The sequence below is a fragment of the Tateyamaria omphalii genome, assembly GCF_014651375.1.
Taxonomy (GTDB): domain Bacteria; phylum Pseudomonadota; class Alphaproteobacteria; order Rhodobacterales; family Rhodobacteraceae; genus Tateyamaria; species Tateyamaria omphalii.
The window spans coordinates 336,050-391,141 of sequence record NZ_BMWT01000005.1; the positions used below are offsets into that span (position 1 = coordinate 336,050).

At 55.0% G+C, this 55,092-nt stretch carries 50 protein-coding genes and 1 riboswitch (1 of these 51 running past the window's edge); of the genes, 17 read left to right on the forward strand and 33 right to left on the reverse strand.

Features of this window, described 5'->3' with window-relative positions; all coding sequences use genetic code 11:
- On the forward strand, positions 1 to 159 hold the 3' end of the coding sequence (locus IE087_RS18155) for a GntR family transcriptional regulator (protein WP_189370785.1). Its footprint begins 489 nt before the window's first position; the window shows 159 of its 648 coding nt (coding positions 490-648); the start codon falls outside the window, past its left edge; it ends in the stop codon at positions 157 to 159.
- A gap of 187 nt (positions 160 to 346) precedes the next feature.
- Here IE087_RS18155 and IE087_RS18160 read toward each other — a convergent pair whose 3' ends face one another.
- The 5 genes from IE087_RS18160 to IE087_RS18180 form a co-directional block, all read right to left on the reverse strand.
- Positions 347 to 1,075: a TenA family protein gene (locus IE087_RS18160; protein WP_189370786.1), complete on the reverse strand. Its 729-nt coding sequence runs from the start codon at positions 1,073 to 1,075 to the stop codon at positions 347 to 349.
- Entirely contained in the window at positions 1,072 to 1,890 is an 819-nt protein-coding gene (gene thiD, locus IE087_RS18165; RefSeq protein WP_189370787.1) for a bifunctional hydroxymethylpyrimidine kinase/phosphomethylpyrimidine kinase, read from the reverse strand. Before thiD ends, IE087_RS18160 begins: the two co-directional genes overlap by 4 nt.
- A complete protein-coding gene (gene thiE / locus IE087_RS18170; RefSeq protein WP_189370788.1) occupies positions 1,887 to 2,522 on the reverse strand; it encodes a thiamine phosphate synthase in 636 nt (211 codons plus the stop codon). The genes thiD and thiE overlap by 4 nt, the downstream gene beginning before the upstream one ends.
- Positions 2,522 to 3,295 carry a hydroxyethylthiazole kinase gene (thiM, locus tag IE087_RS18175; protein ID WP_189370789.1) on the reverse strand — a complete coding sequence of 258 codons (774 nt, stop codon included), beginning with the start codon at positions 3,293 to 3,295 and terminating at the stop codon, positions 2,522 to 2,524. The genes thiE and thiM overlap by 1 nt, the downstream gene beginning before the upstream one ends.
- A 45-nt stretch (positions 3,296 to 3,340) precedes the next feature.
- A riboswitch (TPP riboswitch) is annotated at positions 3,341 to 3,430 on the reverse strand.
- Positions 3,431 to 3,670: 240 nt separating this feature from the next.
- Positions 3,671 to 4,993: an aspartate aminotransferase family protein gene (locus IE087_RS18180; RefSeq protein WP_189370790.1), complete on the reverse strand. Its 1,323-nt coding sequence runs from the start codon at positions 4,991 to 4,993 to the stop codon at positions 3,671 to 3,673.
- A gap of 108 nt (positions 4,994 to 5,101) precedes the next feature.
- On the opposite strand from IE087_RS18180, the gene IE087_RS18185 reads away from it, so the two are divergent.
- The 4 genes from IE087_RS18185 (at position 5,102) to IE087_RS18200 (ending at position 10,122) form a co-directional block, all read left to right on the forward strand.
- Complete coding sequence (locus IE087_RS18185; protein ID WP_229801448.1) at positions 5,102 to 5,965, forward strand: MurR/RpiR family transcriptional regulator; 864 nt, start codon at positions 5,102 to 5,104, stop codon at positions 5,963 to 5,965.
- A gap of 34 nt (positions 5,966 to 5,999) precedes the next feature.
- On the forward strand, positions 6,000 to 6,968 hold the full coding sequence (locus IE087_RS18190; protein ID WP_373296533.1) for a TAXI family TRAP transporter solute-binding subunit: 969 nt from the start codon (positions 6,000 to 6,002) through the stop codon (positions 6,966 to 6,968).
- 104 nt (positions 6,969 to 7,072) lie between these two features.
- The gene (locus tag IE087_RS18195; protein ID WP_189370792.1) at positions 7,073 to 9,685 is read left to right on the forward strand and encodes a TRAP transporter permease; all 2,613 of its coding nucleotides are present in this window, start codon (positions 7,073 to 7,075) and stop codon (positions 9,683 to 9,685) included.
- Complete coding sequence (locus tag IE087_RS18200) at positions 9,682 to 10,122, forward strand: universal stress protein (protein ID WP_189370793.1); 441 nt, start codon at positions 9,682 to 9,684, stop codon at positions 10,120 to 10,122. The genes IE087_RS18195 and IE087_RS18200 overlap by 4 nt, the downstream gene beginning before the upstream one ends.
- A 199-nt stretch (positions 10,123 to 10,321) precedes the next feature.
- Here the strand turns inward: IE087_RS18200 and IE087_RS18205 are convergent, their stop codons facing one another.
- The 11 genes from IE087_RS18205 to IE087_RS18250 all read right to left on the reverse strand — a co-directional run bounded on the left by IE087_RS18205 (position 10,322) and on the right by IE087_RS18250 (position 26,795).
- Complete coding sequence (locus IE087_RS18205; protein WP_189370794.1) at positions 10,322 to 10,675, reverse strand: hypothetical protein; 354 nt, start codon at positions 10,673 to 10,675, stop codon at positions 10,322 to 10,324.
- Positions 10,668 to 10,898, reverse strand: a complete 231-nt coding sequence (locus tag IE087_RS18210; RefSeq protein WP_189370795.1) for a hypothetical protein — start codon at positions 10,896 to 10,898, stop codon at positions 10,668 to 10,670. Before IE087_RS18210 ends, IE087_RS18205 begins: the two co-directional genes overlap by 8 nt.
- A gap of 60 nt (positions 10,899 to 10,958) precedes the next feature.
- Positions 10,959 to 11,153, reverse strand: coding sequence for a hypothetical protein (locus IE087_RS18215; protein ID WP_189370796.1), 195 nt, complete (start codon positions 11,151 to 11,153; stop codon positions 10,959 to 10,961).
- 33 nt (positions 11,154 to 11,186) lie between these two features.
- Positions 11,187 to 11,840, reverse strand: coding sequence for a DUF6614 family protein (locus IE087_RS23795; RefSeq protein WP_373296534.1), 654 nt, complete (start codon positions 11,838 to 11,840; stop codon positions 11,187 to 11,189).
- Positions 11,841 to 12,052: 212 nt separating this feature from the next.
- The gene (locus tag IE087_RS18220) at positions 12,053 to 22,150 is read right to left on the reverse strand and encodes a hypothetical protein (RefSeq protein WP_189370797.1); all 10,098 of its coding nucleotides are present in this window, start codon (positions 22,148 to 22,150) and stop codon (positions 12,053 to 12,055) included.
- Positions 22,151 to 22,267: 117 nt separating this feature from the next.
- Positions 22,268 to 22,633 carry a hypothetical protein gene (locus IE087_RS18225; protein WP_189370798.1) on the reverse strand — a complete coding sequence of 122 codons (366 nt, stop codon included), beginning with the start codon at positions 22,631 to 22,633 and terminating at the stop codon, positions 22,268 to 22,270.
- A 54-nt stretch (positions 22,634 to 22,687) separates the two neighbouring features.
- Positions 22,688 to 22,993 (reverse strand): hypothetical protein, encoded by a 306-nt coding sequence (locus IE087_RS18230; RefSeq protein WP_189370799.1) that lies wholly within the window; start codon positions 22,991 to 22,993, stop codon positions 22,688 to 22,690.
- Positions 22,994 to 23,105: 112 nt separating this feature from the next.
- Entirely contained in the window at positions 23,106 to 23,534 is a 429-nt protein-coding gene (locus IE087_RS18235; RefSeq protein ID WP_189370800.1) for a hypothetical protein, read from the reverse strand.
- 1,191 nt (positions 23,535 to 24,725) lie between these two features.
- On the reverse strand, positions 24,726 to 25,034 hold the full coding sequence (locus IE087_RS18240; protein ID WP_189370801.1) for a cupredoxin domain-containing protein: 309 nt from the start codon (positions 25,032 to 25,034) through the stop codon (positions 24,726 to 24,728).
- Between the two features lie 32 nt (positions 25,035 to 25,066).
- Positions 25,067 to 25,594, reverse strand: a complete 528-nt coding sequence (locus IE087_RS18245) for a DUF4142 domain-containing protein (protein ID WP_229801449.1) — start codon at positions 25,592 to 25,594, stop codon at positions 25,067 to 25,069.
- A 178-nt stretch (positions 25,595 to 25,772) separates the two neighbouring features.
- Positions 25,773 to 26,795, reverse strand: coding sequence for a permease (locus IE087_RS18250; protein ID WP_189370802.1), 1,023 nt, complete (start codon positions 26,793 to 26,795; stop codon positions 25,773 to 25,775).
- Between the two features lie 85 nt (positions 26,796 to 26,880).
- Here IE087_RS18250 and IE087_RS18255 point away from each other — a divergent pair, with 85 nt between their 5' ends.
- A complete protein-coding gene (locus tag IE087_RS18255; RefSeq protein WP_189370803.1) occupies positions 26,881 to 27,738 on the forward strand; it encodes a LysR substrate-binding domain-containing protein in 858 nt (285 codons plus the stop codon).
- A 1,509-nt stretch (positions 27,739 to 29,247) separates the two neighbouring features.
- On the opposite strand, the gene phoB is transcribed toward IE087_RS18255, so the two are convergent.
- The 12 genes from phoB to IE087_RS18315 all read right to left on the reverse strand — a co-directional run bounded on the left by phoB (position 29,248) and on the right by IE087_RS18315 (position 40,231).
- Positions 29,248 to 29,937 carry a phosphate regulon transcriptional regulator PhoB gene (gene phoB, locus IE087_RS18260; RefSeq protein WP_189370804.1) on the reverse strand — a complete coding sequence of 230 codons (690 nt, stop codon included), beginning with the start codon at positions 29,935 to 29,937 and terminating at the stop codon, positions 29,248 to 29,250.
- A gap of 12 nt (positions 29,938 to 29,949) precedes the next feature.
- Entirely contained in the window at positions 29,950 to 30,651 is a 702-nt protein-coding gene (gene phoU, locus IE087_RS18265) for a phosphate signaling complex protein PhoU (protein WP_189370805.1), read from the reverse strand.
- Positions 30,652 to 30,662: 11 nt separating this feature from the next.
- Positions 30,663 to 31,460, reverse strand: a complete 798-nt coding sequence (gene pstB / locus IE087_RS18270) for a phosphate ABC transporter ATP-binding protein PstB (protein ID WP_189370806.1) — start codon at positions 31,458 to 31,460, stop codon at positions 30,663 to 30,665.
- 9 nt (positions 31,461 to 31,469) lie between these two features.
- A complete protein-coding gene (gene pstA, locus IE087_RS18275) occupies positions 31,470 to 32,798 on the reverse strand; it encodes a phosphate ABC transporter permease PstA (RefSeq protein ID WP_189370807.1) in 1,329 nt (442 codons plus the stop codon).
- Positions 32,798 to 34,270 (reverse strand): phosphate ABC transporter permease subunit PstC, encoded by a 1,473-nt coding sequence (gene pstC / locus IE087_RS18280; RefSeq protein ID WP_189370808.1) that lies wholly within the window; start codon positions 34,268 to 34,270, stop codon positions 32,798 to 32,800. The genes pstA and pstC overlap by 1 nt, the downstream gene beginning before the upstream one ends.
- Positions 34,271 to 34,380: 110 nt before the next feature.
- Positions 34,381 to 35,421 (reverse strand): substrate-binding domain-containing protein, encoded by a 1,041-nt coding sequence (locus tag IE087_RS18285; protein ID WP_189370809.1) that lies wholly within the window; start codon positions 35,419 to 35,421, stop codon positions 34,381 to 34,383.
- A gap of 132 nt (positions 35,422 to 35,553) precedes the next feature.
- A complete protein-coding gene (locus tag IE087_RS18290; protein WP_189370810.1) occupies positions 35,554 to 36,615 on the reverse strand; it encodes a sensor histidine kinase in 1,062 nt (353 codons plus the stop codon).
- A 14-nt stretch (positions 36,616 to 36,629) separates the two neighbouring features.
- Positions 36,630 to 37,790: a trans-sulfuration enzyme family protein gene (locus tag IE087_RS18295; RefSeq protein WP_189370811.1), complete on the reverse strand. Its 1,161-nt coding sequence runs from the start codon at positions 37,788 to 37,790 to the stop codon at positions 36,630 to 36,632.
- 23 nt (positions 37,791 to 37,813) lie between these two features.
- A complete protein-coding gene (locus IE087_RS18300; RefSeq protein WP_189370812.1) occupies positions 37,814 to 38,137 on the reverse strand; it encodes a hypothetical protein in 324 nt (107 codons plus the stop codon).
- Positions 38,137 to 38,664, reverse strand: coding sequence for a gamma carbonic anhydrase family protein (locus tag IE087_RS18305; protein ID WP_189370813.1), 528 nt, complete (start codon positions 38,662 to 38,664; stop codon positions 38,137 to 38,139). Before IE087_RS18305 ends, IE087_RS18300 begins: the two co-directional genes overlap by 1 nt.
- On the reverse strand, positions 38,661 to 39,311 hold the full coding sequence (gene gmk / locus IE087_RS18310; RefSeq protein WP_189370814.1) for a guanylate kinase: 651 nt from the start codon (positions 39,309 to 39,311) through the stop codon (positions 38,661 to 38,663). The genes IE087_RS18305 and gmk overlap by 4 nt, the downstream gene beginning before the upstream one ends.
- 5 nt (positions 39,312 to 39,316) lie before the next feature.
- Positions 39,317 to 40,231, reverse strand: coding sequence for a YicC/YloC family endoribonuclease (locus IE087_RS18315; RefSeq protein ID WP_229801450.1), 915 nt, complete (start codon positions 40,229 to 40,231; stop codon positions 39,317 to 39,319).
- Between the two features lie 175 nt (positions 40,232 to 40,406).
- On the opposite strand from IE087_RS18315, the gene IE087_RS18320 reads away from it, so the two are divergent.
- Complete coding sequence (locus IE087_RS18320; protein ID WP_189370815.1) at positions 40,407 to 41,108, forward strand: PAS domain-containing protein; 702 nt, start codon at positions 40,407 to 40,409, stop codon at positions 41,106 to 41,108.
- A 59-nt stretch (positions 41,109 to 41,167) separates the two neighbouring features.
- On the opposite strand, the gene IE087_RS18325 is transcribed toward IE087_RS18320, so the two are convergent.
- Positions 41,168 to 42,541 carry a class II 3-deoxy-7-phosphoheptulonate synthase gene (locus tag IE087_RS18325; protein WP_189370816.1) on the reverse strand — a complete coding sequence of 458 codons (1,374 nt, stop codon included), beginning with the start codon at positions 42,539 to 42,541 and terminating at the stop codon, positions 41,168 to 41,170.
- A 175-nt stretch (positions 42,542 to 42,716) separates the two neighbouring features.
- Between IE087_RS18325 and IE087_RS18330 the strand changes: the two genes are divergently transcribed.
- Positions 42,717 to 43,721 (forward strand): GlxA family transcriptional regulator, encoded by a 1,005-nt coding sequence (locus tag IE087_RS18330; protein WP_189370817.1) that lies wholly within the window; start codon positions 42,717 to 42,719, stop codon positions 43,719 to 43,721.
- 37 nt (positions 43,722 to 43,758) lie between these two features.
- On the opposite strand, the gene IE087_RS18335 is transcribed toward IE087_RS18330, so the two are convergent.
- From IE087_RS18335 to IE087_RS18345, 3 genes are all read right to left on the reverse strand, one after another.
- The gene (locus IE087_RS18335) at positions 43,759 to 44,484 is read right to left on the reverse strand and encodes an RlmE family RNA methyltransferase (RefSeq protein WP_189370851.1); all 726 of its coding nucleotides are present in this window, start codon (positions 44,482 to 44,484) and stop codon (positions 43,759 to 43,761) included.
- 198 nt (positions 44,485 to 44,682) lie between these two features.
- The gene (locus IE087_RS18340; protein WP_189370818.1) at positions 44,683 to 45,807 is read right to left on the reverse strand and encodes a Ppx/GppA phosphatase family protein; all 1,125 of its coding nucleotides are present in this window, start codon (positions 45,805 to 45,807) and stop codon (positions 44,683 to 44,685) included.
- A 68-nt stretch (positions 45,808 to 45,875) separates the two neighbouring features.
- On the reverse strand, positions 45,876 to 46,553 hold the full coding sequence (locus IE087_RS18345; protein ID WP_189370819.1) for a sulfotransferase family 2 domain-containing protein: 678 nt from the start codon (positions 46,551 to 46,553) through the stop codon (positions 45,876 to 45,878).
- Positions 46,554 to 46,760: 207 nt separating this feature from the next.
- On the opposite strand from IE087_RS18345, the gene IE087_RS18350 reads away from it, so the two are divergent.
- From IE087_RS18350 to IE087_RS23605, 9 genes are all read left to right on the forward strand, one after another.
- Positions 46,761 to 47,057 (forward strand): virulence factor, encoded by a 297-nt coding sequence (locus tag IE087_RS18350; RefSeq protein WP_189370820.1) that lies wholly within the window; start codon positions 46,761 to 46,763, stop codon positions 47,055 to 47,057.
- A 25-nt stretch (positions 47,058 to 47,082) separates the two neighbouring features.
- Positions 47,083 to 48,012 carry a methylenetetrahydrofolate reductase gene (locus tag IE087_RS18355; protein ID WP_189370821.1) on the forward strand — a complete coding sequence of 310 codons (930 nt, stop codon included), beginning with the start codon at positions 47,083 to 47,085 and terminating at the stop codon, positions 48,010 to 48,012.
- Positions 48,013 to 48,177: 165 nt separating this feature from the next.
- Positions 48,178 to 49,260: a methyltetrahydrofolate cobalamin methyltransferase gene (locus IE087_RS18360; RefSeq protein WP_189370822.1), complete on the forward strand. Its 1,083-nt coding sequence runs from the start codon at positions 48,178 to 48,180 to the stop codon at positions 49,258 to 49,260.
- Between the two features lie 190 nt (positions 49,261 to 49,450).
- The gene (locus IE087_RS18365; RefSeq protein WP_189370823.1) at positions 49,451 to 49,729 is read left to right on the forward strand and encodes an STAS domain-containing protein; all 279 of its coding nucleotides are present in this window, start codon (positions 49,451 to 49,453) and stop codon (positions 49,727 to 49,729) included.
- Complete coding sequence (locus IE087_RS18370; protein ID WP_189370824.1) at positions 49,726 to 50,091, forward strand: response regulator; 366 nt, start codon at positions 49,726 to 49,728, stop codon at positions 50,089 to 50,091. The genes IE087_RS18365 and IE087_RS18370 overlap by 4 nt, the downstream gene beginning before the upstream one ends.
- Positions 50,092 to 50,115: 24 nt before the next feature.
- Positions 50,116 to 52,137 (forward strand): chemotaxis protein CheA, encoded by a 2,022-nt coding sequence (locus IE087_RS18375; protein ID WP_189370825.1) that lies wholly within the window; start codon positions 50,116 to 50,118, stop codon positions 52,135 to 52,137.
- The gene (locus IE087_RS18380; protein WP_189370826.1) at positions 52,134 to 52,592 is read left to right on the forward strand and encodes a chemotaxis protein CheW; all 459 of its coding nucleotides are present in this window, start codon (positions 52,134 to 52,136) and stop codon (positions 52,590 to 52,592) included. The genes IE087_RS18375 and IE087_RS18380 overlap by 4 nt, the downstream gene beginning before the upstream one ends.
- Positions 52,592 to 53,455 carry a CheR family methyltransferase gene (locus tag IE087_RS18385; protein ID WP_189370827.1) on the forward strand — a complete coding sequence of 288 codons (864 nt, stop codon included), beginning with the start codon at positions 52,592 to 52,594 and terminating at the stop codon, positions 53,453 to 53,455. The genes IE087_RS18380 and IE087_RS18385 overlap by 1 nt, the downstream gene beginning before the upstream one ends.
- Positions 53,456 to 53,895: 440 nt before the next feature.
- Entirely contained in the window at positions 53,896 to 54,195 is a 300-nt protein-coding gene (locus tag IE087_RS23605; RefSeq protein ID WP_229801451.1) for a hypothetical protein, read from the forward strand.
- Between the two features lie 24 nt (positions 54,196 to 54,219).
- On the opposite strand, the gene IE087_RS18390 is transcribed toward IE087_RS23605, so the two are convergent.
- The gene (locus IE087_RS18390; RefSeq protein WP_189370828.1) at positions 54,220 to 54,723 is read right to left on the reverse strand and encodes a chemotaxis protein CheD; all 504 of its coding nucleotides are present in this window, start codon (positions 54,721 to 54,723) and stop codon (positions 54,220 to 54,222) included.
- Positions 54,724 to 55,092 lie beyond the last annotated feature (369 nt).

Consider the following 55,092-nt stretch of genomic DNA (forward strand, 5'->3'; position numbering starts at 1 on the left):
AGGTTCCGGGGCAGGCTTGACCAATCGATGAGCGAACACTCCAAGATCCTGCACGCCCTCAAAGAGGGAAATGCAGAAAAAGCTGCATCCGTACTACGCAGTCACGTGGCAATCCAAGGCGAGAAATTTCATCAACTTGTCGCAAGTCTGAAACGCTGAAGCTATCCGTTGCTCGCGAATGAGCTGGCTGCAAGAAGGAAATTCTTGAGGCTATAGCCAGCTATTGAGGCGCAAACCGCGCAAGGACACAAACAGACAAAACGAGTTCCGCACCCTTGTCCGGTCGTTTCGCGCACTGCATCAGGCACGTTCAAACTGTCTTCGTGCAAAAGCAGTGCTTTGCGCTTTAGCTGGCCCGCATCCCCATATCCCAAAAACCGACTTCCAGCCGTGTGGCCGTCGTAAACCGGTGCTGCAACCGAGACCATCGCGGCACATTTTGCGGATCATCACCCAAACGGCGCGCCACTGCGTCATCCATCATACGGCCGATTTCGACCATGACCGATTGGTAATCCTCGCCCGCATACGTGTTGATCCAATCGTTGTATGGTGTGTCGGAAGCGGCGCTTGCGGCCAAACGCGTTCCGATTTCTCCATAGCCAAAACAGCAAGGGGCTAAAGCCGCCATCAAATCGAGAAAATCACCCTGCAAACCGGCGTCCGTTACATAGCGGGTATAGGCGAGGTTCTCGAACTCCTCCGATGCGTTGAACAGTGTCGCTTCGTCTATGCCTTCGGCCGCGCATGTGCCGATGTGCAATGCCATCTCGTGATTGACCAATGCATCGACCGTGCGCGCGCAGGTTTTCATTTCAAGCTGCGTTTCCGCTTTGACGACGCCAAGCGACCATGCGCGAGAGAAGTGGACAAGAAAGACGTAGTCCTGAATCAGGTAGTGCAGGTAAGCAGATCGGGGCAGGGCGCCCGTACGCAAACCTTCGACAAAGCTGTGGTGCGTGTAAGCGTGCCAGGGGTCCGGACAGCCGTTGCGCCAAGCTGCAAAAGTGTGTCCATAGGGTTGTGCCTGTCGTTGACCCTGTCGGTTTGAAACTGAGGCTGTCAGCAGTGTCATGCGCGGTCTCCTTCGGATTGCGCATAGAGCGCAGCAAAGTGATGGGTTGGACCGTGCCCACTTCCAACCGACAAGTGGTCTGCTTGTGCGATAGCGTTCTTGACATAAGCTTTGGCCGCGGCAACGGATGCGCCAATGTTACTGCCTTTCGCCAGATGTGCAGCGATTGCCGAAGACAGAGTGCACCCGGTCCCATGGGTGTTTGGGGTTCTGGTCCTTGGACACTCGTACCAGCGGGCTCCCTGGGCCGTAACGAGGCAATCTGGACTGCCCGGGCCCTCAAGATGACCGCCCTTCATCAAAACAGCACTTGGTCCAAGTTGCATCAAAGCCTTTCCTTGCGCTTCCATCTCAGCGCGCGTGGTGGCCGTGGCCTTACCCAAAAGGTGTGCTGCTTCTGGCAAGTTGGGGGTCAGCAGCGCGGCCCGTGGCAGCAAATGACGCCTTACAGAATCTACTGCGTCCGGTTCCAAAAGTCGGGCGCCGCCCTTGGCGACCATAACAGGGTCAAGAACAATTGCGGCTTTGCATTGGGCAAGGGTGGCTGCAACAGCACGCGCGATCTCTGCATTTGCAATCATGCCAATTTTCACCGCGTCTACATGTATGTCGTCTAGAACCGTCCGTACCTGCGCAGCGACAAAGTCCGGTGGAACAAGGTGAACACCAGAGACACCTTGTGTGTTTTGCGCTGTCAGAGCCGTCAAAGCCGCCAATGCGTAAGCGCCATTTGCAGAGATGGCCTTTATGTCTGCTTGGATTCCGGCGCCACCAGATGGGTCTGACCCTGCAATACTCAGAACATTGGCTATCATGGATTCAATTCCACTTCTGAAAAAGCGCGCGCAGCATTGGTAACGTCGGACTGTCCGCAAATGGCGGAGACAACGGCCACCCCATCGGCACCACAGTCGCGCACTGCATCTCGGTGTTGTGCTGTGAGCCCTCCGATCGCGACAGTGGGGAGAGGCGAAAGTGCAACCAGCCCCGCCAAACCGCCAAAGCCGATAGGCTGCTTGTGATCCGGTTTGGTCCGCGTCCCAAAGACCGGGCCAAGACCCAGATAGTCCACGATGGCGGGATTGACCGCATGGACCGCCACGGCACTTTCACAAGACAATCCTAGTATTTTGTCAGGCCCCAAGAGTGCGCGTGCGTGGGCGGCTGACATGTCACCCTGACCGATATGGGCGCCATCAGCATCGGCGGCAATTGCGGCTTCAACATCGTCGTTGATGATCAATGGGATGTCTGTGCCCGACAGAACATTCTTCAAAACCCGCGCCATCTCGACGCGGTCTGCCGTTGTTGCCTGCTTATCGCGCAACTGAACCATCGTGACACCGCCCGCAACTGCATGTCGTACGGTGTTTTCCAAACCTTCGGCACTGCAAAGATGCGGATCAGTCACAAGGTACAAACGCAAACATGCTCGAATGTCTTTCATCATGACACCGCCTCGGCCAATTCGGCTGGTTGAGTGCTGGCTAGCGCGTCAAGGAAATGCATCTGAAAGCTTCCCGGCCCGCGTGCCTGAGATCCGGCCCGCAATCCGGCAACTTTGAAGTGTGAAAGCGCCCCGATTGCGGCATCGTAAGCAGGGCCGACTGCTGCATATGCGCCCATGAGTGCAGTCTGTGCGCATCCCAAGGCGGTGACGTTCGGCATGATCGGTGAACCGCCGTGAACCCGCGCAACCCTGGACCCATCCGTCACAAAATCAATTGGACCAGTGACCGCGACGACCGCACCAAATTGTTCCGCAAGAGAACGAGCTGCGTTCGCGGCTGCTTCAACCGTATCACCACTGTCCGCGCCTTTTCCCGCGCCTGTTTCTCCGGCTAGGGCCATGATTTCCGATGCGTTTCCGCGAATGATGGTTGGACGCAACTCCAGCAGTTCCTGAGCCGCGGCCTTGCGAAAGGCACTAATGAAATGGGCGACCGGATCGAACACCCAGGGAACCTTTGAGTCATTTGCCAGTTGCGCAGCCAAAGTCATGCTGGGCATCCACGAGGTGGACAGTGTTCCAATGTTGAGTGTCAGGGCTCCAACAATTGGAGTGAAGTCCGCAATTTCTTCTTTGGCATGGACCATCGCCGGAGAGGCACCGGAAGCAAGAACAACATTCGCGGCGACATTCATTGCAACGTAGTTGGTGATGCAATGCACCAAAGGATTCTGGGAACGGAGGGGGGTCAACAGGTCTTGGAACACCATGCAATCTCCTTTTTCGCAGGCGAAATCGGAGACCTGTCACTGATTGTAGAGTGACCTGTGACCTCCCTCCGCCAGCATTATCTGGTTCAGGTTCGAAGGGTACGTCTCAGCTTTGCAGCGCCCCTGGCACGTTGAGATGTAGGATGATGAGTTCGCTTAGTCAAACAAGCCAGAGCTCTTTTTTTGAATGGTCCGGAAATGGTTTGGCACTGGCAAACAAGAATCCGTTTATCGCAGCTGGGAGGACACCGAACCGCGCGATCCGCACAGCTGATTTCTTGCCACAGACGAATAGAACATGCACTCAGATGATGTTGGCCACGCCCGCGCGCAAACGTGACTGAACATCTATGCGGGCTGAAGATTGGTACGACCCTATTGCAAGGCGTCCTCCAGGCTTTTTGCCAGCTTCCCAACCAACTCGTCGATCTGACCTTCGGTGCAGATGTAAGGTGGCGCCAACAAAACGTGATCGCCATTCCTGCCGTCAATGGTCCCACCATTGGGATAGCATATCAGGCCATTGTCCATCGCCTTGGCCTTGATTGACTTTGCCAAGCGCAATTCGGGGTCGAAGGGAGTTTTGGTCTCTTTGTCTTTGACAAGTTCCAATGCGCGAAACATGCCGCGTCCCCGAATATCACCAACATGACTATGTTGCCCGAATTGCGCATCCAGCGCACTTTCAAGATAGTGTCCCATCCGTGCCGAACGGTCCACCAGCCCACCTTGGGTCAGCTTTTGTACAACTGCATTTGCTGCTGCGCAGGCGATTGGATGGCCCAGGTAAGTGTGCCCGTGCTGAAAGAACCCGCTACCGCGTTCTATGGCGTCGTGAATAGCGCCCGAACACAGCATTGCGCCAATGGGTTGGTACCCACCACCAAGACCCTTCGCAATCGTAACGATGTCAGGACGCACGTTTTCCTGTTCGCAGGCAAAGAATGTGCCGGTTCTGCCCATGCCGCACATCACCTCGTCAAGGATCAGGAGCACACCGTATGCATCGCAGATCTCGCGAATTCGCTTGAAGTAACCGCGCGCCGCGGCGACTGCTCCGGCAGTGGCGCCGACAACCGGTTCGGCAATGAAGGCTATGACTGTTTCCGGGCCGAGCCTCAGGATTTCATCTTCCAGTTCATTTGCTGCGCGCAGCGCATATTCGTCTCCGGTTTCGCCATCTTCTTGCAGTCGGTATGCGTAGCAGGGGGCGATATGTGAGGCGGACACCATAACAGGATCGAACGGCTCTCGCCGCCACATGTTGCCACCGGTTCCAAGTGCCCCCAAAGTGTTGCCATGATAGCTTTGGCGCCGGGAAATAAAGTGTTTGCGCTCGGGCTGACCAATCTCGAGCATGTATTGACGTGCGAGTTTGAGGGCCGCTTCGACCGCCTCGGACCCGCCAGACACAATGTATACCTTCTCAATCCCTTCCGGCGCATGAGAAACGAGACGCGTTGCAAGGCTTTCAGCAGGTTCTGACGTGAGAAAACCTGTATGGGCAAATTCCAACTTGTTCATCTGCGCGGACATCGCGGCGATGACATCGCCGTCACCGTGACCCAGGCATGAAACAGCCGCTCCGCCTGATCCATCCAGGTAGGATTTCCCTTTTGAATCAAACAAGTAAACCCCTTCTCCTCGTACTGCAACGGGCAGAGACGTTTTCGAGTTGCGCGAAAATACATGCGACATGGCTGATCCAGTGAAGTCCTAAGAGTGCCGCAACTGAAACAGATGAAACATGCGTTGACAATGACTGAAACAAAAGAAACACTTTCGTCATGTCCTGAGGGGGGCCATTTGGATTCGACTTATGAAACGCGGCTTTCTGCGCGGTACAGTGATCTGAGCGATACACTGCGCCAGGCAGCAGACTACCTCGCAAGCAACCCGGTCGACGTCGCATCGCGCACTTTGCGCTCTGTTGCGGCGGAAAGCGGGGTTTCTCCGGCGGCTTTTTCCCGCTTGGCGCGGGCGTTGGACTACACCGACTTTGAAGAGTTGCGTGAAGAACTGCGCACGAAAATCGGGCGACGAGTAAAGAATTTCGCAGAACGAGCTGAAAGGCTTCACGATCAACATCACGAAGGGCGCGCCAGTTTTGTGGATGCGCATCTGGCGGCGTGCCAGTCAAATCTTCAGACTTTCATGGATGGGCTTGATCTTGGTTCACTTGAACACGCCGTGGACAGAGTCTCGGCCGCCCGCAAAGTGATGCTGTTGGGTGCATTGGGGTCAACGGGAGTGGTGGAATACTTGTCGTATATGGCCAGCTTTTGTGCCGACAACTGGATGATGGCAAGTCGTATGGGCGCGTCACTGGGCGGTGGCATGGCGGGTCTGGACGAACGCGACGCTTTGATCATCGTGACGAAACCACCGTTTTCGGAACGTACAATTCAGGCAGCTGCCCTCGCGCAGCAGCAAGGTGTATACGTTGTGCTGATCACAGACACGCACAGATGTCCGGCGTTGAAACATGCGTCTGCACGTTTCATTGTGCCCACAGACAGTCCACATTTTTATTCATCTTACGTCGTGACCATTTTTCTCGTTGAAGCCTTCATCGGCGTGTTGGTCAGTCGAACAGGGCCTACAGCCAGAAAAAGAATTGCCGAGGTAGAAGCGGCCAATAGGGTGCTTGCCGAGGTTTGGGATCAATGATCTAAAACTGAGTATCAACCAAAGGGAGAACCTAATGTTCAATAATTTCAAGTTAATGGCAGCCGGGGTTGCGGTTGCAACCCTGACCGCGCCGGTCGCGATGGCGGAAGAGTTCATCACAATCGGGACTGGTGGCGTCACGGGTGTTTACTACCCAACAGGTGGCGCAATCTGTCGCCTCGTGAACAAAGGTCGCCGCGATCACGGCGTGCGGTGTTCTGTCGAATCTACTGGTGGATCAGTCTATAACATCAACACAATTCGTGAAGGCGAATTGGAATTTGGTGTGGCTCAATCCGATTGGCAGTACCACGCGTTTAACGGGTCTTCGCGCTTCGAAGAGGCCGGGGCATTCGAGGGGCTGCGCGCGGTTTTCTCAGTCCATCCAGAACCCTTTACCGTGGTTGCACGTGCAGATTCCGGGATCACAAGCATCGAAGATCTCAAGGGCAAGCGTGTGAACATCGGCAACCCGGGCTCCGGTCAGCGCGGCACGATGGAAGTGCTTATGGGCGCCTTGGGCTGGACCACTGACGATTTCGCACTGGCGACCGAGCTGAAAGCGGCGGAACAATCTGCAGCCCTGTGCGACAATCAGATCGATGCGATGGTGTACACTGTTGGTCACCCCTCGGGTTCGATCCAGGAGGCAACAACCGCCTGCGACTCTGTTTTGGTCGAAGTTGCGGGTGATGCCGTCGACATGCTGGTTGAAGAAAACTCATTCTACCGCACGGCGACGATTCCCGGCGGGATGTATCGCGGCAACGACAGTGACACGATGACCTTTGGTGTGGGCGCTACATTTGTCTCGTCCGCAGATGTATCCGAAGACGTAGTATATACCCTTGTGAGCTCCGTCTTTGAAAACATTGACGATTTCAAAGGTCTGCACCCCGCATTTGCGAACCTGGTGCCGGAAGAAATGGCATCGGCTGGTCTGTCTGCGCCGCTGCATGACGGCGCTGCAAAATACTACCGTGAACAAGGCTGGGTTGAGTAAAACCACCTATTTTTGATGAGGCCAAGGGCGTTTATACGCCCTTGGTATACAAAGCCGCCAAAAGAGCGGTGCGCGGGCACAAGCCAACAAACAATGGGGACACTATGACACAATCCGACAACCGAGCACTTAGCGAACAAGAGCTTCAGGAACTGGTTGCGGCCAGCGATAGCGGAGCCCGAAGCCCCACGGGGGCAATTGGAACAGCAATTGCGGCAGTCGCCCTGATTTGGTCGGTGTTTCAGGTTCTTCTGGCGTCACCCGCTGCACCCTACATTCTTCCTGGTGACCTCATTAACAACTCGCGCCAAATTCATTTGGCGTTCGCCGTTTTCCTTGCGGCAATGGCCTATCCACTGTTCAAGTCTTCACCGCGCGATCGCATACCGTGGTATGATTGGGTTTTGGGGCTGGGCGGTGCATTTCTTGCCCTCTATGGCTATTTTTTCTACGACAAGATCGTGGCGGCAGGGGGACTTGCCGATGCTGCGGATGCCAATTTTGCGTTGGCGGGTCTGACGCTGCTGTTCATTGCGGCTTATCGCACACTTGGCCCTGTGATGGTCATCCTAGCTGTTGTCTTCTTATGCTACGTATTCTTCGGTTCTTCAGAATGGGTCCCGGATCAAATCCGGTGGGCAGGTGCGTCCCTGCGCAAGGCGATGAGCCACATGTGGATCACATCCGAAGGCGTATTTGGGATTGCTTTGGGGGTCTCGACCAAATTCGTTTTCCTCTTTGTTCTGTTTGGCGCGTTGCTCGATAAGGCCGGGGCAGGGAACTACTTTATCAAAATGGCGTTTGGCGCTTTGGGCCACCTGCGCGGCGGCCCGGCCAAAGCGGCTGTTGTTGGATCAGCTGCAACCGGACTGATCTCAGGCTCTTCAATCGCAAACGTCGTAACGACAGGTACATTCACCATCCCGCTGATGAAACGCGTTGGCTTCAGCGCAGAAAAGGCTGGGTCCGTGGAAGTCGCTTCCTCTGTGAACGGCCAGATCATGCCACCCGTGATGGGTGCCGCTGCCTTTCTGATGGTGGAATATGTCGGCATTTCCTATGTCGAGGTGATCACGCATGCCTTCCTGCCTGCGGTGATCAGCTACATCGCACTGGTGTATATCGTTCACCTGGAAGCTGTGAAAAACAATATGCCGACAATCGGCAACAAGGTTGTCAGCATGGGGCGGACAATTGGCGGCATGTTCGCATTCTTTGCCGGTTTCGCGGTCCTGTGTTACGCGACGCAATACCCGGTTGGTTGGGTCGTATCGCTGTTCCCATCTGGGTCAGGTTTGGTCCTGTCGGTTCTGCTTGGGCTGATCTACGTCGCTTTGATTTACTTGGCATCACAAGTGCCGGACCTGGAGCCCGATGACCCGAACGCCGAAGTCGTGGAATTGCCGGATGTGGCAAAGATCTACAAGTCGGGACTGTACTATCTGCTTCCGATCATCGTTCTGGTGTACTTCCTTATGATCGAACGGAAATCGCCTGGCTTGTCCGCCTTCTGGGCGACCTTCCTGCTGTTCGGAATATTGCTCACTCAAAAGACTTTGAAAGCAACGTTCAGAGGCGAGGCTAACGCCATCAGTCGGCTCAGAGACGGCGTTGTTGATCTGATCGAAGGAATGATCGACGGCGCGCGCAACATGATCGGCATTGGTTTGGCCACAGCGACCGCCGGGATCATCGTCGGCACCGTGTCATTGACGGGGATCGGTCAGGTTATGGCGGACTTCGTCGAGTTCCTGTCGGGCGGAAACCTGGTCCTCATGTTGATCTTCGTGGCCATTCTGTCCCTCATCTTGGGGATGGGCTTGCCAACCACTGCCAACTACATCGTCGTGAGTTCGCTTATGGTGGCCGTTGTGGTCGAACTCGGCGCTCAGTCTGGTCTTATTGTGCCGCTCATCGCCGTCCACCTGTTCGTGTTCTATTTCGGGATCATGGCAGATGTGACACCGCCGGTCGGATTGGCCAGCTTTGCTGCGGCTGCCGTGTCAGGTGGTGATGCTATCCGAACTGGTTTCACGGCGTTCTTTTATTCACTACGTACCGTGGCCTTGCCATTTGTGTTCATCTTCAACACCGATCTTTTGCTGATCGATGTCACGTGGACGCAGGGCATCATCGTGTTTGTCGTGGCGACGATCGGGATTCTCGTCTTTACGGCAGCCACGATGGGTTGGTTCTTTGCGCGTAATCGCATCTGGGAAACTGTTGCGCTACTTGTGATCGCCTTCGCGCTGTTCAGACCGGGCGTGTTCATGAACCAGATCCAACCACCTTTCGAGGATATTGCGCCCGCAGCCTTTTCCGAGGCCGTTGGGAATGCATCCGTGAATGATCAGCTGAGGATCGTTGTCTCGGGTCCGGATTTCGACACTCTTGAAGTGAAGGATCTGACGGTGCCAGTCACCATTCCTGATGTCGACGGCGCAGAAGCACGCCTGGATCAGCTTGGTTTCTTGCTTGTTACAGATGGGGACACAATCATTCTAGAAGAACCGCTGTTCGGGACCGAGCTGGGCGATGCTCTGGGATCGTTTGACTTCTATGGCGACACGCCGGTTTCAATCAGTTCTGTTCGCGCGACTGCGCAGCAGTTACCGAAGGAACTTATCTTCATCCCCGCTCTGTTGCTCTTGGCAATGATCATATGGCTGCAAACCCGACGGGCGACACCGGCAGTGCGCGAAGGAGAAATGGCATGAAGAAAACAGTCTTATGTGCTGTCGATATCAATCGACCGCAAGATGAAGCCAAGGTCCTGCAGGCCGCAAAGCGAATGGCAGACATGGAAGGTGCACAACTTGATCTGATCACAGTTGTTCCGGATTTCGGTGCCAGTGTTGTAGGGGCATACTTCAGGGACCACCATGTTGAAACAGCACAGGATGGGGCTGCTGAGTTGTTGTCATCGTTTGGAGAAGAGGTGCTGGGCGCAGAGGTGAACCAGTCTGTTCGACATCTTGTTGCGACGGGCAGTGTCTACGAAGAGGTCTTAAAAGCAGCAGAACTGGATAATGCGGATCTGATTGTTCTCGGTGCCAACCGCCCCGATCTCAAGGATTTTTTGCTAGGTCCAAATGCAGCGCGCATTGTGCGGCATTCCAACTGCTCAGTCTACGTTGTCAGAAGCGATCGGTAATGTCTTAGAATTGACTGCTGGAGACGGCAGGGGGCTGTGATTGGCACGTACTGACGTCAAGCTTAAGACACACATAGAAAACCCTCCGACACTGGTCAAAGATCCGATGTCGGAGGGATGCTTGAAGTATAGATTGTTTTAAATTCCTTGACCTTTGATGTTCATCGACAGGTCGTTTGCATAGGTGCTTTGATGTGGATCAGCACTTGCCGAAAGATTTTGAAACGATCACCTTGCCCGCAACGCTAATGGTCACTTTTACACCCGTGGGGATGCCCCAGGTGGTGCAAATGTGCAGGCACGCTTCAGCAGCGGTTCCGTTCGGAATGATGCTTGGAATTGGGAAGCAATACTTGCCAAAGCCCAGTGGTAGGTTGATGCAGACTTTGCCATTTTCCACGGTGACCGATATACATCCAGCCGCCATGGCCAGATGGCCATCCTCTGTGACGCTTTCAGCCATCGCGTCCGCTTTGTCAGCATAGTGAGCCCGCGCTGCTTCAAGCGCTGCGGCCACCGCGTCATTGTCAAATTCATAAACCTGGTCAGCCATCTGTAATCTCCTTGTCGAAAGTTTTCATTGTGTGCGGATCAAACCCTGTTGCAGTGCTGGGCAACCAACCGTCACGACCCGCTCCAACAGCATCACCGAACATCCAAAAAATGTCTTGAAATCCAGGCGAAACCTTTCCGAAATGGAAAAGTCCTTGTTTCTGGCTGTGTTGGCTTGAGACTTCGGAAAGCTTTTCGAAGTCTTTCCGTATGCGAACCACCATTCCGTCCCTCTATGAACACAGAGAGGGGCAGGGGGCGTTTGTAGCCGCAATTGCAATGGGTCAGTCGAAACACATTTTTCGTTCGCGACGAACGCTACTGCTCGTCATAAACACCAAATACGGCGCTGCAGGATACTGGGTGTTCATGCGACGTGCGGCACGCATTGCATTCAGCCACACCATGGCAGGATTCACTATCCTATCGGCTGCGTAACAGAGGTCATAATTTGGTTGACCTTGGCTGATGTCATCCATGACCAATCGACCGGGGAGGGGGACCAGCGCTTGCTAGGCTCTTTGATGGTACAGTGCGAATATTGCGTCTTTGACCTGGCGGTTCACTGCAACGTGGAGGGCCTTCATTGGCTCACTTCCCCCGTCAACATAGTTCCAACAATGTAGTGAGGCTTGATGATCGTGAAAACACATCTCCACCAAGACCTCAACTTCGGGGAAACGAGCATCATAGCCCTCATGATGGGCGCGCTCCCACACTCGCCACGAATGCACATAACCTTCTGATTTGAGATGGCCACAAAACGCATCAAACGCATGTTTGAAAGAGGGAATTGTTTGCTCATCTCTCAAATTGAACGCTCCAAACATTGAGCAATTGCCTGAATGTGAGCCGCACATTGATCCCTCGTGGTCTGCTGTGGCACTTGCAGAATAACGGCTTGGTGCGGTCCAACACGTTTGGTCGCGACCAAGATCCGATCGATTCCGCCCAACGTTATCTCGACCACGCGACCTGCAACGTGCCGTTCGTTGCTTGGGCGTGAAACCGACCGAATGCGAATAAACTCGACTTTTACTGCGACTGAACCAATGGCGGCTGCGAGAGTTCCTCATTCTCACAACTTGGGACAAACCGCCGTTGAGCAAATCTTGTTTGTTGCTTTCATTCCTGCGCCTCAAGACGTGTAGAAACGATCTGGTCATCAAGCTTGCCAGCACCGGTTAGGAATAAAGCAATGCATGTGGCGGTTTTGTCGGACAACTGTCAGTGTGAAAACTTGAAGCCGCATGATCCTCAGGCTTTTCCGCTTCTGCATGACAACAGCCAACCACTTGGGCTGCGGCGAAAATGCAATCCTCGCTTTGCGAAACACCGAGCTTTCCAGAGAGCGTGAAGACAGTTCAGGAGGATAGGGTCACCACCAATCTGCACTGTCTTTCGGAACTGGAATCACAAGCTCTTGGAATTGCACCAGCGGTAGTCTGTCATTGTCCGCCACGATCGTGGTCGCAAACACGGTCAGCAAGAACTTGAGACTGCTGTCGGGCGATTGTGCGCCTGTGGTGGATTGCCAATTGGACAGGTTTGATGCGATTTGGCCCGCCAGGCTCTTTTCGTCACCCGGATCAACTTTTCCAGCGACTAGGAACACCGGCAGGATACTGTAAGCACTGCTACCATTGTTCGCCATCACCTCATACCGATACGCAATCGAGCTTTCGGTCTCCAGCGGCGGGTTTGTGCCGTTCTGGACAGAGTCTGCTGGCGGGGTGGTCAGGCTGACAAACAGGGCCTCGATCGCCTCGGCCAACGTAGACTTCGGATCAAGGTCGATCTGGTCGGGCGCGCTGTTCAATGGAACAATCGGCGTGGGCCACGCAACCGTTTCCGTGCGATAGACAAAATCCGGATTTGTTTGCTGTGGCGGAACTGCGAGGTTGCGGTTGCGCTCTGTAAACGCGCTTGGCAGCACGTTTTGGTAATCAAGCACATACAAGTCGTTCCATTGCAGCGTCAAACTGCGTTCAGATTTGCCGCCATCAGGTGAATAAATTGCCACGTCAGCACTGGCGGACTTGAACGTGTAACCCATGATCGTTGGCCAGGGCGGCGTGCCACTTGCGCGTGACCACGCTGCTTTTACCTGCAGATCCGTGTTGCTTTCGACATTCTGGATCTCAAAGTGCCAAACCTCAGTGTCGTCGTCCGGCTCGACCAGGTTCAGCCCACCAAGATGAGGTTCAGGGGGGTGCCAGCTGCTCCAAGTTGCCGCAACACCTGCTATGATGGAGCTAAAGTCCTTGAGCGCATTCACAGATTCAGCCCCGCCATCGGCAGGCAACTGCTCGATCTTGGGTTGGAGTTGTGGATATTCATACACAAATCGCGCCAACGCATCGAACAGGTCATTGGGCGGATCACGCCCGTCGTTCGCAGCCAGCAGGGCAGCGTCAGGAGCGGAACCGGGCACCGTAGTCGTCTGCAACTGGTTAAACGTTAGCGACAGATTCAGAGTATCCTGGTCAGCAGCCGAGCGTTCGACCTGCAGCTCATAGTCCCAGACCAGCGCGTCCTGAATGGTGCTTACAGTTGTCTTGGCTTGCGCTTTGGTCGACAACAGTTTCGGCAGGGGTGGATAGCTGCGCAGCGGGATCGGGATACGTGTTTCGCCAATCGGTTGCGTCAGAGTGTTTTCTTGTGCCTGCGGCAGATCTCCGGGGTTTTGTTGCAAGACAAAGGTCAGCCAGCTTGACGGAACATAGCCGCGATCCGATGCCTGACCATCACGCTGATGCTCCAGCTGGTTTACCTCATAGTTGAGGTCCAGATTGAAGGCGCGTTGTGCTTCCGGGTCACTTGCGGATGCCAGGAAGTTAAGCCAGTTCTTATGATCGGCGGTCGTTTGCACCAGAGGAAGGGTCGACGGTGTCAATGCGTAAGGCAACGTACCCGGGTCCCCCTGTCCTGGGACCTGCACGGCGCCATAGAGCTGTGGCGGCAGTGTAGAATCCCCATTCGGTTCAATCGAACCGTTGAGGTTCACAATCGCCTCCAGCTGCGTCAGCGTCGAGAAGCCGTAGTCGTTGGCCAGCGTTCGCAGCAACGCTTGCCGCCAGGTCTCTTTGGCAGACTTGGGATCGCCCGTGCCGTCCGGTTCGTCGTAAACATATGTGATCTTGTCCGAAATCGAGCCAGCCAAGGTCTCTTTGTTCTGGACGAAGGGATCATACAGCTCGTCCTCACGGCTGGAGTGATCAGCAACTGCCGGGGCCATTATCGGGCTGAAAATAGTTTCCACCGTGGTCAGGAACAACGCCCCCCACTGATCCATATCCGTGCTGTTGAAAATGCGGTTGACCAGGTCGTAGCCTTTTTCCGATCCGCTGGGATTGCCATAGTCCTTCAGGTCCGGCACATCCCGTGTGATCAACTGACGGCTAAGTGGTGTTGGGGCATAGAAGATCGGCTCCGGCTTGCCATCGTCACCTTTGACGATCTCAACTTCGGTGCCCACACCCTTGCCCCAACGCTGCAACCAGATGCTGCGGCGACCGAAGCGTTGGCTGGTGATATCGCTGTTCTGACCGGTAGCAACCTTGACGACACCGACCTTGTCATCGAACGGGTAATAGGCCGTCTCGAATTTGTCAGCAAAGCTCGTCAGACCCGAAGGATCGGCTTTCTCGCCGGTGTCCTCGACCGGCTGCAATGGAGAATTGACCAAGCGGACTTCGGGCGCCTTGTCAGCGATTTCATCGGAGACATTGGCGCGCTGCAGTACCAGGCTGACAACCAATTCTTGCAAGTCACCTGCCCAGTTTGCGGGCTGGGATTTGTCGAGCGGCATGGCGAGCGTGACCGGGGCAGGTGCATCGCCACTGCCGCCCGCTCGCAACCAATCCAACAGCGGTTTCACATAACCGACCAGGCCCGAAATTACACTCGCCCCCGAAGTCAGTGCACCCAAAGGGGTCGGCGCCAGCGTACCACCGGTGTCCACGGCAGCGCTGGTATTGGGTTGATCTGTCAGTTGTTCGTAAATCTTGGCGTATGCTTGTGTCGTCACCTGCAACTGTTCCGCATTCACCTTGCCCTCGGAGTCCTGAATCGTCGACGGGTCGAATGACATTCGCAGGCCCAGCTGTACGCCACCCTTATCTTCGACTGCGTAGTAGACTTGAGTGCCCGACCAATCGGCCAGCCCCATCAAATCATCGTTGTAGACAACCTTAAGGTCGGTTGTGTCCATCAGCGATGCAGGTACCGAGTTGCCGAACACATCCTCAATCGAGATACGAACGGTAAACACATCATCAACCGCGCCATAGCGGTTGTCGCTGCCCACCAACTGTGCAGTTTCAAATGCCTTTGAATAAATCCAGGTGACTGTGTCAGCATCGGCGCCGCTTTCGTCATTGGCGTTGATCGGACGGCTCCAGTTCGCATTGGGTTGGGCTGTGCCATTGATCTTTTTGATCCGATAGCTGACCATCTGGTACAGTCCCTGCAGGAAGTCTCCGCTGCCTGCGTCTGCCTCGTCCGGGGCATTGTCCCAAGTGATCGACCAGCCCACCGAACCACCGGCATATGCAGCGGTGTATCCTTGGACAGGAGTGCCCTCGGAGTTTTCGGCTAAGGTACTGAAGATCGCCTTGCCATTTTCAGGGGCCGATCCGATCAGCGCGTTTTGGTAAGGTGCAGCGGGTGTAATCGACCCTTTGCTCCCGAACTGCACGACCAGTGCCAGATCAGCAGGACCGTTCTGGAACATGTTCAGGTCAAGGCCTTCAACCTGTAAGTAGAAGCCCGACGAATGCACAACGGACACTTCCCAGGTCAGACGCAGGAAACGGGCAAATTGGACACCACCTTCGCCGGGTTTCGCCCAATTGAGGCTGGGAGTCGGATCACTCTCCACACCAGTATTCGCTTCAGCCACCGCCTCTGCGGCAGCGACACCAGCAGGTGTACTTACGGTTGACAGATCCGTGCGCACGAGAACCCGTGGCGTTTTTGCAGAGGCCCAATTGCCCCGGCTTTCGCTTACCAGCAGGTTGATGGAGTTCACGGCCTCGTTGCCAGCGTCGATCTCGTCCAACAAGGCTTGCAACATCGCCCGGTTGGCTTCGTCCGTGCCAAGCAGCGAAAATGTATCGACGAGAATGGCGCCGGGCTCCACTGCGTCAGGGTCAGGTATTGATGCCAAACGGATCGGCAGAACCAGTGCGCTGTCCGCTTCCCACGGAGTGCCACCAGTCGACAAATCTGTTTGTTGATCGGCATCTGCCTCACCTCCAAACAGTTGGTTGACCAGCCATGGCCCGGTTGTGGCGCCGTTGTCTTTGCGCCAGTCACGCACCGACTGGACCACATCTTCGGACAAGACGCTGATGATGTATTCATCCTCTCCATCAGACCACTTGTTGATGTTGTTCATCGGGAAGATCAGCGGTTTCTCAACCAAAGCGCGCAATGGGCCCACAGTCCACGGCGGTGACACCGGACCGCTGGTGTGTACCATCGACGGCTCAAGGCTGGACGTTGCATCATCTGCAACCTTGACCCATTCAGGTGTATCCGGCGTGCTGGTTAGCCGCGCGTTCAACACCCAGGCGTCATCCTTTTTGGCAAGCGGAAACTGCTGGCCAGTAAGGACATAAAGAGCCTCCAGTTTGCTTGTGTCGTTGGGATCCGGCAGACGCACGCCGCCCATCAAGAAACGCGAGACGAAACCGCCCAAATCATCAATGCTGATTTCACTCAATGCCGTGGCCAGATCGGGCGCGCCGGTTTCGATCAGCAACTGAATGACCTGCTGACCCAGCAGGTTGAAATACTCGTCGAACACCAAGCCGGCTGTCGATTCCTCGACTCTTTCGGATGCTTGCAGAATGTCGCCGCCGCCGAAGTAAGCCGCGACAATGGCGGAATAGTTCGACGGCAGGCGCAAATGCCCAAAGCTGGCGATTGAGTCACGCAACGAAGCGTTCATCACCTTGCCACCGTTGTACTCCAGGCCCAAGCTGTCAGGCATTGCCATCGATACAACGGCTGTATCTGCGGCGAATGCGGTCTTTCCGATGTTGAATATGAACGTTTCGGACAACGCTGCCAGTATGGCTGCACGATCGAATTCACCACTTTGCAAAGCGGTTTCGGTTGTCACCAACTGTTCGTGGAACGTGGTGGACGCGCCTCCATAGGCGTCGATAAGCCAACTCGACAACTCTGATGCAAGAACGCCAAAGGGGCTGTTTAGACCACCCGACTCCAGCACTAAGGTCGCTACGCCTTGCGGAGCCCAGTTTTCGGTCGAGTCATTGGTCGCAATAGCCGTGGGTTGCAGGACAAAGCCCACATCGATCTGGGTCTTGTCTTCGGCCCTGCGCGTGTGAACGCCTTTGGACAGTCGAGCCCACGGTGCCTGACCGGGAATGGCCATCGCTTCGCGCAAATCCTGCGCTTCCAACGGACGGCCGGAATTGACCGCTGTCGGGGTCGGTCCGCTGAGTTTTGCAACTGCCGACCCGTTTCCGATAACGGTGTCGATAAGATCCAGCTTGGCTTTGAACGAGAATGAGATCTTCACGAAAACGATCTTGACCGAGGCTTTCGCAACGACTTCTGCGGTCAACTTCAACGGCGACGAGTGCGCTGTTTCAATTGCAAAGGCCACGGTCAGCGAAATGGTCAGGGACACATCCACCGCAATGATTTCGAAATCGACTTTTCCGAAGACATTTCCAGTCAATGAGAGGCTGACGCCCCACCACCAATAGTCGACGCCTGTCTGGGTCATCTTGCCATCGAACGATGCCAGGAACCCTTCGATTGTGCAGCCGAGCATAAGACTTGCTCCGGCCTTGAGCGGGCCTTTCTCGAACTCCTTGCCGACGCCACCAGCAATCCCAAGACCAAAGGTCCAGATCAGGTTGAATTCGGTGCTGAACTGATCAGGGGCGGCAGCGCTGCTGAGTTTGCCCAGGTAAAACCCCGCCTTGACGATCAGTGGCAATGGGCCCGCTTGGAACTGCACCGTAATCGGGTGGGCCGTTGCGCCGGTAAATGGCCATCCGACGGCAAATCGCCAATCGCCGTTGGTCCAGATCGAGATGCTGAAATTGGGCAACGATAGCATAACCGCGCCCAATGGTATGGTGCCCAGATCGAGATAGATGTCTGCTGAATATACACCCACCTCATCGCTGACTTTGCGATAGATGATCGTAAAGGTGAAACCTTTGACCTTGCCCAGGAATCCGCCTTCGTCATCCTCCTTGTCATCGTCGGCCAACACGGCGGTGCCATTGCTTGCAACCAGCTCCTTGCCGCCGCCACCTGTGCCACCGCCACCATCGTCCGGATCCTTTTTCTTTTGCGGCGTAATGTTGATCTGCAGGCCGTAGAAACTGGAATCGATCAGAACAGTGGTCAGCTTGAGGCTTTGGTATTTGAACTGCAGTGCAAAGGCGATGCCCGCGTCCGAATTGTAGAGGTCGAGGTTGGCAAAGATCAGCCGCGCCACCTGTTCGACCGTCTTGTCAGTCATCAGGTTCAACTGATTGAACACCTCGGTGATCACATTTGGATTGGTCGGGTCAGTCTTGATTTCGAAAGATCTGCCCAGATAGCCCTGTGGTACGTCCACCAGCGTCACGCTGATCGTTGGCCCATCCCAGTTTGTGTCCGTGGATTTACCGATCCAGAACAGTGAGTTGCGGCCACCTGGGTCGCCGGGCGCACCAAAGATGCCCAAATCCTTGGGGCCGACGCCGTAGCTCAGGAAGAAATTCAGCAACATCGATTGGAAGTGCATGAACCGCAGCATCGAGACATAGGTCGTCTCGCCGAATTCGAAGCGGTCGAGCTGCACATATTCAAAGTCTGACGCAATGACGCCTTCGAACATGAACCCTTTGGGTCCTGAAATCTCGGGGGGCAGGCGCAGGATCACACCGACCTGTTTATCCGGATCCGTGGTCTCCGGGTCCCAACCGATCAACAGAGTGGCTGTCAGGTCGGTCTTGAACGACGCCAGCATACCGAACGTGCCCAAGGGCACTTCAAACTGGAGACTGTAACGCGGGGCGCCAGTGTTGGTCCCGCTGCCCGTTTTGACCTGCCATTCCCCTATCTCGGATGGGGTCAATCCGTCGGGGGAGCGCACTACTGCTTCAATCGTTCCTGGGAATGTGCGCTCAAAACTGTGGTCCCGCGCCTCGCTCAGCATCTGGTCCACCTTAATGCCGGTCAGGTTGGTCGGGATACCGTCAACTAGATCGGCAGTGTTGTCAGCCTTGATACAGGTCGTCATGTCAAAGCCGTAATCGGTGATCGCCAAACCCTTGGTGGGGAGGTTGTCGGCAACCTCACCATAGGAAAACAGATCGCCCGCAATGTTGTCCTTGAATGCCAGTAACCCACTGATACGGAAGGCAGAGGCGGCGATGACTTTGCAATCGTCGGTACCATCGCGCCGTGTGACCGGCACCAGCGTTGCCTCGGTGATTGATTGGGCCACAAGAGCGGTAAACGTGTCGCCGGTGTCGTCATAAACGAAACTGCGCTCGTCTTTAGTCGAGAACAACAGCGATCCGGTGCCATCCTCGAACAGAGTATAGACGCCGTCGATGACAATGGTCCCGTATTCGGGATAATCCATCACTGGCCCCGGCTGCAGGGTTACACTGCTGCCGAACAGTTCTTTGATGCTGAACGCGATCTGGGAGTCGAAAACCGCCAATTTGCTGTTGGCGTATTGCACATTCAACAGCAGGACTCGGAAATCGGGGAATTCGGTCGGCGGTGACTCTGGGATAGTATAGGGTGGGTTCAGCTTTGCGGAATCATAGTTGATAACCGAAAACAGCGAGCTGTGCTGAACAGACGTCACGCTGTCCATATCCTCGACGCGATTGATCGTAATGCCAAAATGGTGCGCCAGAAGTTGACCCTTGATCCCTCCCAAAAGGATCTGGATGTCCAATGGCAGCTCATCGTATTTGAGCGGACAGTTGAACACCAGGATGCCATTCCAGTTGGGATCATCAATTGTCTTGCGGAAAGCGTCGAACAGATCGCCGCCGTCGTCAGCCGCCTTCACGTAAGCCAGCAACCGGGCCTGAACATCTGATTTGGTCGCACCGTCTTGGATCAATGTAGTCCAGGTGTTGTCATCCTCGATCAGTTCACGTGCCGTCACACCGGGTACAAATTTGAAGATCGAAACCGCCTGATTGTCGGCATTGCCCATTTGAACATCAAAGGTGAAGTCACCCAGCTTGATGTCTTTGTCGGGAAACGGCTCGAACGCAGCCTGATCCGTCGCAACAAGAAAAAGGCTGTCGTTCAATACAGTGTTCGAAAACGTTGGGTTGACCACGCCGTTGCTGTCTTCATCCGAGGTCAGTTGCAGAAGCTGGTCGGGGTTTTGTGGACTGCGGGCGAGGATCAGGTTCTTGATCGTCCCTGCAGGTGGCGTACCACCGTCGACGGGATTCAACTCAGCCAGCAGGCCAAGAGGTGTGCGCGCATAGCCGCCATCAAAGGCCAGGTTGGTGGATGTATCGAAGAAAATGGGTCCGTAGTCGACACTGAAATGTGGTTGCAGCGTATTCCGCCGGTCAGGCGACACCACTTGCCGTTCAATGGCAGACAGTTCCTCTGCGGACAGGTTGGCGTTGGGATTTACAATCCCTTCGTCCTCGTCGGAATAGAACACCCCCCCATAGGGCAGCATAGGGAAAGCCACGTCCTGGTTCGCTTGTTGGAACTGCAGCAGGCTTGCTCCCACCGCGATCGGGAACTCGTAACGCGCTTTCGCTTTGTCCAACTCACGTCCGAAATAGGTCGAAGACGACGCCTGCGCACAATAGCTGGTGTCGACCACTTCAACACCAGCAGCCGCATCAAGTGTTGACTGTTTAAGCACACGAATCCAGCTTGTGGTCAGTGCGTCGTCAAGGGTTGTGGGCGTACCATTTTGCGGGTCATAAGACGTGGCAAAGGCGGGTTTGCCCGCTTCAAACACCAGCCGGTCACCGGGTTCGACAAGGACGTATTCGGTTCCAGCCAAGCCGCTGCGGATCTGCACACGTTCTTCTGAGGTCAGACCGTCGCCCGAACCTACCTCAAACTCACCCACCGGGCACAGATACCGGTCACTTTCCTCCGCCCCGGTATTCTTGGCAAAGCCAAACCCGCCCGTCAGATCCTGTGTTTTGGGGACCGCAGGCGTGATCGAAACCGGCGCATTGGTCGTACTGGACAGGTAGTGCGAGATCAGAGCACTCTGCTTGCTCAAATCAAGCGCCATGCGCGTGCGTAGGTCATTCAGCGGGGCCAGCGGTTGCAGGTAGACGTTGAAAAACAGGTCCTTGACCCGGATGGGCCCGGGATCGGATGCCGGTGTGAACAGTGGGTATTGCGCGGCATCAGCGCCCGCAGCATCCGGACCATAGAAAATACGCTGCAACCCCGCGTACTGCTGGCCGAGCTCGTAGTGGCTCCAGTCCCAGGCGAAGGTCAGCGTGCCGCGGTGATTGCCGGACAAAGGCAACACCACTTGCGTCGGACGCGTGCCGACGGGCTGCGGCAGGTCGTTCTCGACGATCTGCACCAAAATGCTCTCTTCGCCTGATGCTTTGTCAAACTTTATGGCGGGAGCATCGATATCGAGTGAAATCCGCGTGTTACGCCGCAATTCCAGTTGCCATGTCCCGATCTGCAACGTCGCGTTTGTCGGCACTGCATATGCGGTTGACGATGCAACAATATCATAGGTGTCAGAAGCATGACGCCATGCAACACGGGAAAACGTGGTGGGTTCTCTGGTGAGAACACCATTCAGTTCCGCCAGCAGATCATTGGGGTCAACGTCTTCGTCAGAAAAGACATAAGCACCAGTGCTGTCGTAGCTTTCGGATAAGGTCAGTGTATCCGTCGTACTTTGACCTTCGAACAGATAGTAGTAGGTCAAGGCAACATGCCCGTCGCCGGACCCGTTGTTGCTGGCGACATATAAAGTCGCTTTGTCATCGGTTGCGGCCAATGCGAAAGTGATGTCATCCCCGCTTTCATGCGGAACAACTGCCGGTGCCGAACGGGTTGTGAACAGCGCAGGATCCGGTTCAGCCTCCTCGATCACGGACTTCGCGATCGTCTCGTTCTCATCAAAGAGGAGAACAGTGATCTGAAATCCGTCCGTTGTCACCGTGTTGCGCGGCTGAAGGCTGTTGTCGAAAACGATGATCTGCACATCGAGAACGGTTTTGACTTCAGGTCCGACTTCGATAACGTACGTTATCGTGGCGCCACCATTGATATTGACGATCAACTCGTTATGGCCGATGCCCAGAACATCACGCTGTGGCGCCGAAGCCCACCCATATACGGTGGTCATGTCCAACTGCGCCTCTTGGAGGTCCAGCCCCTTGATATGGCGTTTGCCACCCTGGTTCAAAACCAACTCGACATCGCTGACCGAACCATTCAGAAAATATGCATTCGCCATAGCTCATCACCCCCAAAAAACGTGCGGTAACGGGAAAACACCCGACCGGAAAATCTACCGGTCGGACATCAACTGATTTTAGATCATGTCAGGCCGCCATAGCGCCGCTTTGACAGGTCAGGTGTCCAACCTGTTGACCAAGGTGATCGTGATGCCAGAACTGTCGCCAGTGGCATCCTCGCCGACGATCGTGTCTTCGAACATGAAGAAATACAGATCCAGCACGGTCGAAACCTTGGATGTAATGGAGTAACGCCGGGTTGCTGTCCCTTGCTTCGACACGAACAGCAGCTCATTGTCATTCATATCCCCGCCGAACACGTTCGCGTCAGGGCGCGCATTGATTTCTGCCGCCCATGCAGGGCCTGAAACCGCTGTGCCGTCTGAATTCACCGAAATCGGTGCCAAGGGGTTCTGTGCGCCTGCGTTCAGGGTGACCTTCACTTCGGTGGGACTTGCATTGATAAAGTACGCTTTTGCCATTTCTGGGCTTCCTCCTGGTTGGATAGTGAAATCTGAACTCTAAAACTGACTCCATCAGCTTGGATAAATCTTTTCACCCAACTGCTTTCCAAGCTGTGAAATTACCAAATACCCATCGAATACCCACAACAGCATTTCTGTATTCGGCGCCGCACCTTCCGGATCATGAAGATCATTGTACGTTTGCGATCCCGAAACCGCCTTGGATTTGATGACCAGCGTGTTGATCCGTCCCCACACTCCGGGTGTGGGAGCATTCGTCGGCTCGCGCCGAACCGATAGCGAATCCGGTATGTAGTTGTGTTTTGCCTCGCTCGGCTTGAGTTCAGACAAGACTTTGGTGTTCAGCGTCGACGTCATCTTGTCCGCTTGCCAGTTAACTATGCGTAGGTTTGCAGACATAACTCGCCCTCCTGTCGTGAAAACTGACGAGATGCAGGCAAACCCTTCACAGCAGTGTTCGGAGTGCCTGCTACTTGCGCCACTGCTGAATGCTGCGTGTACCCAGAGATTGCGCGCGCATTGCTCCACCCAAACCTTGGGTCCACGGAACAACGGTAATACCCGAACTGTCGCCGGTCATGTCCACGCCGTTGATCCTGCCGTCTCGGACGTAGAAAAACAAATCCAGCGCGATCGATACCTTTGACTGCACATTGAACACCAATGGCGCGGTGTGGGACTCTAAAAATACTGTAACCGCATTGATAAGGTTCGACCCGCCAAACGCATTGCGCCCAGGATACGCGGCAATTGTCGCAGGCCATGAATGGTACGTCATCACAGGCGTGTTGTCTCTTTTGACAACCTCGAAACGATCCAGTGGATTGTTCTTCGGATTTGCGTTCAGGTTGACCGTCATTGCGAAGGGCGTTGCGTTGATGAAATATGCCTTGGCCATAGAGTAATGGGTAACCGCTTAGCTGCGGTGTTAAAAGTGTCCGTTCAGTCAAGCGCACAGCCATGCCGTCAGTCGTTTCAAAAAAACGCGCGGTTTCGAGAGACACGGAATACATCCTTTAAAAGGGCTTTCAATTTGGGCGGGAAACCGAAAATTGCCACCACTCGCCTCATGGTAGAATTTTAGTTCGTTGACGTCACGTCAACAATTTTTCAGGACGGCCGATATGTCTCTTGACATATTGAAATCAAAGGGGATTTTCTTGGAATGCGTGAATGTTTTTTGCAAGCGCCGGGTTCAGAATCACTCATTCAATGCCGCGTATCGGTCCGTATTGTGCGGCACTTGCTTATCACGGCGTCAGGCCAAAAACCGGACATAGTACGTGCCCATTCCACAAGGAAGCTTGCCAGTCGCATGAGCTTTGGCCTTGTGGAGAACTGATAAGGTTTTGGTAACACTCCGGCACAGGGCGCATAAGCATCTCGTCACGGTATTCGATGCGCAACGTCAACGACAAAGCTTTGATCATCAACGGTTGAGCCGCCGGAATTAGATTTGCTCTCGCTAGGGCTTTCAAGAACGAATGTGCCAAGCTTGTGATCGCGTCTCGACGGAAGGAACAGCTCGAAAAGGAAGCCGGTGCTCTGCGATCGGGGCTGTGAGACAAGCGGCATGACCTGCGATGCCGAAAGCGCAGAATTCACTTGGAACACATATGGACGTCTCGCTGTTCTCATCAACGATGCGGGTGTGCTGCAACTCCAAGTCGAGATTATCTATTTGGAGATTGGCGCTGCGCAAAATCTTCTATTTGAAGTTTTTTGGCATTGTAAATGGCATGCGACTTTCAGCTAAGAGTTCCGTAAACAAGCGCTAACCCGCGCCAGCCACACCATGAAATCGAAAAACAGCATCTTGATCGGTTTGCCGAGTCTCTGTGCCTAAGTCGCGGCAAAATTTGCCTTGTTTAGATGATGACAGCTCGATGCGACAAGCACCGACCAAGTGGATGTCCGGTTGCTGCTATCAGGTTGTGTCATCTTCGAAATACCTGCGGCACCCCGCACCTCCAAGTCATATATCGTGCGGTGTTGAGCTAAGTGCTTCCAGACATCCACAGTAGGGCGGTGCCTCTTTGAAGTTTCTGTACTGGTTCTGCTCGCATGGAACTTTTGGGGTATTACAATCTCAAACGCGCGCAATCTCGCCCTTCATATGCGGGTGGAACACGCAGAAGTACGAGGTTTGCATGTCGTCGGTGACCAAAACCTCAGCGACTTGATTTTGCGTAAGCTCGCCTCTGTCCCACTCAAAATCGTCTGCAGTGGCGGTGTGCGGAGCAAGGTCTTCATTGACCCACTGAATTGTATCCCCAACTCTTGCGTCGATACGCTCCGGCACAAAGGCAAAGCTCTTGATCCGGACGACATGGGTCGTCGGTCCAGATGCGGCACTTGGTCCAGCTTTGAAAGCGGTTGCAACTGCAGCCGCTCCCATCAAAACTGCGCGTCGTGTTTTGTACACTTGCATCAGTACTTCAGACCTTTGACCATCATTTCTGCGTGCCTTTCATGCGCCTTGAAAATCTCTAGGCCCTGTTCGAAAAGCGCCTTTACTTCAGCGTTGTCGATGTTGGGGATCATCGTGCCCTCGACCAGCGCGTTGACCTCCTGATGGTACGCCAGTTCGTTTTCGGCATACGCCATGTCAAAGGCTTTTCCGTCCAACTCGATGAAGCCCGCAATGATCTTGTCGGCACGCTCATTGAGAGACTGGCTGACTGCGTTGTCCTGCGCGGTTGCACCAAGCTTTTCCAATAGTCCCAGCGCAGCGTCATTTACTGCTTCATGATCGCGGATCATGGTGCGCGCAAATTCGTGGATGTCCGGGTTCTTCGACAACGCCAGTGCCAGATGAGCATAACGGATATCAATGTTGTCGGCGGTGTAAGCAATATGCGCAAATTCCAAGTCGCTCATCGCAGCGATGTCTTGCGCTTGGGCTTGAAGGCCAAACATTGTGGCAGCGACGGCCAAAGCAGATACGAGTTTCTTCACGACATTTCCTCCAGGTCGATAGGTGACGTGAATGCAATATCGTGTGTACGGATGTCGGGCCTATGCCCCACAGTTCGTATTTCTATACAGATCGTTCAAGCCTTTGAACAAAGGCGAATTCAAACATGTTCGGTAAATGCTGGACCACCTTCTGCGCTGGTCGGTTGTACCCTCGACCTCAGACGATCCATCCAAAGATGTACCCAGTTCCGAGCGAGCCGAGAATGGCAAGCAGCAAATAAAGCATGAATGGTTTCAATTTGAGAACCGGTGCAATGGCCATCGCGCCCCAGATGCTGACCACGCCACCCGAGACGAGAAAGGCCATCGCTGCGCCTTCGGACATACCGTTGTCAATCAACCCTCGCGTAAGTGGAAGCGCGGCATAGCCGTCGATGTATGCAGGCGCTCCGACAAAAACAGCGGCGGGTATGGCCCACCATTTGTCTTCGCCAAGATATGCGGCCAGTGCCCCAGGTGTCAGTGCGGCGTTCAAGGCATACTCGGCGGTAAATGCAGGGATCAGACAGATCAGGATCAATCGCATGGTTGCCCCGAACTGCCTTCTGAAAGACTGCCGTCGCTCTTCGGACTGCCACACCCAAGGATCGAATGGCCGATCCTCGCTGCATCGTTCAGCACCTAGTTGACGCGCCAAGCCATTGTCTCGAAGCGCACTCATTGCCCAAGGTGTCTTGACGAAGAGCCCGGTGATGGCACCACCGAACAGGCCCAATCCGAAGGCGGCGAGCGTTTTGCCAATCGCAAAGCTCAGGCCAAGGGTTGCAGCGGTTGTCGCGAGCATCGCGGGGTCCGTTATTGGTGAGGACAGCCAAAACGCCATGATCGGAGCAAGCGGCACGCCCGCGGCCAGCAATCCAGCCATCAAAGGCAGCACGGTCACGCCGCACACAGGCGTGATGGCGCCTATGAGGGACGCGGTAAACACTGCTCGCAGCGTTCTGCCCTCGAATACGTCGGCGATGTGAGCATCTGCGCCGCTGGCAATGATCCAGGCCGCAAGAACAATGCCTGGAATAACGAAAGGAGCCACGACGATCAGGCCCCAGACGACGAACTTTGCGGCGTTTGCTGCGTGGTCTGGCCAGGCGAGAGCAAGACCTGCCAACAGAAGCACAGAAACGCCCCACACCAGGGGTTTTCGGTTGGATACTCGGTGGGCAGCGGTCTGATCGGACATCGGATACTCCTTTGATCTTGAAAAATAGCTGTCCATCAGGCATCTGTGAAACGGGTAGTTTCAATCTCAGGTATTGAAAAAACAGATGGAGAATTTGGACAGCGATCTCTTGCGAACCTTCATCGCCGTGGCAGAGGCCGGCAGCGTTACGGAAGGTGCGGCACGGATCCACCGATCTCAGTCTGCGACGAGTCTTCAGATCAAACGTCTCGAAACCATCCTGCATCAACCCGTCTTTGACCGTCATGGTCGCGGGGTGGTCTTAAGTGACACGGGACGAAAGCTTTTCCCAGTCGCGCAGGAGGTAACGGCTCGTCTCGACGCAGCGCTACAAGAGATTTCCCAGAATTCATTGGGCGGGAAATTGCGCTTGGGCATACCCGACGATCATGGACAGACCAAACTTGCTGAGATCATTGCGGCCTTCACCCGCCACCATCCGAAAGTCGAATTGGATGTGACCTGCGCATTGAGCACAAGGTTCCCCGAGGACCTCAACAAGGGTCTGTTAGACCTCGCGATCTATGAGGTCGAAAGCCCATCAGGGCACGAAGAAGTTCTGTATGAAGACCCGACATGTTGGATGTCATCGGTACATCGCAGTTTTCAGCCCGATGAATGCCTCCCGGTGGCCTTGTTCGATCATGCGTGCTGGTGGCGCGATGTTGCGAGTACTTCACTGCAAGCCCGTGGAAAACCATATCGTGTTGTCTATTCCAGCCAAAGTGTCTCAGGCGTGCTTGCAGCAGTCGAAGCGGGGATCGCTGTCGGTCTGCTCGGCCGCTCATCGCTGCAAGGCGGTTTGTCGGTGGTGAACGAGGCATTGGGCTTTGCCAGCACGCCGTCCTCCAAACTGGTGATGGCATCGCGCAAAGCGAGTGAGTGCCAGTCTCAGAATGCCATGAAAGCCGCGATCCGTGGCGCGTTTATGGCTCGGATGTGAAACGTTGACCCTCAGCGTGCTCCTGACGACTGGGCAGATACGGGCTCACGGCTGTCGTCAAATCGATCCCAGCATCGCTTTCCAGACACTTGCTGCGATCAATACCTCATGGATCATGAATCTGTTCTGCTTTTCGCTGCGGTCGCCCCCGAGGCGTTGTGCGCCGATTGCCTAGACACTGACTTCATTGCGCCTGCGCCGCGCGGAGTACGGGCAACAACCCCGGTCAAAGTGCCAATCGGACAAAGGCTTAAGACAACAACCGCGCATTCTAAACTGTTCCAAGCGAAAGGATTTCATCGCTCAATGTCTTTTGCGAAACATGTAACGCTGCGCGACCGTAAGGGTACAAAGGCGGACCATTGGTCTGATGCAGATTCACTATAACACTATTGACCGAGGGATGCGATTATCGGGAGCGCTTGCTATGCTCGCAAGGGCAGGGGGCGGACCACTTCCATGCACTTCGGCTGAAGAGTTGACGGTCCCTTTGGACGCCGGCAACGTTTCAGTAAGTTGAGAAGATTCGCTTTCGACCAACGACTTACATACATTGACGTTGATCGCGCGCTTTCCTGGCATCTGTCAGCGAACTGTGGCACGTACTGGGGTGGCCAAGAAACCGTACATCGGTGAAGAAACGTCCAATAGACAATTGCGGGTCGACTGGTGCCCACTTTGCTGCGTGGAAGACAGAGTAGGGGGCGGCACCATTATTTGCGTCCGACCTAGTCTTTGGCTTTTGTCACGACGTGCCCATTTTGCAATCGGTCGCCAATTGAACGTGGCCTGACATGCTACTGTTTCGTAGCAGGCGAATACTAAACCATACATAACAAGCAAGTGGCACCAATATACCAGCACTGATTTACTTCGCTGGACGGCAGGTTTGGATACGATTGCGTCTTCGGCAAGGACGCACAGTTCGGAATGCAGATCACGCCGTAAATCTCGGCATACGAACAGGTTCACAAAACATCATCAAAAGACGAACAGAGAGTTCAAAGGCGCTGCGTATCATCTCAGGGCTTCCCGTCGTGCTTGACCATGTGCTGCGCGCTGAAAAGCCGGCGAGCATCGTCTAGGCGACATGCTCGGCAGCTTGTGCTTTCCATCGTCCAAAAGCTGGAGTTTCCAGCAGCTCCGGAAGGTGTTTTGCAGGACGTTCAATTGGCGGTAGTTCTGAGGAATGATTGAAAAATCAGAGAAAAAGAAATCGCGTCATTTGACGGTGGTTGTACGTCGGGAATTTCCGATGTCAGTCGAGGAAGTCTTCTCGGCATGGGGCGATCCAGAAATCCGGTTAAGTGTGTTCGTCCATGGGTGCCATAAGAACAGCGTTACGGAATGTGACGTTTGAGAATGTGGTCTTGAGCGGTACGAGGATAGTTGGGAAAATCGTGTCTACACACGGCTAATCCGCATAATCCAAATTATGTAAATTTAATAATGCCGAGAATGATGTAAAAATCTTTTTTATGCAATGGCTTACAGTGGAACCCTAATGAATCAACCCAAGGCGTAGCCAGCCCCACGAACAGTACGCACAGGATCGTTCCCACCAAAACACGTGAGCGCTTTACGCAACCGACCAATGTGTACATCAACCGTACGAGTGTCGACGTAAATGTCGCGCCCCCACACACGATCCAGCAATTGCTCACGGCTCCAGACTCGGCCAGGTTTTTCCATGAATGTGCTCAACAACCTGAATTCTGTCGGGCCAAGCTTCAGCTCGTCCTGGCCGCGAGTCACCTTGTGGCTTTCGGAATCCAGAACGATGTCATCGAACTCCAACCTTTGGCCCACAGTCGCAGGCCTTACACGGCGCAACTGGCTGCGCACACGCGCCATCAGCTCGATCACTGAATACGGTTTGACCACATAGTCATCCGCACCCGTTTCAAGGCCTCGCACTTTGTCGATTTCTTCGGACCTAGCTGACAGCATGATCACCGGAATACTGCGTGTTTCGGGCTTGATCTTGAGTCTCCGGCAGACTTCAATGCCGGACAAGTTGGGCATCATCCAGTCCAGTACGATGATGTCGGGCATCTCTTCATTGACAAGCAACAGCGCTTCCTCACCATTTTGCGCGCGGCTGACTGCAAAACCCTCGGCTTCGAGGTTGTATGCGAGCACTTCGCGTTGTGCTGGCTCATCTTCGACAACCAGAACTCGGGGCTGATCGACGGACATATGCCTTGTCTCCTAAGCCTGAATGGATGTTTTGTCGGCCTTCTGGCGGTTTTCTTCCGGGGTCGATCCGGTCACCAGATACACAACCTGTTCTGCAATCGACGTTACATGGTCGCCCATGCGTTCGATGTTCTTTGCAATGAAATGCAGATGCATACACGCCGTAATGTTGCGCGGATCCTCCATCATGAAGGTCAGGAATTCGCGGAACAGTGCGTTGTACATCTGATCGACTTCGGCGTCGCGATCAATCACGTCCTGCGCCAGTTCTGCATCACGCGCAACGTACGAGTCCAATGCATCCTTGAGCATGCGTTCAACTTCTTTTGCCATGCGACGCAGCGCACCGGCACTGTCATTCACCGGTGCCATTTGGGACAAAACACTTGTGCGCTTGCCCATGTTTTTTGCATAATCTCCAATGCGTTCCAGGTTGGCGCTCACCTTGATCACAGACAGCAGAAGACGCAGGTCGATTGCAGTTGGCGCGCGCAGTGCAATCACACGCGCGGCCTCCTCATTGATCAACTCCTCCAGCTCATCAATGGCCTTGTCGCCCTTGCGAACCTGTTCCGCCCGCTCTTCATCACGGGTTTCGAGGCTGATGGCTGCCTCAAGAATTGCGTTTTCAACCAGGCCGCCCATCTTCATGATCTGCGCCTGGATCGCTTCAAGGTCTCGGTCAAAGGCCGATGCGATGTGTTGGTCTTGCATGAATCTGCTCCTTAGCCGATGCGGCCAGTGATATAGCTTTCGGTCCTTGGATCGACCGGATTGGTAAAGATCTGGCCCGTCTCACCGTATTCAACAAGATTGCCGAGGTGGAAAAATGCCGTCTTCTGGCTGACCCGTGCTGCCTGTTGCATCGAGTGGGTGACAATCACCACGGAATAGCTTTGGCGCAACTCGTCGATCAGTTCTTCGACCTGAGCGGTTGCAATGGGATCAAGGGCCGAACACGGCTCGTCCATCAGCAGAACCTCAGGTTCTGTTGCAACAGCACGTGCGATACACAGGCGCTGCTGCTGACCACCGGACAGCCCGGTTCCAGGCGCATCCAGACGGTCTTTCACTTCATCCCAAATTGCGCCACGGCGCAGAGATTTTTCAACCAATTCATCCAGTTCCGCCTTGTTCTTGGCGAGGCCGTGGATACGCGGTCCATAGGCGACGTTGTCATAGATTGACTTCGGAAACGGATTCGGCTTCTGGAATACCATACCCACTTTGGCCCGCAACTGCACCGGATCGACCTTCGGGTCATAGATGTCTTCGCCGTCGATCTGGATATCACCCACCACGCGACACACATCAATTGTATCGTTCATCCTATTGATGCAACGAAGAAATGTCGACTTTCCGCAGCCTGACGGCCCGATAAATGCAGTCACCGTCTTGTCATCAATTTCGACATCCACATCCTTGATGGCGTGGTTGTCCCCATAGTAGACCTGCACACCTTTGGCTGCGATCTTGACGTCGTTTGTGTCCACGTCTCTCTCCAGAATTCTCATGTCGTTCATGACGGCCCCCTACCAGCGGCGTTCAAACCGGCGCCGCAAGATCACAGCGATGGTGTTCATGGTGATCAGGAACAAGAGCAGCACGATGATGCCGCCCCAAGCTTTTTCAGTAAAGACTGCGTCCGAACGCGCAGCCCAGTTGTAGATTTGCGCCGGCACGGCCGAGTTGGGTTCGATGAAACCCTCAACAAAGGTGTCCGGGTAACGCGCCACAAAACCAACCATCCCAATCAGCAAAAGCGGTGCTGTTTCACCAAGGGCTTGCGCCAAACCGATGATGGTACCCGTCAGAATGCCGGGCGCCGCCAAAGGCAGCACATGGTGGAAAACCGCCTGCATTTTCGAGGCCCCTACCCCAAGTGCCGCATCTCGGATCGACGGAGGCACAGCTTTCAGCGATGCACGGGTCGAGATGATGATTGTCGGCAATGTCATCAGCGTCAGAACCAAACCACCGACAAGCGGCGCGGATTGCGGCAGATGCGCAAACTGGATGAACACGGCAAGTCCCAGAATACCGAACACGATAGACGGTACAGCGGCCAGGTTGGAGATATTGACCTCGATGAAATCAGTGAAGCGGTTCTTAGGCGCAAACTCTTCCAGGTAGATAGAGGCAGCAACACCTATCGGCAGGCTCAACACCAAGACGACAAGCATCATGAAAAACGACCCCAACACAGAGGCGCCAATACCCGCGCCACCGGGATTGTCTACGCCAGTGTCAACGCCTGTCAGGAAGTTCCAGTTAAACACCTGCTTGATCAAGCCAGCTTCGCGCATGGCATCGATCAGGTTAAAATCCTCGGGCATGAAGAAGCGGTTGCCACTTTGCAGGTCTTCTCGCTTGAACGTGCCCTTCAGGTAGCGATCGACACGTGACGCGGCCGCAAGTTCGAAGGAAACCGGTGTTCCCAACTGATCCTCATTTTCACGGTAGTAAGCCCGCAAGTCGCCACCAACTTTACCCAAGAGACGTTCAATCGCCTTTTTGTCGAATTCGATCTCGACGCCTTCGCTCTCCATCGCATCAGTCAAGGACGTGACAAAATACTCTGTGTATTTGCCAGTTTTCAGCAACGCTTTTTCGGCTTCGTCATATTGCTCTTGCGTCAGCGTGAACGGCACTTCGACAACGGCTTGCCGAAAGGCTGGAAGACCCGAGCTCAGAATTGCTGCAAGAAGTGCGATCAAGAAGAACATGCCGGTGCAGATTGCGCCGATGCCATAGGCATGGAACCGTCGCTCTGCCGCGTTGCGCTTCTTGGTCCGCTCATCTGCATGGGTCAGAGACTTCGACGGATGCGCGCTGTCGGGTGTCATGGCTGCGTCAGTCATTATTCATACTGCTCCCGATACTTGCGCACGATGTAGAGGGCGAAAACGTTGAGCCCGAGCGTCATGATGAAAAGGGTCATGCCAAGTGCAAAAGCGACAAGAGCTTCCGGCGAAGCAAAATCACTGTCACCTGTCAGCTGTGATACGATCTTTGCCGTGACGGTTGTCATGGCCTCAAAGGGGTTCAGACTTAACCGCGCTGCGGCCCCTGCCCCCAATACCACAATCATGGTCTCACCAATGGCTCGGCTGGCCGCCAGAAGGATCGCCCCGACAATGCCCGGCAAGGCTGCAGGAAGGACAACCTGTTTTATGGTTTCCGATTTGGTTGCGCCCAAGCCATAGGAGCCATCTCGCATGGCCTGAGGGACCGCGTTGATGATGTCGTCAGATAGTGAACTGACAAATGGGATCAGCATGATGCCCATGGCCAGACCGGCCGTCAGCACTGCTCGTTGCCCCTGCATCCATCCCAATCCGTCATCGCCAAAAACAGACAGCAGGATCGGGCCAATCGTCAGCAGCGCAAACAGACCATAGACGATGGTCGGGATCCCGGCGAGGATCTCAAGCATCGGCTTGGCGATGCTGCGCATCTTGGGCCTGGCATATTCTGACAAATAGATGGCGGCAAAAAGACCGATGGGCACTGCGACCAGCAAAGCCACGAAGGAAATATACAGGGTACCCCAGAGCAACGGCAGTATCCCAAGACTGGATGCGCCACCGCGGCCGGAAAAGCTGGGCGCCCATTCCAACAAAAAGAAGAATTCGGATGCCGGATATAGGCGGAAGAACTCAATCGTGTTGAAAATCAACGAAAGAATGATCCCGATGGTCGTCAGGATTGCCACCGAAGCAGCAGCAATTAATAGGGCCAAAACACCCTGCTCTACCGTGTTCCTTGCCCTGAACGACTTGGTACTTTCCATTGTGCCCCAAGCTGCCCCGGCAACGGCGACAATCAGTACAGCGATTGTCATCATAATATTCGATGTCTGCGCCATCGACCTGTAGGCTTGAGACGCATTCAAAACGGTCTGTGTGATCTCGCTGGTCACCACCTGCCCGGCATCTTTCAAACGCTGTGTGACATCCGCCAGATCAGCAGCACCATTCCGAGCTGTTTCCTCATCCAGCAGCCCAACGTCCACTGCTTTCGAAAGCCCGTCTGCGGTACGCCGTACCTCGGACATGACAAGTCCAACATTTGACCCCTGGGCAACTTCGTTTTCGGGGATCATCTGAACAACGCGATTGTCGATGAACAGTGGCTGAACCAGCATCCAGAGCACCATCAGACCAAAGGCTGGAACAATGGATTTCATAAACGCGTTGGAGCCATAGTAGATTGGAAGCGAATGCAGGTTGCGGCTGTCGCCACCAGCGCTTGCAAGTGCTCGCTGGCGCCCCATGAAGAACCCAATCGCCGAGATCGCCAGAACGATCAGCGTGAGCCAGATAGCAGGCATATGTCCCCCAAAAACGAAAGCCGCACGTTTGCGGTCTTGTCAGAAGAAGCCGGGCAACGATCCTTCGACGCCCGGCCTGTTGTTGTGGCAGTCACCAGCAATCCGCTGGATTACGAGTTGCTGCCCATTGTTTCTTCGTCAGCGATCATTTGCTGTGTGTCGGCGAGTTCCGGGTCGGATACCAGGCCGTAAGCTGCAAGTGGTCCATCGGGCCCAGCCACTTCATCCGCTACGAAGAACTGAGCGTATTCCTTCAAGCCGGGGATGACGCCGATATGGGCTTTCTTGATGTAGAAATACAGCGGGCGCGACACCGGATACTCGCCCTTGGCGATGCTCTCGGTTGTCGGCTCAACACCGGACATTGTGGCCACTTTCAGCTTGTCGGTGTTGTTTTCGTAGAATGCCAAGCCGAACACGCCGATGGCGTTTGTGTTGGCGTCGATCGAAGCCAGCGTTTCTGTGTAGTCACCATCGATGTCGACAGAAAGGCCATCGGTGCGCACGCTTAGGCACGCATCTTCTGCATCGTCTTCCGACATGCCGCCAGCGATCATTGCTTCCATCGCGCCTGTGGCTTCACAGCCAGCTGCGATCACTTTTTCTTCGAACACTTCGCGTGTGCCGTGTTTGGTTCCGGGAATGAAGGCCAGAATGTCAGCAGCAGGCAGATCAGCGTTGAAGTCGGACCATTGCTTGTGCGGGTTGTCGACCAGAGCACCGTCTACCATGACCTGTGGGGCCAGAGCGTTGAAGATGTCGGAAGGTGTAAACGCCGTGTAGTCGGGCCCCTGAATTTGCGAAGCAAACACGATCCCGTCATAACCAATGCGAACTTCGATGATGTCTGTCACACCGTTTTCGGCACATGCCTTGATCTCTTTGTCGCGAATAGCGCGTGATGCGTTTGCGATGTCAGTGTGCTCAGTGCCAACGCCTTGGCAGAAACGCTTGAGGCCAGCCGAAGAACCACCTGACTCCACAACCGGTGTCGGGAAGTCGAAGTTTTCGCCGAAGGCTTCGGCAACAATCGAAGCGTAGGGCAAAACGGTGGACGAGCCAGCAACCTGAACCTGATCGCGCGCCACTGCCGCAGTCGCAGCCATGGCCGTAAGGGCCAGCGCGGATGTGGTGAGTTTCACAAAGGACATGAATGTCTCCTGTTTGAGCATTTTCTTTATGATCCCCCCCATGAGGATCTTAGGGCCCGTCTAGGCACCACTCGCAATGCTTTTGTGACAGATGCGTAACAATTTTATGACAGCAAGCAGTTTGCCGCCGCGTTATCCAAAACTTTTTTGAACCGGCAGAATGACGGTAAAGGTTGCGCCCTCGCCCAACGTGCTTTCAACCCGCAACCGGCCCCGATGGCGATTGATGATATGCTTGACGATGGCAAGGCCAAGGCCAGTACCACCCAGCGCACGGCTGCGATGATCGTCCGCCCTGTAAAACCGCTCAGTAATGCGCGGCAGATGCACAGGGTCGATGCCGGGCCCGTAATCCACAAGCTGAACCCGGACCCCAGGTGCACGCAGGGCCGGTTCCCGAGCGCTGGTGGTCACGCGAACAGTGACGCGCCCACCCGATCCACCGTATTTGATCGCGTTCTCAGTCAGGTTCGTGAAAACCTGCTTCAATTGATCAGCATCCGCGATCAGATGCACGGTCTCATCTCCGAACTCACGCTCAAACGTGACACCCGCTTCGTCTGCAAGCGAACGTAGGGTGCGCAATGTGGAATCAAGCACATCATTCAGCACAACAACCTCTGTCGGGCGTACACGCTCGTCGCCCTCCACCCGGTTCAATGACATCAAGTCCCCGACCAAACGGTTCATCCGCTCTGCTTCATCCTGCATGATGTTCAGAAAGCGCTCGGCCGCTGCAGGATCATTTCGTGCTGGTCCGCGCAGTGTTTCGATGAACCCCATAAGCGCGGTCAGCGGTGTGCGTAACTCGTGACTGACATTTGCGACGAAATCGCGGCGCATCTGGTTGGTTTGCTCGACATGAGTGACGTCTTCGAACACCAGCACCGCCAAACCGCCGCCGTCGCGTCCCAAACCCGGGCCCGCGCGCACGCTCACGCTAAACGTCGTGTCCTGTGCGCCATCATTGCCAAGGTACCGCGTCGTCCGCGCCTTTCCGTCTTGTAGTGTGGCCTCGACAGCATCAAGCAGTGCCGGCTGGCGCAACATCGTCACGTAATTCCGATCCAACGCCTGTTGGCCGATCAGTGTAAGCGCCTCGACATTGGCTGCCACGATGCGTTCGGAGGCATTTATAGCGAGCGTGGGCAAAGGAAATGCCGCAAGCAATGCGCCCAGCACATCGTCACCCATCGCCCTGCCCCCTCTTACGCCAGTGCAGCCTCGACCGCGCGCGTGAACACATCGCACAGCACGTCCGGGTCTTCGAGGCCAACCGAGATGCGGAAGAACCCCTCGGACATTCCAAGCTCCGCACGCTTCTCGGCCGTCAACGCCCGGTGAGATGATGAGGCCGGATGCGAAATTGTTGTTCCAATGTCGCCCAGCGTCGGGGCAAAGTTCAGACCGTCGGCCCCGCGGGCAAAGGCATTGGCCGCCTCGCGCCCGCCGTCGATTTCAAAACTGACCATGTTGCAATACTGGCCCTTGAGCAGCGCTTCGGCGCGGGCATGGTCGGGGTGGTCGCGACGGGCCGGATAGATGACCCGCTTCACCCCGGGCAAAGCCGACATATGTTCGGCCAACTTCGCTGCGGTCGCTTGTGCCCGGTCATAACGCAATTCAAAGCTCAGAAGCCCACGCTCGGCCAACCAGCAATCAAAGGGGCTCGGGGTCATCCCCGCAGTTACGGTAAACACGCGCAACCGATCATTGATGGCTTGGTCCTTTGCCGTGACATAGCCCAGCATCACGTCGGAATGACCAGACAAGAGCTTGGTCAAGGAATGTATGACAATATCTGCGCCGTGATCGAACGCTTTGAACGCCCTTGGCGTGGTGAACGTGTTGTCGATGACCAACAACACGCCCGCCTCTTTCGCCAACGCAGACAGGCCCAACACATCCGCAACACGCAAGGTCGGGTTCGAAACAACCTCGACCAAGATCATCTTGGTCTCGGGGCGTAGGGCCGCCCGCACAGCGCTGGCGTCGCCAGGATCAACCATCGACGTCTGAATCCCAAGCCGTGGGAGGTCTTCGGACATCATACGCAAAGACCGGCCATACAGCTGGTTGCCGCCGATCACGTGATCACCTGACGTCAGCAGCCCCAGCAGGACGGCAGATACAGCTGCCATACCCGACGAGGTCAGCACACCCATATGCGGCGCGCCCTCCATTCGGTCGATAGCCTGCGCCACCACATCTGCATTTGGATGCCCCTCTCGGCTGTAGGTGTAGCCCTGCAGATTGCCATCATACTGAGCATCCAGCATGTCTGGCGTGTCCGAAGCATAGACGACCGAGGGGCTGAGCGGCGTCACGACCGGGCTCGAAGCGCTGTCTGGCAGCGGCGTCGGTCGCATCAGAGATCCCTTTGAGTTCGAAATCATTCGAGGAACTCCGTGTGATAGGTCTGAGAACTGAAGGTGATGTCCACACTCAACCAACAGGGTCGCGGCAAGTGCGCAGAAATCAAATCAACCAGGTCCTTTTGCAACGCAGCCGTGAACGCGGTGTTTCGATGCGGTTTTGCCAAAAGAGCCACGGTTGCCTTCAAATGGGTATGCAAAGAAGTGGGTGCAGGATATGCACGCCCCTTGGTTTCCCCTGCCCCGCCATCGTGGCGGAGAATACAGGCTTCGACCTCCGCAAGAATGGCATTTGCATCTATGTTCAGATCGCTTGAATAGCTAAGTTCGCAATGCGGCATCAGCTTTGAACCTCGACCATTGCATCCCGGAAGGCACGCATGTTTTCCTGATAGTGAAGCGCCGACGCACGAAGGCCTTGAATACCCTGGTCATCCAGTTGTCGCACCACTTTGCCGGGCACTCCCATAACCAAGGATCCCTCTGGAATTTCCTTGCCTTCGGTGATCAATGCCCCTGCGCCGATCAGGCAGTTCCTGCTGATCTTCGCGCCATTCAGAACTGTGGCTCCCATGCCAATCAGCGAGTTTTCTCCAATGGTGCATCCATGCAGCATGACCTTGTGTCCAATGGTGCAACCGGGGCCGATTGTAAGGGGATAACCAGCGTCAATGTGCATGACGCAATTCTCCTGCACGTTGCTGCCCGCTCCGATCCGTATATCCTCGTGGTCTGCTCGGATCGTGCTTCCGAACCAGACACTTGCACCCTTCTCGACAAAAACGCGGCCGATCAGGTTTGCGTCTGGTGCGATCCATGTATCATCGGCGATCTGTGGACGGTGCTCCCCAAGAGCATAAAGTGTCATGGCAGGTCCTCGAACTCTGTTTGCAAGACGCGTACATGGTCTGTCAATTGTGGTTGTTGCAGACGTCGCAAGCGCGTAGCGGTAATGATGGTTTTCAGATGATCCTCGGTCTTGTCCAGGTCATCATTGACCAACACGTAGTCATACCCGCCCCAATGACTTATCTCGTCCCAACTTCTCTGCATGCGGCGGGCAATGGTGTCCGCATCATCCTGTGCACGGGTTTCCAACCGGCGGCGCAGTTCCGCAATGGATGGAGGAAGAATAAAGATCGACAAGGTGTGCTGGCCCAAAACAGAATTCGTGATCTGCTGTGCGCCCTGCCAATCGATGTCAAAAAGGACATCCTGCCCTTTGTTTATCGCATCTTCGACAGGTCCTTTTGGTGAGCCGTAGAAATTGCCAAAGACATGAGCGTGTTCCAGCATCTCTCCATTGGCCACTTGCCCCTTGAAGTCCGCTTCCGAAATGAAGCGATAGTGCTCTCCATCCACTTCGCCCGGCCTTGGCTTACGTGTCGTGGCCGAGACGGAAAAGGACAAGCCCGGGTCCCAATTTCGCAACCGACGTGCCAAGGTGCTCTTGCCCGCGCCGGATGGGGAGCTGAGTATGATTAGAAGACCGCGACGGTTCTGGGCGTCAGTCATGTTTGTTATTCCACGTTTTGCACTTGCTCGCGCATTTGATCAATCAACGCCTTCAGCGCCAGGCCGACGGTCGTCAAGTCAGCGTTCTGCGCCTTCGAACATAGGGTATTTGCTTCGCGGTTGAACTCCTGCATCAGGAAATCAAGCTTTCGCCCGACCGGCCCACCTTCGCTCAGCAATTTTCTGGCTGCGGCGATATGGGTGTGCAGCCGATCAATTTCCTCTGTCACGTCCGATTTGACCGCCAAAAGCGCAAGCTCTTGCGCAACCCGATCCGGGTCCGCGCCGTCAGTATTGTCCAGAACACGGGCCAGATTCCGTTTCAGATTTGCAGCCACCTCATCCTTGCGATCCTCGGCCAAAGCAGCGGATTGCCCGGTCAGTTTCTCAACTTCGGCCAGCTGCGACAGCATCACATCACGCAGCGCAGCGCCTTCACGCACACGCATCTCGTCAAACGCATCCAGTAGCTTCGGCATTTCTGACAACAAGGCCGCTCGCAATGGAGCAGGATCATCCTGCACGGCGCCCGCATCCATGACGCCCCGCATGCTTGCGATGTCAGTGGCACGCGACGGAGCAAGAGACAGACCTTGCTCCATTGCCTCGGCTTCGATCGCCAGAAGGTTTTGAATGACGGCTTGCATGTGAGGTTCGTTGAGAGCCAAGCTGCCGGCCGCGTCATCGCGTGAAATCCGCAGCGACAATGTCACATTTCCGCGCTTGGCCCGTCCGGTCACCAAAGGGCGAAGGGCCGTTTCCAACCCGTCAATCCAATCGGGAACACGTAGTCGAAGGTCGAGGCCCTTGCCGTTGACACTTCGAACGTCCCATGCCCAGCGAAAAGAGGCGAAAGAACCGGTGCCCGCAGCGAAACCAGTCATTGAGCGCAACGCGCTATCTTTGGATGTCTTGGTCATATCAATGCGTTTAGGGGGAAGTTCACATCGGGGCAAGCACTGCCCGTGTCCCCGCGGGGACAGGTCAGCGATTAACCATTTGTTAGCTTTATCCGAGCGGTTTCTTACAAATTTGATATGTTTTGCATCATTCCCGAAGCAAAGCATTCGGCGGACCGAGCAAGAGTATGTACAGATGGACAAATCAGACCTTTACACGCACAATGTCAGAGCCATGACAGAGTTCCGCGCACACACGGGTTTTTCGGCAATCTCACAGGTTGAAGCCTATTGGGAAGGCTTGCGCGGCACGCGCTTGATGCCAAAACGGTCCGAGATCGATCCGCGTGGCATTGAATCGGCCCTTGAATACACTTTCGTTTTGGAACGCATCGCTCCTGGTATGGCGCGCATCCGCATCGCGGGCAGCCATCTGGGTGATTTGATGGGTATGGAGGTGCGCGGCATGCCCCTGACATCCCTGATCACTCCCCCGTGCCGCCGTCAAATCGCTGATGCTATCGAAGATGTCTGTCAACGACCCGCCATGTGCGAACTCAGGATGAGTGCGGAAGCCAGCGCCTCAAAGCCGCATATGGAAGGTCGATTGCTCCTGTTGCCTCTCAAAAGCGATCTGGGAGACGTGAGCCGCATTTTGGGATGTCTGGTTGCACAAGGCGAGATTGGCCAGACACCGCGCCGCTTTAATCTGGTCGGAGCCCGGATCCGACCTATCACATCCACAACGTCCGTTCTTGCCCCGATCAAACCGACGGTTCAAGCTGAACAACAGCGGGTACAGGTGGATGGATTTGCTGAAAACCAAAAGAGTTTTGAGGCATCGACGCCAAAGCCAAATGTCCCCTATCTTCGTCTTGTAAAGTCGGAAGACACTTAAATCTGAGCGCAGATTGTAAAAGAAACGCCGAGTTGCCCACCCGACGTTTTTTCCAATTGTCAACTTGCAGCGCGTGATTTCGCGCGTGTCGCACGCAATTGAGAAAGCTCTTCGGCAACCAGAAACGCAAGTTCAAGCGACTGAGAGGCATTCAGGCGAGGATCACACGCCGTATGGTAGCGATCGCTCAGGTCTTCTTCGGTCACGGCACGGACACCGCCGGTGCATTCGGTCACGTCCTGCCCGGTCATCTCGAAATGAACTCCGCCCGGAACAGTCCCTTCGGCGGCGTGTACGCCAAAGAACTCGCGTACTTCGCGCAGGACACTGTCAAATGGACGTGTCTTGTAACCGGTGGACGACTTGATCGTATTGCCGTGCATCGCATCGCAGACCCAGACAACTTCCGCACCTTCTTCGCGAACGGTATTGATCAGACGCGGCAAGTGTTCACCGACGGATCCAGCGCCGAAACGCGCAATCAGGGTCAACCGACCGGCTTCGTTCTCCGGGTTCAGCTTCGCCAGAAGCACCTTCAAATCCTCGGTTGTCATGCTGGGACCGCATTTCAGACCAATGGGGTTCTGAACGCCGCGCGCAAACTCAACATGCGCGCCATCCGGCTGACGGGTACGGTCTCCGATCCAGATCATATGGCCGGAACCGGCCAGCCACTTGCCCGTTGTGGAATCGATCCGCGTCAGGGCTTCTTCATACTCCAGCAGCAGGGACTCGTGGCTGGTATAGAATTCCACAGACGAAAACTCGTGCGTCGTGTCTGCGTCGATGCCGGCAGCCGCCATGAAGTCGATCGTGTCCTGGATGCGCGTCGCGATTTCACGATACTTCTCGGTCCCCTGCCCGTCGGCAAAGCCAAGGGTCCACGAATGCACCATGTTCAAATCGGCGAAACCGCCAGTGGAAAACGCGCGCAGAAGGTTCAGCGTGGCCGCCGCCTGCGTATAGGCTTGCAGCATCTTCTGGGGGTTCGGAATGCGCGCTTCGGGCGTGAAGGCGAGCTCATTGATGATGTCACCACGGTAGCTGGGCAACTCCACACCATCCAGCACCTCCGTCGGCGCCGAGCGCGGCTTGGCGAACTGGCCCGCCATGCGGCCCAACTTGATCACCGGAACCTTGGCGCCGTATGTCAGCACCATTGCCATCTGCAGCATGACTTTGAACGTGTCACGGATGCTGTCCGCGCTGAACTGATCAAATGCCTCGGCGCAGTCACCACCTTGCAGCAGGAACGCGTCACCACGGGATGCATCGGCGAGATGAGCCTTTAGCCGCCGCGCCTCGCCTGCAAAAACCAGCGGAGGATACTTTGCAAGCTGCGCCTCAACCGCGTTCAGTGCCGCAGTGTCGGTGTAATCGGGCATCTGGACCCGGGGCTTGGCGCGCCAGTCAGATTTCGTCCAATCGCTCATCTTGTCTCTCCGCAAAAACTGTTAGCGGTCACGTGACCGCGGCTCTCTATACAAAAGCTGTGAGAAGGACACCATATCACAAATGCGCCCTCTTGACGTGGCGTTTACAGCGTGATCAGGCTGACAAAACTCCCGGGCCAAGACACCCGGCCAAAGTTGCAGGACACCCGCCGCAATGTCACTCTCTCGCCCGCCCAAAGAGCCGCGCCATGACGCTGACAAGCCGAAGCGTTTTGTGTTTGTTTTGCTCGACAACTTCACATTGCTTTGCTTTTCGGCTGCTTTGGAAAGCCTGCGCATTGCCAACCGTATGGGTGGTCGTGAGCTGTACAGCTGGAAGATCGTTGGAGAAGGCGGAGAAGTCGCACATTGTTCCGCCGGGCCGGGCTTTCAGTTGGACGGTGATCTGGACGAGTTGACCCGTGACGACGTCGTCATGATTTGCGGTGGTATCGATGTGCAGGCAGCGACAACAAAGAGGCTGCTGAGTTGGATGCGCCGCGAGGCACGCAAAGGCATCCAGATGGCAGGTTTGTGTACGGCAGCGTATTCGTTGGCGAAGGCAGGCCTTTTGGATGGCAAGAGGGCAACGATTCACTGGGAAAACCAGGACAGCTTTGCCGAAGAGTTCCAAGAGGTCGAGCTGACCAAATCGGTTTTCGTCATTGATGAAAAACGATTGACGACAGCCGGTGGGACGTCCTCCATCGATCTGATGCTGAAGCTGATTGCCGATGATCACGGTGAAGAACTGGCCAACGCCGTCGCCGACCAGTTGATCTATTCTTCGATCCGCACCGATCAGGACACCCAGCGCTTGTCCGTGCCCACACGCATTGGCGTCCGGCATCCAAAGCTCAGCCAGGTCATTCAGATTATGGAGCAGAACATCGAGGAGCCGATCAGCCCGTCCATTCTGGCCAAGGATGTCGGCATGTCGACACGGCAGCTGGAACGTCTGTTTCGCCGCTACCTGAACCGGAGCCCCAAGCGCTACTACATGGAATTGCGTTTGCAAAAGGCCCGCAATCTGCTGATGCAGACCGACATGAGCGTTATCAACGTTGCGTTGGCCTGCGGTTTTGCGTCACCATCGCATTTTTCAAAATGTTATCGGTCGCACTATGACACGACGCCCTATCGCGAACGTGGTACACACGCAGCCCGATTGTCAGTTTAGGTTGGGTATCACGTTCCGATTGTTAGCATACGAGACGTTACGCGCTGTCGCCACGAAACCCCGTTGCAACAACAAACTTTTCCGAACTGTCCGCGCGGGACGCAGGTGGTTTGACATTGGCCACCTTGTCAAATCGTTGTTTGAGCAGCTTTTGAAGGCTGCCCTCTGCCCCGCCTGCGAGAACCTTTGCCACGAATGTCCCGCCATCATCCAGAACATCAAAGGCAAAATAGGCGGCTGCTTCGCACAAAGAGATGATGCGTAAGTGATCGGTTTGTTTGTGGCCTGAGGATGCGGCAGCCATGTCGGACATGACCACATCGGCTTTGCCACCCAACCATTCCTTGACCTTCAGATCAGCGTCATCTTCCATGAAGTCCAACTGGTGAAGCGTGCACCCGGCAATCGGCTCCATTTCCTGCAAATCTACTCCCAAGATCGTACCGACCGCCTTGCCGGACTTTTCACCAAGGGCATTCACACGTTTGACAGCCACCTGACACCAGCCACCCGGTGCTGCCCCCAGGTCCACCACTCGGGCACCTGGGACGAGGAAGCGATACTTGTCATCAAGTTCCATGATCTTGAAGGCCGCCCGTCCTCGATAGCCTTCGGCTTGGGCGCGTTTCACATAGGGGTCGTTCAACTGGCGCTGCAACCAACGAGTCGATGACAGCTTGCGACCGCGCGCCGTTTTGACCTTGACCTTCAGGTCACGCTGTCCACGTCCTGATGTGTTCTTGCCGGTTGGGGTCTTGGCCACGTTACCACCTTTCATTGCGCGCCAGCGGTTTGTTCAAACAGTCCGCTTCAAGAATTCGCGAACATAGGATCGATCATGCAGGAATGCATCCTCTGCCAACTTCCGCAACATGCGCTGCCGATATCACCGATTGTCCGCGTCCGCATCTCCTTATTCGAACAGAGGGTGATCATGCAGAGCACGGTGGCTCGACGGCCATCAAACCCGTTGATCTTCCAACACACCGTCCGCACTCATCTGCGCGTACAATAATCCCTCCCGCAATCCGCGGTCCGCGACTGAGAGCCGGTTCGTGGGCCAACAACGCATCAGCGCCTGAAGGATCGCCGCACCGGACATGATCAGGGCGTGCCGGTCTGATCCAATACGGGGGTCAGCACGCCGCCCTCCGGGCCCCAGAGCCAGATAGGACCGGATAACCTTGTCGATCTGATCCGACGTCATGCGCAGACCGTCCACCTTTGTCCGGTCGTATCGCTTCAGACCAAGGTGTGATGCGGCAACGGTCGTCACCGTGCCCGAGGTCCCAATGATCTGAAAACGCTCGGTCGGCTCAGTCGCATGGTAGGGTGAGAAATCGGCCAGGTTCTCTTCGAAAAACCAGCTCATCAACGCGAACCGCGCGGCATCATCGTCTACGTCGTTGAATTGTTCACGCAGCGTGGCGACACCCAGTGGAACACTGATCCAATCAACGACACGAGCCTCCGGTATATCTGCGGCGACTTGTTTGAAGCCCGAATGCAACCGCATTATGGACTGCGGACGATCAGCGCGCGGGACCTGAGACAGATCAAGCCAAACCAACTCGGTCGAGCCTCCGCCGATATCGACCACCAACAGGTTCTCTGTTTTGGGGCTGACCAACGGCGCGCAAGAGACAACAGCCAACCGCGCCTCTTCTTCTGGTTCGATAATGTCCAATCGCAACCCTGTCTCGCGCTGAACACGTTGAACAAATTCTTTTGCATTCAATGCTCTACGGCACGCTTCTGTAGCAACAAGGCGCATCCGCCGGACCTTGTGTCGCTTCAATTTCTGCTGGCAAATCCGCATGGCTTGCACGGTCCGTGACATGGACCCGCGTGATAGTTTGCCAGATTTCTCCAAGCCAAGACCAAGTTGGACAGACTTCGAGAAGCTGTCCACGACCTGAAACCCCGCGCCCTTCGGCTCGGCGATCAGCATGCGACAACTATTCGTACCCAGATCAAGCGCGGCATAAAGCTCGGGCGATCCTGGGGCACGCGGCGCGGGCTTGGCCCCCTGTCGGGCGCCTTTGGTCTGTGTCGCGCCCGCACCTCGGGGACGCTGTGGCGCCATATTCTGCGCCTTTCAAATCGAGTTGATCCGACGATATGTCGTGCGATGTGATCGCGCAAGTGACTTGATCAAGCGACAGCATGCACCCTGCGCTGATCGAAGGGATTGTCGAAAAATGGGGCAAGATGCGCGTACTCTTCTTCAAGCAGCACGGCCAGAACACGTTGCGTTTGCGCGGACAGATCACTCAGCTGAAGACGACGATCGCTTGAGTTGAAATGCGGTATCACGACGTCTCGCCTTGTGTGTTCACTTAACGCGACACCAAGATCGTCCATTTCACTTGTACGAAAAACGCGATCGTAGACTGACCAATCCGCACCGGTGAAAAGCTCGGTCGGTAAGGCGTGGTGTTTGATATCCGAAGAGGTCGCGATGTACGCACTCAGGTTCTGGAAAAAGTAATCTGGGTCCGGTTCAGTGGGCAGATGCACTCTGCCCCGGCGAATTTTCGGACTGTGACTTAGGATACCCAATCCCTCGACCCGGTTGGTGTACACTGCCAGCAACCGCTTCAAAGGGTCACGCACGACCGTGAAGCAATAATGATTCTCCAGAATACTCCAGCGGTGCGGGCGAAACCGTACTGTTGGATAAATGGCATGCACTTGCTGCTGAGTGAACGCGCTCACGCTGTCTTCTGCTTGAAGCGGATCAATTGCGGCTAACGCAGCCTTGACCGATGAACACGCCGCCTTTGGCACAGCCATATAGGCCAGCCGATGGGAATCGACCCGAATAACCATAATTTCCTGCCCGACATTTTTTGTCTTGTTGCCCTTACCTTAACCAAGGTTTGGCAGACCCAAACAACCATTGAGGCGAAAATATGGCATTGTTGCATATCAGACTCAGTGCGTGGGACGTCGCAACGGTCGCGTCCTTTGTCGAAATTGAGCCTTAGCGTCACTAGATGGTCGCGTATTAGGGCAAAAGACACGCGGAGGAATCACATGCCTGACGTCACCATCGTTTACTGGCGCGACATCCCGGCCCAAGTGATTGTGGGCAAGGGGCGGCGTGGATCAAAACGGCAGTTGGCAGAACGGTTTGAACAGGCCATCGACCGCGCCGCAATGAAAGTGAATGCCAAGGATGCCGATGCGTATCTGGCAGAGTGGCGCAAGGCAGATCCTTACACCGTCGATGGCGATCCAGCAGACATTGCCGAAAGTGAAGCAGTACGGCTTGAGACCGAATACGATCAGGCGCGGATCAAGGCGCTGATTGACAACGAAGGATGGGCCTAGCGCCCTAGCACAGGGAGGTGCCGCAATGGCATTGCTGAACTTCAAACGTGACGACGGTCCAGTGGCCGGCACCCTCTCGCCCGAGGTTGAAACATTCCTTCAGGGGTATTCCATTGAGGTGATGCCGCGTACATCGCAGAAGGTTGAAGACTTCCGCGCCATTCTGCCTGCAGGCACCCGCGTGTACATTGCTCACATTGAAGGCACACCGATCGAAGACATGGTGGCCACCGCCAAGCGCTTGAATGCCGAGGGTTTTCCGGTCATGCCGCACTTCCCGGCACGGATCATCAAGGACGAGGCGACACTGAAAGACTGGATCGCCCGATATCAGGGCGAGGCAAACGTCGATCAGGCGCTGCTCCTGGCAGGTGGTGTGGACAAACCCCATGGCGATTATCACAGTTCAATGCAGTTGATGGAGAGTGGGGCATTCGATGCCGCCGGTTTCAAGCGGCTGCACGTCGCTGGACATCCCGAAGGCAACAAGGACATTGATCCCGACGGAGGAATGAAGGTCGTCGATGAAGCTCTTGCCTGGAAACAGAAATTTTCTGAGCGCACTGACGCGAAAATGGCCATCGCGACACAGTTTGCTTTTGAGGCGGGACCAATTATTGAATGGGCCGACAATCTCAGGACTGCGGGCATTGATCTGCCCATTCACATAGGCATTGCAGGGCCTGCCAAGTTGCAGACTATGATCAAGTTTGCAATCGCCTGCGGAGTCGGCCCATCTCTGCGCGTGCTGCAACGCCGCGCCAAAGACGTCACCAAACTGCTGTTGCCATTTGAACCCACCGAAGTCGTGTCCGAGCTGGCCGCCCACAAAGCTGCGAACCCGGATTTCAACATCGTCCAAGTCCATTTCTTCCCCCTTGGCGGGATCAAAACAAATGCGAATTGGGCGATTGAAAACGGTGGCGCATCAACAGTGCCCGCGGCCGTCGGATAACAACACTCATAACTGTCCTGAAAAGGTTTCAAGCCCTTGCCTCTCGCGTAACGGTCTCGTGCGCGGTAGGTGTCTTCTCCAACCGGCGGGATGTCGTTTTGGCCTGTGCACCAGCAGGGAAATCGGAACAACAGTTCGCAAAACCAACGCACAAAGGCCGCGCCCATGACCCGCACTGTCATCGAATCCAAAACCAAAACCGCACTGATCGGCTTTGACCAACCATTCAGCGTCATCGGCGAACGGATCAACCCGACAGGTCGCAAAGTCCTGAATGAAGAGCTTGAGCGGGGCGATTTTTCGCGTGTTGAAGCAGATGCCGTAGCGCAGGTTGCCGCGGGTGCAACGGTGCTCGACATCAACTCAGGGGCCGTCTTCTCGAATAAGATGGCAGAGGACCCAAGATACGCAGACAACAACTTTGTTGAGCCGGAATTGATGAAACAGTTGGTCGAACGCGTTCAGGCCGTGACAGACTGCCCGCTTTGCATCGACAGCTCCGTGCCCGGTGCCTTGGAAAACGGCCTGGCCGCTGCCGAGGGTCGTCCACTTCTGAACTCCGTGACTGGTGAAGAGGAACGGTTGGAGCTCGTTTTGCCACTGGTCAAGAAATACAACGTGCCGGTTGTCGCAATCTCAAATGACGACACAGGTATTTCCGAGGATCCGGACGTGCGCTTTGCAGTGGCAAAGAAAATCGTTGAGCGTGCGGCAGACTTCGGCATTCCCGCCCACGATATTGTCGTTGACCCGCTGGTGATGCCGATCGGTGCAATGGGTACTGCAGGTCTGCAGGTCTTTACCCTCGTGCGTCGTCTGCGCGAAGAACTGGGTGTGAACACAACCTGCGGCGCTTCGAATATATCGTTCGGCCTGCCCAATCGTCACGGCATCAACAACGCATTTCTTCCGATGGCCATGGGTGCTGGAATGACGTCCGCCATCATGAACCCCGTGGCCCTGCCTGTTGGTCCCACCAAGATCGCCGAAAAGAAGGCCGAAGTCGAAGCTGCCGGCATCGTCCTGCCCGAAGGAATGGATGATGAAACATTTGTACAAATGTTTGGTTTGGGATCCACAAAACCGCGGTCCGGCAAGGAAATGGAAGCCATCCGTGCTGCCAACTTCTTGACCAATAATGACGAAGGCGGCGGTGAATGGATTAAGTTCAACCGCGTTGCACCCAAGGCAGGTGAAGAAGCGCGCGGACGCGGTGGCCGCGCAGGTGGTCGGCGCCGCCGCGGTTGAACCGGATCCTCACGCGTTTTTCAAAGCCGCTCAGGATGTGACTCGGGCGGCTTTTCCTTGTTGATACTGCGCAAGCACTGCACAGAACAAGTAACGCGGTTTTAACGGACCGTCCGGTAAACAGACCTCACGATTGCGATCAGGAGGAACCGGATGGGCTGTAAAAGTGATGTAACTTGCCGTGTGCGCCATGGGTGACTCCATCCTGCTGCCTCCGCGGTTGAACGCGGCTGCTGCATCTATGTTGCATGCGCAATTGCTGGCTCACACCATTGGCCGTGACGTTGTTCTTGACGCCCAAGATACTTCTCACATTGGCGTGTTTGGCGCGCAGGTGTTGCTCAGCGCTCGGCACGTCGCTTCTGAAACCAAAGCATCCTTCAGCATCCTGAACATGCGCCAAGCTGTTCAAGACCAACTGTCCGCCATGGGACTTTCGCACCTAGCACACCAAGAGGAAGAAACATGAAGCTCGAAATTCTCGCGGTGGACGACAGCCGAACAATGCGAGATATGATACGTTTCGCATTGGAACCCGCAGGTTTCACCGTACACACGGCCGAAGATGGCGTGCATGGCACCGAAGTTCTTGAAGCAATTGATCCAGATGTCATCATCACCGACATCAACATGCCGCGTATGGATGGGTTCGGCTTCATCGATGCCATTCGAGATCGTGGTCAACATAAGAAAACCCCCATACTGGTTCTGACAACGGAAGCCGCACCAGAGATGAAGATGCGCGCGCGCAACGCCGGTGCCACAGGGTGGATTGTCAAACCCTTCGACCCGGTGAAACTGGTAAAAGCCCTGCAAATGGTGGCTGGGTAGCAGCCAATGGTTTCTCCGGACCCCATGGCAGAAATTCGCGTTTCGTTTTTTGTCGAATGCGAAGAGCTGTTGGAAGCACTGCAAGACGGACTCCAGGCTCTTTCAAGCAGCACCCATGACGAAGAAACAATCCATGTCGTGTTCCGCGCAGTTCATTCGATCAAGGGCGGTGCTGCCGCCTTTGGTCTCGAAAAGTTGGTGCAATTTGCGCATCACTTCGAAACCTCACTGGACCGCGTCCGGACCGGGACAGCATGTATAACTCCAGACCTTCTGAACCTGTTCTTTCGCGCAACGGACCACCTGTCTGATCTGGTGCATGCATCCCGAGACAGTCTCGACATTCATGAGCCCGGCATGCTGTTGCATGAACTGGATGTGTTAGCCTGTGCTGCATCTCAAAGCGCGACACACGACGGTGCGACATCCATTCCAAAGGAAATCGCCCTCAAACCTACAGAAACAGATGATGTCGCCTCACAGCGTCAAAAGACTTACAAAATCGAATTCCGACCAAATGTGGAATTCTTTGAAGAAGGCCACGATGTAGTCGATGTTCTTGAGTGTTTGGCAGCCCTAGGTGACGTCGACGTGCAGTGTGATTCAAGTACATTGCCTCCCCTCGATCATCTGATGCCGACGCAGATATACCTTGGTTGGACATTTGATCTGACAACGGACGTTGACCAAGCAGAAGTTGTCTCGACGCTTGGGTTTACCCATGGGCTTGCCACCTCTCAGATCTTTCCACATGCCCAGGACAAAGGGTGCCTTCCAGAAACCTCTTCTGCATCCGTAGGTGTGGCCAATGATCAAAGAATTCCAAACACGCCCAAAGACAAAACAGTTGTGCGCGTTGATCTGGATAGGGTTGAACGGTTGGCAAACTTGGTTGGCGAATTGGTGATCAACCAAGCCATGTTGGCCCAAAGCCTGCAAATATCAGGCGTTTCACCACATTCCGACACCATGCATGGTCTAGAGGAATTCCAACGCCTGACGCGCGATATTCAAGACAGTGTGATGATGATCAGGGCACAACCGGTCAAGTCGTTGTTTCAACGCATGGCGCGAACAGTGCGCGAGGCATCCGCTTCGATCGACAAGGATGTGCGTTTGATCACTGTTGGAGATGCGACAGAAGTCGACAAGACGGTCATTGAACATCTTGTCGAACCGCTGACACATATGGTCCGCAACGCTGTCGACCACGGAATTGAAAAGCCCGACGAACGGCGCGCATGTAGCAAACCGGCGCAAGGTGAAATCCGGTTGAGCGCAGCTCATCGATCAGGTCGCGTTCAGATTGAGGTTTCCGATGATGGGGGCGGCATTGATCGGGACAAAGTCCTGGCCACTGCTATCAAAAATGGTCTGGTGACTGAGAACGCGACACTCACAGAATCAGAAATTGATGCACTCTTGTTTTTGCCGGGGTTTTCAACAGCACCGGATGTTTCCGATCTTTCGGGACGCGGCGTTGGTATGGATGTCGTTCGCAACGCGATCCATCGCCTGGGCGGTCGGATCAACATCAGTTCGAAACCAAACGCCGGAACAACCTTCAGCATTTCCCTTCCGCTCACCCTCGCCGTACTGGATGGGATGGTCATTGAGGTGGCGGACGAAACACTGGTTGTTCCGTTGAATGTTGTGGCTGAGACTCTCACGTTGTCCGACAACATGATCGAGCAGATCCAACCCGGATACTCGGTCGTACGCGTGCGCGGTACTTTTGTGCCGCTGTTTGATCTTGGTGCCGCGCTCGGGTATCGCCCCCTTTGCGACAGCGTAGAAAACCGCATTGCAATGTTGCTTGTGCTGGAAGACGATTCACATGTCGCGCTGCTTGTGGACGAGGTTCGCGATCAAAGACAGGTGGTCATCAAAGGATTGGATGATAGCTGTCACCGCCCTCCTGGGATCGCCGCGGCCACGATACTGGGAGATGGCCGTGTAGCTTTGATACTCGATCCGGCTGATATCGTTGCCAACACAATCCCTGCAAAAGCAATTGAGCGGGCAAGAATGGAGCCCCAGGCATGACCATACCAGTCACAACGAAGCAAAAAGAGTTGCTGACATTCAGGTTGAGCGATCAAGAGTACGCACTCGACATCATGACCGTCCGCGAAATCCGAGGGTGGACACGCGCCACCCCAATGCCCCTAGCCCCAAGTTTTATGCGCGGCGTCATCAACCTTCGCGGCACAGTGCTTCCCATTATGGACCTTGCTGAACGCCTCGGCCTTCCGGAAGCTGATCAAGGTGAGCGAAATGTCATTGTTGTTGTGCAACTTAACGGCTCCACAATTGGTCTGCTGGTGAATTCGGTCTCTGACATCATCACTCGGGATGCCGATGAATTGCAGACGCCCCCGGACGCCACTGTTCAGGATGACCGAAACGTCATCGATGCAATAACGCTTTTAAACGACCGCATGATACGCGTTTTGAACGTGTCAAAGGTTGTTGTGCCTCCGGAAAGCGACGCTGCGTAATGCGCCACCCACCAGACTTACCTCAGTTGGATGACCAGCAGTTCGATGCAATTGCCGCGCTCGCCTATCGCGAGTGCGGACTTAAACTTGAGCACGAGAAGAAATTGATGGTTCAATCGCGTTTGCGACATCGCCTGCGCGCCCTCAACTTGGACAGTTTTTCCTCCTATTCCGAACATATCGCATCGCGCGTGGGCTTTGACGAACATCGTTTGATGATCTCGGCTTTGACGACCAATGTGTCACAGTTTTTCAGAGAGGCACATCACTTCAGGTTACTATCTGACCGGCTGATGCCACTGTTCAGACAACGAATTCAAGAAAACGAGCGTATCCGCATCTGGTCTGCAGGCTGTTCGAAGGGTCAGGAACCCTATTCGATCGCAATGCATCTGCTGCGTTCTGAACCCAAACTTGCAACCGCAGACTTCAAAATTCTCGGGACTGATATTGACCCAAGCGTTGTCGCCCAAGCCCGTACTGCGCAATTCACCTCACTCGAACTACATGGTGTTTCAACTGAGGACATTGGTAATTTCACTGTCTCCTGTGGTGACGGTCAATCAAGCAGAAGAATGTGTGATGACTTGACGCGAATTGTTTCAGTCAACGAACTCAATCTGTTTGACGACTGGCCAATGCGCTTTGCGTTCGACGCCATCTTTTGCAGAAATGTCGTGATTTACTTTGATCAGTCAAAACAAACGCAGCTTTGGCCGCGCTTCAATCGCGCCTTGACCACAACAGGCATGCTGTTTCTTGGGCATTCGGAACGAGTCTTGTCTCCTCAGGCGCATGGATTCCGTTCGGTCGGGCCAACCACTTACGTAAAGTGTGATGACGCACGCGTTTGGAGCCAATAGATGTTTCCGAGCATTTTCAGAGGCCCTCCAAGGCGCTTGATTAACTGCTATATCTCCACTCCGACCAACAGGCATTTTGTTTCGCTCACCTCTCATGGCATCAAGACCACAACATGTTTTCCCCATTGGTCGACGGTTGTCGGTGTACCGACAACCGTCCTGGAAAATACGGTCGCGATCGTCCTCAATGTGCTCGAAACAACAAGAGGAAAGTGGTTGCGAAGCCTACCCAGGTTGTCCCTCACCCAAGCCAAGAACACGGCCCTTCCAACAAAAAAAGTTGAAAAAGCGGTTTCGGGCGATTGGGCCAATGCAACAAACCTCACGAAAGAAACTCATTTGCCAATCGATTGGACTAAACTTCCCGCGAAAAGGCGCCTCCTCCAATAATGCGGAAAACCAGCTCAAACTCTGTTCCCTGCAACCGAGAATTGTCTCGAATGGCGCAAGTTCTTTCGACTCTGAATGAGGATTTTTTGGTTATTTCCAAAATAGTATCGGAAGTGACGGATCAATCTCGTGCGGCTTTGACACAACACCAAATCTTGCAACTGCAAAACATTGACCGAATGTCACAGTCCCTGCAGGATCTTGTTGCCGTTTGCGACCTACTGGCGACCGGACCACATTCCCGAGCATCCTCAAAAGTTCACCTGCAATTGGCGGAGACGCGCTCAATCCTTGACTCAAATCAAGAGAATGACCAGTCAGGACCAGCCGGTTCGGTTGAAATATTCTGAGCGGGACCACAAAAACAGCCTGCGTCAGAACAATTCGACCCCGTTTCCCCAGGGCGCTGGAATGGCAACATCACGTATTGGTGCATTTGTCATTTTTTGCATGGCGCGGCCCGTGCCCGGCCAGAAACGCACATTCCGTGCAGTGTTGCCTCCCACCGACTGTGTCATCACGGGGATATCCTCTTTCGCCAGGTAGGACAGTGTGAAGGCTGCGTTTCTTGCCCCGATATCCGAGAAACCGGATATCATCCGCGCACCACCAAACACTTTTGCGTGCAACCGGCATCTTTCGACCCCCAGCTTCACCAGATCGTTGATCAACACTTCCATCGCGTTGATGCCCGACATGGCGCAGTTCGTCCCCCTGCCGCTCGACAGGGCCAACAGCATGTGATTCATACCGCCTACACGCGCCACAGGATCCCACAAGCAGCACGCAACACACGACCCCAGCAAGGTCGAGATGACAATGTCCGGTCCTGAGCCTGTTGCATGTTCACCTTGCGTTATGAACAGCGCTTGAGTCATTTTTCCACCCGCCGGCAATAATCCTCAAAGAACTGAGGAAATCCAAAGTACCTTTCTGAAATGGAAATCTGCCAAACACCTGCGCGCACAACGTGCAGCTGAACAGTGCATGCATCGCAAAATGACATGTGAGCACGGCATGACAACAGTTGCGATTGCCTGAGTACAACTTTTGCCTGCCGCATACTGGATCATCCGCCATCACCGTTTGGATTGGAAACCTAGATAGCGGTGCCCGGATAAATTTGACGTTAAGAGGCGCCCGGTCACGTCGCGCAACCGGGACACCCAATAGCATTAGCTGGCAATCGCATTCATGAACCTGTCCTTGATCACCACCGGATCCATTGTGATGACTGGCATCTTGGC

What these genes read in the sequence shown, in the direction of transcription:
- IE087_RS18160 (WP_189370786.1), bottom strand. Translation starts at nt 1,075, where the DNA reads ATGACACTGCTGACAGCCTCAGTTTCAAACCGACAGGGTCAACGACAG.
- pstB (WP_189370806.1), bottom strand. Translation starts at nt 31,460, where the DNA reads ATGAACGACATGAGAATTCTGGAGAGAGACGTGGACACAAACGACGTC.
- IE087_RS18315 (WP_229801450.1), bottom strand. Translation starts at nt 40,231, where the DNA reads ATGACCAAGACATCCAAAGATAGCGCGTTGCGCTCAATGACTGGTTTC.
- IE087_RS18320 (WP_189370815.1), top strand. Translation starts at nt 40,407, where the DNA reads ATGGACAAATCAGACCTTTACACGCACAATGTCAGAGCCATGACAGAG.
- IE087_RS18210 (WP_189370795.1), bottom strand. Translation starts at nt 10,898, where the DNA reads ATGGTGGTTCGCATACGGAAAGACTTCGAAAAGCTTTCCGAAGTCTCA.
- IE087_RS18385 (WP_189370827.1), top strand. Translation starts at nt 52,592, where the DNA reads ATGCGCCACCCACCAGACTTACCTCAGTTGGATGACCAGCAGTTCGAT.
- IE087_RS18350 (WP_189370820.1), top strand. Translation starts at nt 46,761, where the DNA reads ATGCCTGACGTCACCATCGTTTACTGGCGCGACATCCCGGCCCAAGTG.
- phoU (WP_189370805.1), bottom strand. Translation starts at nt 30,651, where the DNA reads ATGCAAGACCAACACATCGCATCGGCCTTTGACCGAGACCTTGAAGCG.
- IE087_RS18300 (WP_189370812.1), bottom strand. Translation starts at nt 38,137, where the DNA reads ATGCCGCATTGCGAACTTAGCTATTCAAGCGATCTGAACATAGATGCA.
- IE087_RS18330 (WP_189370817.1), top strand. Translation starts at nt 42,717, where the DNA reads ATGTCACTCTCTCGCCCGCCCAAAGAGCCGCGCCATGACGCTGACAAG.
- IE087_RS18345 (WP_189370819.1), bottom strand. Translation starts at nt 46,553, where the DNA reads ATGGTTATTCGGGTCGATTCCCATCGGCTGGCCTATATGGCTGTGCCA.
- pstA (WP_189370807.1), bottom strand. Translation starts at nt 32,798, where the DNA reads ATGACTGACGCAGCCATGACACCCGACAGCGCGCATCCGTCGAAGTCT.
- IE087_RS18255 (WP_189370803.1), top strand. Translation starts at nt 26,881, where the DNA reads ATGGAGAATTTGGACAGCGATCTCTTGCGAACCTTCATCGCCGTGGCA.
- IE087_RS18200 (WP_189370793.1), top strand. Translation starts at nt 9,682, where the DNA reads ATGAAGAAAACAGTCTTATGTGCTGTCGATATCAATCGACCGCAAGAT.
- IE087_RS18375 (WP_189370825.1), top strand. Translation starts at nt 50,116, where the DNA reads ATGGCAGAAATTCGCGTTTCGTTTTTTGTCGAATGCGAAGAGCTGTTG.
- thiM (WP_189370789.1), bottom strand. Translation starts at nt 3,295, where the DNA reads ATGGTGTTCCAAGACCTGTTGACCCCCCTCCGTTCCCAGAATCCTTTG.
- IE087_RS18325 (WP_189370816.1), bottom strand. Translation starts at nt 42,541, where the DNA reads ATGAGCGATTGGACGAAATCTGACTGGCGCGCCAAGCCCCGGGTCCAG.
- IE087_RS18360 (WP_189370822.1), top strand. Translation starts at nt 48,178, where the DNA reads ATGACCCGCACTGTCATCGAATCCAAAACCAAAACCGCACTGATCGGC.
- IE087_RS18235 (WP_189370800.1), bottom strand. Translation starts at nt 23,534, where the DNA reads ATGGCCAAGGCATATTTCATCAACGCAACGCCCTTCGCAATGACGGTC.
- gmk (WP_189370814.1), bottom strand. Translation starts at nt 39,311, where the DNA reads ATGACTGACGCCCAGAACCGTCGCGGTCTTCTAATCATACTCAGCTCC.
- IE087_RS23605 (WP_229801451.1), top strand. Translation starts at nt 53,896, where the DNA reads ATGGCGCAAGTTCTTTCGACTCTGAATGAGGATTTTTTGGTTATTTCC.
- IE087_RS18195 (WP_189370792.1), top strand. Translation starts at nt 7,073, where the DNA reads ATGACACAATCCGACAACCGAGCACTTAGCGAACAAGAGCTTCAGGAA.
- IE087_RS18340 (WP_189370818.1), bottom strand. Translation starts at nt 45,807, where the DNA reads ATGGCGCCACAGCGTCCCCGAGGTGCGGGCGCGACACAGACCAAAGGC.
- IE087_RS18285 (WP_189370809.1), bottom strand. Translation starts at nt 35,421, where the DNA reads ATGTCCTTTGTGAAACTCACCACATCCGCGCTGGCCCTTACGGCCATG.
- IE087_RS23795 (WP_373296534.1), bottom strand. Translation starts at nt 11,840, where the DNA reads ATGACCAGATCGTTTCTACACGTCTTGAGGCGCAGGAATGAAAGCAAC.
- IE087_RS18240 (WP_189370801.1), bottom strand. Translation starts at nt 25,034, where the DNA reads ATGGGAGCGGCTGCAGTTGCAACCGCTTTCAAAGCTGGACCAAGTGCC.
- IE087_RS18355 (WP_189370821.1), top strand. Translation starts at nt 47,083, where the DNA reads ATGGCATTGCTGAACTTCAAACGTGACGACGGTCCAGTGGCCGGCACC.
- thiD (WP_189370787.1), bottom strand. Translation starts at nt 1,890, where the DNA reads ATGATAGCCAATGTTCTGAGTATTGCAGGGTCAGACCCATCTGGTGGC.
- IE087_RS18180 (WP_189370790.1), bottom strand. Translation starts at nt 4,993, where the DNA reads ATGTCGCATGTATTTTCGCGCAACTCGAAAACGTCTCTGCCCGTTGCA.
- phoB (WP_189370804.1), bottom strand. Translation starts at nt 29,937, where the DNA reads ATGTCCGTCGATCAGCCCCGAGTTCTGGTTGTCGAAGATGAGCCAGCA.
- IE087_RS18380 (WP_189370826.1), top strand. Translation starts at nt 52,134, where the DNA reads ATGACCATACCAGTCACAACGAAGCAAAAAGAGTTGCTGACATTCAGG.
- IE087_RS18190 (WP_373296533.1), top strand. Translation starts at nt 6,000, where the DNA reads ATGTTCAATAATTTCAAGTTAATGGCAGCCGGGGTTGCGGTTGCAACC.
- IE087_RS18225 (WP_189370798.1), bottom strand. Translation starts at nt 22,633, where the DNA reads ATGGCAAAAGCGTACTTTATCAATGCAAGTCCCACCGAAGTGAAGGTC.
- IE087_RS18205 (WP_189370794.1), bottom strand. Translation starts at nt 10,675, where the DNA reads ATGGCTGACCAGGTTTATGAATTTGACAATGACGCGGTGGCCGCAGCG.
- thiE (WP_189370788.1), bottom strand. Translation starts at nt 2,522, where the DNA reads ATGAAAGACATTCGAGCATGTTTGCGTTTGTACCTTGTGACTGATCCG.
- IE087_RS18365 (WP_189370823.1), top strand. Translation starts at nt 49,451, where the DNA reads ATGGGTGACTCCATCCTGCTGCCTCCGCGGTTGAACGCGGCTGCTGCA.
- IE087_RS18220 (WP_189370797.1), bottom strand. Translation starts at nt 22,150, where the DNA reads ATGGCGAATGCATATTTTCTGAATGGTTCGGTCAGCGATGTCGAGTTG.
- pstC (WP_189370808.1), bottom strand. Translation starts at nt 34,270, where the DNA reads ATGCCTGCTATCTGGCTCACGCTGATCGTTCTGGCGATCTCGGCGATT.
- IE087_RS18370 (WP_189370824.1), top strand. Translation starts at nt 49,726, where the DNA reads ATGAAGCTCGAAATTCTCGCGGTGGACGACAGCCGAACAATGCGAGAT.
- IE087_RS18230 (WP_189370799.1), bottom strand. Translation starts at nt 22,993, where the DNA reads ATGACGTCGACGCTGAACACCAAAGTCTTGTCTGAACTCAAGCCGAGC.
- IE087_RS18305 (WP_189370813.1), bottom strand. Translation starts at nt 38,664, where the DNA reads ATGACACTTTATGCTCTTGGGGAGCACCGTCCACAGATCGCCGATGAT.
- IE087_RS18295 (WP_189370811.1), bottom strand. Translation starts at nt 37,790, where the DNA reads ATGCGACCGACGCCGCTGCCAGACAGCGCTTCGAGCCCGGTCGTGACG.
- IE087_RS18290 (WP_189370810.1), bottom strand. Translation starts at nt 36,615, where the DNA reads ATGGGTGACGATGTGCTGGGCGCATTGCTTGCGGCATTTCCTTTGCCC.
- IE087_RS18215 (WP_189370796.1), bottom strand. Translation starts at nt 11,153, where the DNA reads ATGGATGACATCAGCCAAGGTCAACCAAATTATGACCTCTGTTACGCA.
- IE087_RS18390 (WP_189370828.1), bottom strand. Translation starts at nt 54,723, where the DNA reads ATGACTCAAGCGCTGTTCATAACGCAAGGTGAACATGCAACAGGCTCA.
- IE087_RS18250 (WP_189370802.1), bottom strand. Translation starts at nt 26,795, where the DNA reads ATGTCCGATCAGACCGCTGCCCACCGAGTATCCAACCGAAAACCCCTG.